Raw genomic sequence first — 57671 nt, forward strand, 5'->3', positions numbered from 1 at the left:
TAACGACCAATCGACCCAGATTCGCCCCGGCGAAGAACTAGATGCCGGCCTGATCGATCCCTACCTCAAGGCCCATATTCCCGGCCTGCACGGCACGCTCAAGATCAGCCAGTTTCCCGGCGGCGCCTCCAACCTGACGTATCTGCTGGAATACCCGGACCAGGAATTCGTGTTGCGTCGCCCGCCATTCGGCCACAAGGCCAAGTCCGCCCACGACATGGGGCGTGAATATCGCATCCTCAACCAGCTCAAGGATGGCTTTCCGTACTGCCCCAAGGCCTACGTGCATTGCACCGATGAAACGGTGATCGGCGCTGAGTTCTATGTCATGGAACGGGTCAATGGGATTATTTTGCGCTCCGACCTGCCGGCCGAACTGGGCCTGGACGCGAGCCGAACCGAAGCGTTGTGCAAAAGCTTTATCGACAAATTCGTCGAACTGCATCAGGTCGACTACACCGCCTGCGGCCTGGCCGACCTGGGCAAGCCCCAAGGCTACGTGGAACGCCAGATCCGCGGCTGGAGCGAGCGCTACGAAAAAGCCCTGACCCCCGATGCCCCGCGCTGGGAAGCCGTGCGCGCCTGGCTCAACGATAAAATGCCGGCCGACCACCCGACCTCCAGCATCGTGCACAACGACTATCGCTTCGACAATGTGATTCTCGATCCGCGCAACCCCATGCAGATCATCGGCGTGCTCGACTGGGAGCTGACCACCCTCGGCGACCCGTTGATGGACCTGGGCAACACCCTCGCCTACTGGATCGAAGCCGCTGACCCCGCGCCCGTGCAGTTGATGCGTCGCCAGCCAAGCAATGCGCCCGGCATGCTCACCCGCCGCCAGTTCGTCGACTACTACGCCGAACGCTCGGGCATCCAGATCGACAATTTCGACTTCTACTACACCTACGGTCTGTTCCGCCTGGCCGGCATTGTGCAGCAGATCTACTACCGTTTCTTCCATGGCCAGACCCAGGACAAACGTTTTGCCCAGTTCATACACATGAATAAGCTGCTGGAACAGATGAGCCTGGCAGTCATCGGCAAATCCGCCCTCTGATAACAATCACAAGGAACCCTTCATGTCCAAGACCCACCTGTTCGACCTCGACGGCAAGATCGCTTTCGTTTCCGGCGCCAGCCGTGGCATCGGCGAGGCCATCGCCAAGCTGCTGGCCCAGCAAGGCGCCCATGTGATTGTCTCCAGCCGCAAACTCGAAGGCTGCCAGCACGTTGCCGACGCGATCATCGCCGACGGCGGCAAGGCCACTGCGGTGGCCTGCCATATCGGTGAAATGGAGCAGATCACCCAAGTGTTCGCCGGTATCCGTGAACAGTTCGGCCGCCTGGACATCCTGGTCAACAACGCCGCGACCAACCCACAGTTCTGCAACGTGCTGGACACTGACCTCGGCGCGTTCCAGAAGACCGTCGACGTGAACATCCGTGGCTACTTCTTCATGTCGGTGGAGGCCGGCAAGCTGATGCGTGACAACGGCGGTGGCAGCATCATCAACGTCGCCTCGATCAACGGCATTTCCCCTGGCGTGTTCCAGGGCATTTATTCGGTGACCAAGGCCGCCGTGATCAACATGACCAAAGTGTTCGCCAAGGAATGCGCCGAATTCGGCATTCGTTGCAATGCGCTGCTGCCAGGCTTGACCGATACCAAGTTCGCCTCGGCGCTGGTCAAGAACGACGCGATCCTGAAGATGGCCCTGGCGCAGATCCCGCTCAAGCGCGTGGCCGACCCCAGCGAAATGGCCGGCGCGGTGCTGTTCCTGGCAAGCGATGCGTCGAGCTACACCACCGGCGTGTCGTTGAACGTGGACGGTGGTTTCCTGTCCTGAGGCCGCCGGGTTTCTTCCGATCGATTTGCGCGTAACCTTGGCGCAGATCGATCTGCCCCAGGATGAAACATGGAACTGCACCTCGTCATCAATGGCCGCAAGGACCTGGCGGCCCAGCTTTACCAGCAACTGCGTGAGGCCATCGCCACCGGGCGACTGTCAGCCGGCGCGCAATTGCCGCCCAGTCGGCTGCTCGCCGAGCAATTGGGCGTATCGCGCAAAACGGTCTCGGATACCTACGCCACCTTGACGTATGAAGGCCTGCTGGTCGGCAGGATTGGCCGAGGCACTTTCGTCAACGCCTGGGCACCGCAGCCCGACCGTGTACAGACCGCCACCGACCTGGCTTGCGCCGCCAACCTGAGCAAATGGGCGGCACTGCCCTCGCCTATGCACCACCCCGCCAGCGGCGACATCCTGCGCTACGAATTCATCGGCGGGGCAACCACGCGCAGTCAGTTCCCCCAGGAAGAATGGCGGCGCTGCACCCAGGATGCGTTACGCCGTATCGCCAGGAACAGCGGTTTCTATAGCCAACCGGAGGGCTTGCCGGCACTGCGCGAGGCCATCGCCGGGCATATCGCGTTTTCACGCGGAGTGAAATGCCGCGCCAGTGACATCGTAGTGACCAATGGCGCCCAACAGGCACTGGACCTGATCGCCCGCGTGGTCCTCGAGCCAGGCAGCATTGTCGCCATGGAAGACCCTGGCTATAGCCCGGCACGCCAGTTGTTCGTGGCGATGGGGGCGAAGGTCGCCAGCGTTCCGGTCGATGCACAGGGCATTCAGGTCGACCAGATTCCCGAGGGCACGCGGCTCGTCTATGTGACGCCGTCCCACCAGTTTCCCCTCGGCATGCCCATGAGCCTGGCGCGGCGCAAAGCCTTGCTGGACCGCGCGATCGAACTCGGCGCGATCATCATCGAAGACGACTACGACAGTGAATTCCGCTACCAGGGCCGTCCCACCGACTCCCTGCAAAGCCTGGACACGCGAGGCGTGGTGACCTACGTCGGGACCTTTTCGAAAACCCTGCTGCCCGAGTTGCGCCTGGGCTACGCGGTGCTGCCGCCGGCGATCCATGGCGCCGTGCTCAAGGCCAAGCAATTGACCGACCAGCACAGCTCTACCCTGCCGCAATGGGCGCTGGCCAAGTTCATCAGCGAAGGCTATCTGCTCAAACATATCCGCCGTTGTCACAGCGTGTATGCGGGGCGCCGCGAACGGATCCTGCAGCGCCTGGCGGGCGACCTGTCGCCCTGGTTCGAGGCGGTGCCGACGGTGGCCGGGTTCCACTTGGCGGCACTGTGCAAAGTGCCGGTGGACATCCCGCTATTGATGCAGCAGGCGCGTGAGGTGGAGGTGGGTTTGTACCCCCTGGATGGTTTTTTCCACGACGTTGCGCCACGCGCGGGGCTGATTCTCGGCTTCGGTGCCATCGAAACCCTCGATATCGACCCGGCGCTGGATAGGGTGCGCGACATCCTGTTGCGGATTGGCTAGGGGGTTTTCCGGCGGATTGGTCATTGGTCGATCCTGCCCCCAAGCGTAGGGTGAACAGGTCTCCAACCCCGTGGAACCCCATCATGAAACGTCTGCTCGCCACCGCTGCGGTACTTGCCTCGCTCACGGCCTACGCCCATGAGCCGGTGTACAACCAGGAAACCCTCAAGGTGCTACAGGAGCACGCCTTGACTAACGTGCCCGGCAAGAAAACCATCATGCTCACCGTCGATTACGCCCCCGGCCAGGCCACCGTGCCCCACAGCCACACCGGCACTGCCGTGGCTTATGTGCTGGAAGGTGCAGTCACTTCACGGGTCAACGATGAGAAAGCCGTGACCTACAAGGCCGGCGAGTCGTTCTACGAGCCCGCCGGTTCACGGCACTTCGAATCGAGCAACGCCAGCCAGACCCGGCCCGCCAGGCTGCTGGTGGTGATGGTGCTGGACGACAAGGCCGAGGTGCTGACGCCGCTTGCAGCACCAAAATAAAAATGTGGGAGGGGGCTTGCTCCCGATGGCGGTGGGTCTGCTGGCTTAACCAGTGACTGACACACTGCCATCGGGGGCAAGCCCCCTCCCACATTTTGAAGGGTGTGATTCAGGCTTTGCGTGTCAGGCAAGGCTCTTGCTAACCACCTCGAACACATCGCTGGACAGCTCGCCCGCGCCCAGGATGCGCTCCAGTTCTGCCTTCATCAGCGCTTGCCGCGCGGCGTCGTATTTACGCCAGCGCGTCAGCGGTGCCAACTGGCGCGACGCAATCTGTGGGTTCAGCGTGTTGAGCTGGATCACCAGGTCCGCCAGGAAGCGGTAGCCCGAACCATCCGCCGCATGGAAGTTGATCAGGTTCTGCCCGGCAAAGGCGCCAATGAGGGCGCGCACTTTGTTCGGGTTCTTGATGGTGAACGCCGGGTGTTCCATCAACGCCTTGACCCGCGCCAGCCCGCCCGGCAGGGTGCTGCCGGCCTGTACGCTGAACCATTGATCCATGACCAGCGGGTTGTCCTTGAAGTTCTCGGCAAACACCGCCAGCGCCTGGGCTTTTTCCGCTTCGAACGGCGAGTTCACCAACACGGCCAGGGCCGTCAGGCGCTCGGTCATGTTGTCGCTGGTGTCGAATTGGTCCAGCGTCGCGGCCAGCACTTCAGGCTTGCCGCTGAGCATCAAATAGGACAATGCGATGTTCTGCAGGGCGCGCCGGGCAAAGTGCTCGGCCTCTGCCACGTAGGGCGTTTTCCGGGACAGGTCACGGTTGGCCTGATAGCGCAGCCACAACCCTTCGAACAGGTTGTCGGCCAGTTGCTTACGGGCAAATTCGCGCGCGGCGTGGATGGCATCGACATCCGCCACTTCACTGATTTCGGCCAGGTAGGCTTCGCTCGGCAACGAGAGCATTTCGGCGACCATGGCCTGGTCCAGGCGTTCGTCGCTCAATACCGTGCGCAACGCGTCGATCAGGCGTTGATCGAGCTTCAGCGGCTGCCCGGCCTGATGCTGGCCGATCAGTTCCTGCAGCACCTGCACCGACAATTGCTGGCCGGCGTCCCAGCGGTTGAAGCCGTCGCTGTCGTGCTGCATCAGGAACATCAATTGGTCGCGGTCATACGGGAAGCTCAGTTTCACCGGTGCCGAGAAGCCACGCAGCAGTGAAGGCAACGGTTTTTCCGCGACGTCAACAAAGGTGAAGGTCTGCTCGGCTTCGGTCACCGAGATCACGCGGGAGGTAGCGCCGGCCGTGGTTTCACCGTCCAGACGCAAGGCGATAGCGGCGCCGTTGCCGTCCAGCAGACCCAGCTCAACCGGGATCACGAACGGCAGTTTTTCCACCTTGTCCGGGGTTGGCGGGCAGCTCTGGCGGAAGGTCAGGCTGTAGGTCTTGGCCGCCGCATCAAAGGACTCGCTCACCGCCAGACGCGGCGTGCCGGCCTGGCTGTACCAGCGCTTGAACTGGCTGAGGTCGACGCCGTTGGCATCTTCCATGGCCTTGATGAAGTCATCGCAGGTCACGGCCTGGCCGTCGTGGCGCTCGAAATACAGGTCACTGCCTTTGCGAAAGCCTTCGGCGCCGAGCAAGGTGTGGAGCATACCGACGACTTCCGAACCCTTTTCGTACACGGTCAGGGTGTAGAAATTGGAGATTTCGATAAAACTGTCCGGGCGCACCGCGTGGGCCATGGGGCCGGCGTCTTCGGCAAACTGGTGGGTACGCAGGTACGCCACATCCTGGATGCGCTTGACCGTGGCCGAGTTCATGTCGGCGGAAAAGCCCGAGTCACGGAACACGGTAAAGCCTTCCTTGAGCGACAGCTGGAACCAGTCGCGGCAGGTCACGCGGTTGCCCGACCAGTTGTGGAAATATTCGTGGGCGACGATCGCTTCGACACGCTGGTGGGCAGCATCGGTGGCGGTTTCGGCGCGGGCCAGCACGGCGCTGGAGTTGAAGATATTGAGGCCCTTGTTCTCCATGGCGCCCATGTTGAAGTCGTTGACCGCCACGATCATGAAGATATCGAGGTCGTACTCACGGCCGTAGGTCTCTTCATCCCAGCGCATGGATTTTTTCAGGCTGGTCATGGCGTGCTGGCACTTGTCGATGTTTTCCGGCTCGACGTAGATGCGCAGCGCAACTTCGCGCTGGGTCATGGTGGTGAAGCTGTCTTCGACACACCACAGGTCACCGGCCACCAGGGCAAACAGGTAGGCCGGTTTCTTGAACGGGTCTTCCCAGGTCGCCCAGTGCCGCCCGTCTTCGCCGGGGCCGCTGGCAATCGGGTTGCCGTTGGACAGCAGCACCGGGTAGCGATGCTGCTCGGCGATCACCGTGGTGGTGAACACGCTCATCACGTCCGGACGGTCGAGGTAGTACGTGATCTTGCGGAAGCCTTCGGCCTCGCACTGGGTGCAGAACATGCCACCGGATTTGTACAGGCCTTCGAGGGCGGTATTGGTTTCTGGGTGAATCTTGACCGTGGTGTCGAGGGTGAAGGTTTCGCTCTGTGGTTGCAGTGTCAGGTGGCTGTCGGTCAACTGGTAATCAGCGGCCGTCAGTGGCTGATCGGCGAGGTTGACGCTCAGCAGCTCCAGTTGCTGGCCGTCCAGCACCAACGGCGGCAGCCCGGCGCCGCGTTCGGGGTTGCGGCGCATCACCAGCTGCGCGTGGACCAGGCTGTGGTCCTCGAACAACTCGAAGGTCAGGTGCGTCTCGTCGATCAGGTAGTCCGGCGCCTGATAGTCCTTCAGGTAGATCATCTTCGGTTGTTCGGTGCGCATGGGTGGCATCCCTCTACTGATGCACGGCGAGCTGGTAGGCCGTGTATTTACGAATATTGATCACGCCGGTATCGAAGATCAGGTATTGGCCCTTGATCCCCAGCAGCGTGCCTTCGGCAATCGGATTCTTATCCAGGTTGAAGCTGACGATCTTGGCCGGGTACTGCTGCACCGGGTAACGGATCTCGATCGGTTCGATGTCGGCAATGGTTTGGATGGCCTGTAGGCCAAAGCGTTCCTGCAACCCCAGCAAGCCTTCGGCGCAGGAGGCGAACAATTCATCGCGTACCTGCCTGAGGTCTACCGACTGCGCGTCGCCCTTGAGCAGCGCGCGCCAGTTGGTTTTGTCGGCTACCTGGCTACGAAACAGGTCTTCGACAAAGCCCGATTGCTGGCGGGTGGCCACGCGCATGATCGGCAGCGCCTGGCTGGCGCCCTGGTCGAGCCAGCGGGTCGGCAACTGCGTGGCGCGGGTGATGCCGACCTTGATCCCCGACGAGTTGGCCAGGTAGACCACGTGGTCGGTCATGCAGAAGGTTTCACCCCAACTCGGATCGCGGCAGGTGCCAGCGTCGTAATGGCAACGCTCGGGACTCATGATGCACAGGTCACACTGGGCCAGCTTGGTCATGCATGGGTAGCAATAACCCTGGCTGAAGCTGTTTTTGGTCTTGCGCCCGCAATGGCTGCAATGAATGGCACCGAGGTATTCCAGGCGGATATGGGTGCCGATCAACGGGTTGACCGCAACCTCGGTGTCGCCAAGACGAAACGCGTATTGAACGGTCGGCTCACCGAGTTTCGCCGACATTTTGCTGACTGCACCGCGACCGATTTCAATCAATGGATCGCATCCGACTTGAACAGGATGTTCGGCACCGGTGCCGATTTCGACGCGCATTCCTGCGGGCCCATATAGCCGGTGCGCTGGTCTTCGGGCAGGTTCTGCAGTTCCCAGGCAATCACCGCTTGCAGCGACAGCTCGCGCTGTTCGGCGGTGAGCTTGCGGCCGTCGGACCATTTGCCGATTTCCACGGCGAGCTTGAGGCTCTCGTAGATGTCCGGGGTGATGTTTTCGATCATTTCAGCAAAAGAGGACATAAGGCTCTTCCTTATCAAATAGACGATTTTCGACGGTTGTACAGCCCGCCCAGCAAACCGGTCAGGCAACCGATAACCAAGCCGCCCACGTGGGCCGCGTTGGCGATTTCGCCGAAGCCGATCATCGAGACCAGCCCCGACAGGCAGAGCACCAGCCACACCAGCATCATCACCAGCACCCCACGGGGCAGGCGATACGCCGGGTTGGGCGAGAGTAGTTGAAAGATCCAGCAATGCCCCAGCAGGCCATACAACACGCCGGACAAACCGCCAAACAGGCCCGGGCCGCCGTACGCATACTGCGCGTAATTGGAGACCAGGCTGAACAACAGGGTCAGGCCCAGCAGGTTGATGCTGCCCTGGCGCGCTTCGATGCGCCGGCCCAGCTCCCAGTACCACATGCCATTCATGGCCAGGTGCAGGATGCCGAAGTGAATCAGCATTGGCGTGACCAACCGCCACCACTGCCCGGACGCCAGGCTGTCGGCCAGCGGCGTGAACTGGATGTATTCGCCCAGCACCCGGAACGGCAGGAAGGTCAGCCAGGCCATGGTCTGCAGGTTTTCGCCAAGCAGCGTCACCGCACCGACGATGAGGCTGGCCAACAGCACCAGCGCCGTGACCGGGCTATGGCGTACCTGCTGGACAAACCCTGGCCGCGCCACGGGCGCCTGTTCGGGAATGTCCAGTTGCTGGTCCGGGTCACCGGCGGGAAAGCGTTGGTACAACACGCGCACATCGTCGCTGATGCTCTCGGGCACCCACAGCACTTGTTCGCCGGCTTCCTCGCTGACGCGATGAGGCACCTGCATGCGTTGCAGCAACTTGACGAAACCGCCCAGGTCGACGCTCAGGGGCAGGCGCAATACAGCCACGGTACTCATTGACTAACCTCAGGTCGCTCAACGTCGACCCAGACGAATTTATGCGGATCCAGTTGGGTTTCCTGGTCCAGGCGATACGCCACCAGCTTGCCGTACAGCACCGCGCTGTAGTCCAGGCAGGCCAGATTCGGGCGGATCGGTGCCGGTTTGCCGCTGCGCCAGTAATGGCCGACGAACAACAGCGGCTCGTCGACGCCATAGCGCAGCAGGGAATTTTTTTCAGTGGAGGACAATGGCGTGCGCGCCACCGGCTCGGGCAAGGCATCGGGCTGGAACACGATGTCGCCGTAGGTCTTCGGGTCGTCTTCCCAGAATTTGGTGCGAAAGAACGAGCGCGTCAGGCCATCGCCACCGGTCAGGGTGAGGCCGTGGGGCAGGCGCATGTCGGTGCCGCGCAACAGGCGATCGAACGCGTTGCAGGCAAAACTGCCCGGTACGGCGGCGGCCTGCAGGAAGTGCTGGTCGATGCAGCCGTCCGGGAACGTGGCGCGCAGCGGCTGGATGAACCCCTCATCCCAGCACGCATGCACCACTCGGAAACGCCCGGCGTCGACAAACAGCGGCATGTCGTAGAACCAGCCGAGGAAGTCGTGCCAGTCGGCCGGGTGCTGTTCGAACTGGGTCAGGGTTTCCTGGATCAGCCGCGCATGGCGCGGGGTGTGCTCGCGCACGAACTGCCTGCCACTGCCCGGCGGTGCCGGCGTGGTCCAACCCAGCGCATTGAACTCATGGTTGCCCATGATGCACAGCGCCTGACCGGCCTCGGTCATGTCGTGGACGATATGCAGCGCTTCGCGAATGCGCGGGCCACGGTCGATGATATCGCCGAGAAACACCGCCATGCGCGACGGGTGGCGCCAGGTGCCGCCCTGCTTGTGGTAACCCATCTGGTCGAGCAAGTGCTCCAGCGTGTGGGCGCAACCGTGCACGTCACCAATCAGGTCGTAGCTACGCGCGGGATCGAGCATCAGTCGCCTCCACCCCCCAAGCGGCTGCCCCAGCCCAGCTTGGTGCGGCACACTTCGTAGTAGTTGTGGTCCAGCGGGTGGATCAAGCGCAACTTCTGTGCCTTCTTGCTCACGGTGATGGTGTCGCCGGGAGCGCAGGTGAAATGGTTCTGCCCGTCGCAGGACACTTGTGGGTAGATTTGCATATCTTTGGACACCACGATCTTCAGCTCACTGTTGCCATCGACCACAATCGGTCGACTCGACAACATATGGGGGTACATCGGCACGATCACAATGGCATCGAGCTTGGGGTGCATGATCGGGCCACCGGCCGACAGCGCGTACGCGGTCGAGCCGGTCGGCGTGGCGACGATCAGGCCGTCGGCCTTCTGGCTGCACACGAACTGGCCGTCGATATACAGCTCGAACTCGATCATCCGCGTGGATTTGCCCGGATGCAGCACCACGTCATTGAGCGCATCGCCCTGGCCGATGGCTTCGCCGTGGCGGCGCACTTCGGCCTGCAGCAGGAAGCGGTTTTCCACCAAGTAATGGCCGTCGAGCACCTTGGCCACTTCGACTTCCAGCTCATCCGGACGGATATCGGTGAGAAACCCCAGGCTGCCACGGTTGATCCCCAGCACCGGCACGTTATGCCGTGCCAGCGCCCGGGCTGCGCCGAGCAGGCTGCCGTCGCCGCCGACCACAATGACCATGTCGCACACTTCGCCGAGCATTTTGCGCGAAGAAGTCTGCAGGCCGTGGCCCGGCAGGATTTCGCCGATGGTGTCTTCGAGGATCACATGCAGGTGGCGTTCCAGCAGGAATTTTTTCAGCCGGCGGACGGTGTCCAACACCTGGGTACTGCCCAGGCGACCGATAATGCCGATATTGCGAAATTGCTCCATGGGGCTCCTGCGGGCATAGGGGTGTGGCAAAAAGAAAGGATTATGGGCGAAAGGCCGGCTCAGGCAAAATCCTTTGTCGCCGCCCAGCCTTGATGACAATGGTTCTCAGGCGGTTCCCAGGCGGTTCTCAGCCACCTGCACGCAACTTAAGAGGCTATGCTCGCACCATGACTCTGTTCCCCGACTTGCACGCCCTGCCCCGCCAACTGCGACACCCCGAAGTGCGCGACCTGGCGTGGGTGATGCTGGCGCCACCGATGCTCGCACACACGCCTTGGCCGCAGCGCCATCCGCTGGCTGGCAGTGACTGGGTACAGGCGCCGCAGTTGCTCGAAGCCTGGTTGCGTGCGCTCGATCAGGACAGCAGCGCGCTGCAGCAATGGCTGAGCCTGGCGCGCACCCGGCGTCTGGGCCTTTATTATGAGCGCCTGTGGCAGTTTGCCGTGCAACATGCGCCGGGGGTGGAGCTGCTGGCGGCCAACCTGCCGATCCGCCGCGCCGGGCACACCCTGGGCGAGCTGGACATGCTGCTGCGCGACCGCGATGGCGTGCATCACTTGGAACTGGCGATCAAGCTGTATCTGGGCCCGCAGGCTGGCAACGGCCGCGACACGGCGCAGTGGCTGGGGCCGGGTTGCCATGACCGGCTCGACCGCAAACTGGCGCACCTGGCCCAGCATCAACTGCCGATTTCGGCGCGCGCGGAAAGCCGTGAAGCGTTGGCGGCGCTGGATATCCAGCAGTTCGATGCGCACCTGTGGCTGGGTGGATATCTGCTGTATCCGTGGCCGGGCCAGGCCGAATCACCCCATGGCGCCCATCCGCAGCATTTGCGTGGGCGGTGGTTGCATCAGCGCGATTGGCCGGACTTTGTCAGCGCGAGCGCGGCAGGTCGCTGGCAACCCCTGCCCCGGCATGCCTGGCTGGCGCCGGCGCATTACCCGGCAAGCGAGGTGTGGAGCGAGGAACAGATGCAGGGCTGGCTGGCAGACCTGGACCCGATGGCGCCGGCGCAGTTGCTGGTGCGGCTGGTGCAGAAGGGTGAGGATTGGGAGGAAGCCGAGCGCTTGTTTCTGGTGGCGGATCTTTGGCCGAATGTGCCGGGGGCTGGCTGATAAATCTGTGCTGTATTGGAGACCGCTATCGGGAGCAAGCCCCCTCCCACAGGGGAATGCATTCCAAATGTGGGAGGGGGCTTGCCCCCGATGGCGGCTGGCCAGGCACTACACATCATCGATATGCCGATAATCCAGCTGCAACCCGATAGCCAGCTCTCGCGCCCGCCCCAGCCTGATCGGCCCGCGTTCGATATCCACCAGCATCCCCGGACACTCCAACAGCGGCAACCCATCGATCGCCTTGAGCCGCCCATCGGTCATCACCAGCACCCGCTGCTGCTCCGCCGGGTAACGCTTACGCCGCGCCACCAACCAATGGGCCGCCTCGCTCAAGGCTGCCAGCAACGGCGTACCGCCACCGGCGCCTAGCTGTTCCAGCCAATCCGCCAAGCCTTTCGAGGCCTTCAAGCCCTGCACCTGCCACTGCGGCGATTGCCCGCTGGCGGTCAACAACGCCAGGCGCGCCCGTTGCCGGTAGGCGTCATCGAACAGCTGCGCCAACAGGCCCTTGGCATCGCTCAACGCCCGGTACCGTCGGGTGGAGGCCGAGGCGTCGACAATCACCAGCCACAGCTCATGGGCCGAACGGTTGCGCACCTGCCAGCGCACATCTTCATGGCATTGCGGCCTGCCACCGAGCAAGGTGCCCGGCCAATCGATCTGGCCCTGCCCTGCGCTGCGCGCCTTGCCCTGCTTGCCATTGTCCAGTCGCCCCGCCTTGGGCCGGGCATCCGCCCCCGCGTCAGGTCGGGGGCGAATGCCTAGGGCTTTTTTGGCCAGGTGGGCACATCGCGACGGGAACCGGTGGTCAGGGCCGGCGCAGGCATGTCGCCCCATTGGCCTTGGCCCGGCGAGGTATCCGAGGGTTGCGGCGACTGCCCTGGATTCGGCGGGCTGGCCGGTGGCGACTGTTCCTGGCGCCGGTGACGCAAGGCAAATTCCGCAACCGCTTCAATGTCTTCTTCGGCAATCCTGTCAGCGCCCCGCCACGCGGCATGAGCGCGGGCGCCCCGCAGCCAGACCAGGTCGGCGCGCAAACCGTCGACGCCTGCGGCAAAGCAGCGTTCGGTAATCTGCGCCAAGGCGTGATCATCCAGCTCAATACCGTCCAGCCGCGCCCGCGCCTGGGTGCAACGCTCGCGCAGCGCCGCCTGCGGCGCATTCCACTGCTGACAGAACGCAGCGGGATCACGGTCGAAATCCAGGCGACGACGAATAATCTGCCCTCGCTCGGTGGGCAGCGTTTGCCCGCTCAACGCCACGTTGAAACCAAAGCGGTCGAGGAGCTGTGGGCGCAACTCCCCCTCCTCCGGGTTCATCGTGCCGATCAGCACAAACCGCGCCGAGTGGCGATGGGAGATGCCGTCACGCTCGATCAGATTGGTGCCGCTGGCGGCCACGTCCAACAACAGATCGACCAAGTGATCGGGCAACAGGTTGACTTCATCGACATACAACACGCCGCCATCGGCCTTGGCCAGCACGCCGGGGGAAAACTGTGCGCGGCCCTCGCCGAGCGCGGCGTCCAGGTCCAGGGTGCCCACCAGGCGCTCCTCGGTCGCGCCCAGGGGCAAGGTGACGAACTGCCCACTGGCGAGCAGGTCTGCCAGGCCACGGGCCAGGGTGGACTTGGCCATGCCGCGCGGGCCTTCGATCAGCACGCCGCCGATTTGAGGATCGATCGCGGTCAAGCACAGCGCCAGTTTCAGCGCGTCGGCACCGACCACGGCGGCCAGCGGAAAATGCGGAATATCGGTCATCAGCGGTCTTCTTCTATATCCAGCAACAGGTTTTCCAATGCTTCGCGGTAGGCGCCCGGCGCTTGCCAGAGGCCGCGCTGCTGGGCTTCGAGCAGACGCTCGGCCATGTCGCGCAGGGCGTCGGGGTTGTGTTGTTGCACAAAGGCACGGGTGTCTGGGTCGAGCAGATAGGCGTCGGCGAGCAACGCGTACTGGTGGTCGTCGATCAGCGCCGTGGTGGCGTCGAAGGCGAACAGGTTGTCCACGGTCGCGGCCATTTCAAACGCGCCTTTATAGCCGTGACGCTTCACGCCCTCGATCCACTTCGGGTTGGCCGCGCGGGAACGAATGACTCGGTTGAGCTCTTCCTTCAAGGTGCGGATCTTCGGCAGGTCCGGCTGACTGTGGTCGCCATGGTAGCTGGCGGATTTGGCGCCGCTCAGGGTTTCCACAGCGGCGAGCATGCCGCCCTGGAATTGATAGTAATCGTTGGAGTCGAGCACATCGTGTTCACGGTTGTCCTGGTTCTGCAACACCGCCTGCACCTGGCCCAAGCGCTGGGCGAACTGCTCGCGGGCAGCGGTGCCTTCGTCAGCGCCGCCATAGGCGTAGCCGCCCCAGTTCAGGTAGACCTCGGCCAGGTCCTCGCGGCTTTGCCACAGGCGGCCGTCAATCGCACCCTGCACGCCCGCGCCATAGGCCCCCGGCTTGGCGCCGAAAATGCGCCAGCCGGCCTGTTTCGCCGCAGCCTCTTCATCCAGGCCCGATTCGCGCAAGGCCTGGCGCTCACTGCGCACCTTGGCGGCCAGCGGGTTCATGTCGTCCGGCTCGTCCAGGGCGGCGACCGCTTGCACCGCCGCATCGAACAGGCGGATCAGGTTGGCGAACGCATCGCGAAAGAAGCCGGACACCCGCAACGTCACGTCGACGCGGGGACGATCCAACAGGCTGATCGGCAGGATCTCGAAGTCATCCACGCGCTGGCTGCCGGTGGCCCAGACCGGTCGCACGCCCATCAGCGCCATGGCCTGGGCGATATCGTCGCCGCCGGTGCGCATGGTGGCCGTGCCCCACACCGACAGGCCCAGCTGGCGCAGATGGTCGCCGTGGTCCTGCAGATGCCGTTCGAGCAGCAGGTTGGCCGACTGGAACCCAATGCGCCAGGCCGTGGTGGTCGGCAGGTTGCGCACGTCCACCGTGAAGAAATTGCGCCCGGTGGGCAGCACATCCAGGCGCCCGCGGCTCGGCGCGCCGCTGGGGCCGGCCGGCACGAAGCGACCGCTCAAGGCGTCCAGCAGGCCGCGCATTTCGGCCGGGCCGCAGGCATCCAGACGCGGCGCCACGACCACGCGCAGGCTTTCGACAACAGCCTTCACGTCCTCCCAGCCAGGTTCCTCCAACTCTTCCAGCGGCCCTTCCAGCACCTGCTCGATCAAGCGCGCCGCGTACAGCTCCAGACGCTCGCGGGTGTCGCCGGCGGTGCGCCATACCTGCGCGTCGAGGTCGCGCAACACCTCGGGCCGACGCCCGGTCCACGGCTCGGCGAGCGCGCAGTCCAGGGGGTCGAAGCCCAGGCCGAACGCCTTGGCCAGCACCCGTAACAGGCTCGATTGCGCGCCACGGCCATCGCCCCGGGGGATGCGCAACAAGGCCAGCAAGGTATCGATGCGCAAGCGCCCTGCTGGCGACTCGCCAAAGATGTGCAGGCCGTCGCGGATCTGGGATTCCTTCAAGTCACACAGGTAGGTGTCCAGGCGCGGCAACCAACTGTCGGCATCCGCATTGCCGTCCAGCTCAAGCTCCTCGTCGATATGGGTTTCGCGCACCAGCTTGAGAATGTCTTTCTGCAGTTCCAGCGCGCGCCGTGGGTCGAGCAACTGCGCTTCATAATATTCGTCGGCCAGCAGCTCCAGGTTGCGCAGCGGGCCGTAGGTTTCGGCGCGGGTCAGGGGCGGCATCAAATGGTCGATGATCACCGCCTGGGTGCGACGTTTGGCCTGGGCGCCCTCACCGGGATCGTTGACGATAAACGGGTAGATATTCGGCAGCGGGCCGAGCAGCACGTCCGGCCAGCAGGTTTGCGACAGGCCCACGCCCTTGCCCGGCAGCCATTCGAGGTTGCCGTGCTTGCCCACGTGAATCAGCGCATGGGCGCCGTAGGTATGGCGCAGCCAGAAATAAAACGCCAGATAGCCGTGGGGCGGCACCAGGTCGGGGTCGTGATACACCGCACTCGGGTCGACCTGGTAACCGCGCGCGGGCTGGATGCCGACGAAGGTTTGATCCAGGCGCAGGCCGGCGATCATCAGGCGACCGTTGCGGCACATCGGGTCCTGATGGGGCGCGCCCCAGCGCTCCAGCACCGCCTGGCGATTGGCTTCGGGCAGGCGTTGGAACATCGCCGCGTAGTCGTCCAGCGCAAGGCTCTGATGACACGGGCGCAGGTCGAGGCTGTCGAGGTCGTTGGTGACGCCGCCCAGCAACGCATGGATCAAGGCCGTGCCGCTGTCCGGCAAGGTGGCAGGCACCGGATACCCTTCGGCGTGCAGCGCGCGCAGGATATTCAGCGCCGCCGCCGGCGTATCCAGGCCCACGCCGTTGCCGATACGGCCGTCGCGGGTTGGATAATTGGCCAGGATCAAGGCCACGCGCTTGTGCTCATTCGGCACCCGCGCCAGCTCGACCCAGCGTCGCGCCAGTTCGGCGACAAAGTCCATGCGTTCAGGCGCGGCGCGGTAGCACACCACGTCCGACTGGCTGCGCTCACTGCGCCAGGCCAGGTCCTTGAAGCTGATCGGCCGGCTGATGATGCGCCCGTCCAGCTCCGGCAAGGCGATGTGCATCGCCAGGTCGCGAGGGCCCAGGCCTTGTTCACTGGCCTGCCAGCCGGGCTGGTTGTCCTGGGCGCAGATCGCCTGGATCACCGGGATATTGCGGCGAAACGGGCGCAGATGCGGCGCTTCGGGGCTCGATTGAGCAAAGCCGGTGGTGTTGAGGATTACCGCCGCCTGCACCTCATCCAACAGGTCTTCGACCACCGCCAGGCAACCGGGCTCTTTCAGACTGGCGACTGCGATCGGTAAGGGGTTGAGGCCCGCCGCCTGCAGGCGCTGGCAGAACACATCGATAAACCCGGTATTGGCGGCCTGCAAGTGCGAGCGGTAGAACAGCACCGCCGCCACCGGAAAATCAGCGTGCCACTGCGCCTGCCAATCGGTCAGGTGGGCGTTGGCGGTATGCGGGTGGTAGATCGAGGTGCGCGGCAAGCTCTGCGGCTCAGCCCAGGCATAGTCGCGCCCCAGATAGCCGGTGGCCAGGCAGCGAAAAAAATTCAGCGCGTTACCCAGGCCACCCTGGCGCAGGAACTGCCACAGCCGGTCACGCTCGGGCGCCTCCACGGTGCTCAAGCCGCTGAGTTCCGGGTCTGGGCGATCATCCCCCGGTACCAGGATCAGCGTGACGCCACGCTCCGCCAACGCCACCAGACGCTCGACGCCATAGCGCCAGTAACCGATGCCGCCATGCAGCGAAATCAGGATGACCTTGGCGTGGCGCAGCACGTCATCGACGTACAGGTCGACCGAGGCATGGTTCTGCACCTGCATCGGGTTGGCCAGGCGCAGGCTGGGGTAATCCTCGGGCAACTGCCGGGCCGCCTCGGCAAGCAGCGCCAGGCTGGAATCGCCGCTGCACAGGATCACCAACTCGGCAGGGGTTTGGCCAAGGTCGGCGATGTTGTCGTCCGCGACGAAGCCACCGGGCTGGGTCCTGAGCAGGTGCATGGGTCAGGCGCTGAGGGCGGCGCGCAGTTGCGCTTCAAGGCCTGCCGCGTCAAGCGCCTGGCCGATCAGCACCAGGCGTGTGGTGCGTGCCTCACCGGCGCCCCAGGCACGGTCGAAATGCTTGTCGAAACGTGTGCCCACGCCCTGGATCAGCAGGCGCATCGGTTTGTTCGGGATGGCGGCGAAGCCCTTGACGCGCAGGATGCCGTGCTGCACCACCAATTGGGTCAGGGCGTCGAGCAGTAGGGCTTCGTCGGCTGGCGGCAGGTCGATGGAGATGGAGTCGAACGCGTCGTGGTCGTGATCGTCCTCACCTTCATGATGATGGTCGTGATGGCTATGGCGCGCATCGATATGCTCCTCGGAGCCGGCGCCCAGACCGATCAACACGTCCAGTGGTACGCGACCGCTGCTGGCTTCGATGACTTTCACCGCCGGCGGCAACTCCTCGGCCACTTCCAGGCGCACGCGGGCCAGGTCTTCGGCGCTGATCAGGTCGGCCTTGTTGAGGATCACCAGGTCGGCACTGGCCAGTTGGTCGGCGAACAGCTCGTGCAGGGGCGACTCGTGGTCCAGGTTCGGGTCGAGCTTGCGCTGGGCGTCGACCTGGTCCGGGAACGCGGCGAAGGTGCCAGCGGCCACGGCCGGGCTGTCGACCACGGTGATCACCGCGTCCACGGTGCAGGCATTGCGGATTTCCGGCCATTGGAAGGCCTGGACCAGCGGCTTGGGCAGGGCCAGGCCCGAGGTTTCGATGAGGATATGGTCGAGGTCGCCACGCCGGGCCACCAGTTCGCGCATCACCGGGAAGAACTCTTCCTGCACGGTGCAGCACAGGCAGCCATTGGCCAACTCATAGACACGGCCGTTGGCTTCTTCTTCGGTGCAACCGATGGAGCACTGCTTGAGGATGTCCCCGTCAATGCCCAGCTCGCCGAATTCGTTAACGATCACCGCAATGCGACGGCCCTGGGCGTTGTCGAGCATATGGCGCAGCAGCGTGGTTTTGCCCGAGCCGAGGAAACCGGTAACGATGGTGACGGGGAGTTTAGCCAGTGTTTTCATCGGATGCCCTTTGGGGCGGGCATACGGGACGATAGGCCCTGCGACGGCGCGCAGCAGCGGATTTCGTCACCGGATCACCCCGCCCGGTTGAATTGAAAAATCGATTGCGAGGCAGGTCTCCTGGCTTGGGGCTTGCGGATCTTGCGACCGGCGCCGACTGCGCCTTCCCGCCGGATCGGCAGTGGCGTGGCAGTCAGTAGAACCCTTCACAGTTGCGGGGGCAGCCGCGGCTTGAACCGCGTTCCCTTCTTAGCTTCGGCCTGGGCCGAAGAACCTCGAAGGTGCAAGGCTACAGGGGCTCGCAGCATTTGACTACCGTCCCCGGCCCATGCTCTCCTACACATCTTGTTTCGGGTGCCCTTCACAGGGTGAAACGGGAAACCGGTGCGCCATAGAGCTATGGCAAGTCCGGTGCTGCCCCCGCAACGGTAAGCGAGCGAAGCGTCAAATCCACTGTGCCAACAGGCATGGGAAGGAGATGCTTGATAGGCCAAGCGCCCCTCGCAAGCCCGGAGACCGGCCCGAAAAATTCAGATAACAAACCCGCGGTGGGCGGGCGCTGTTCAGAACCCTGCGTGCCCGGCTCGCGGGGTTTTCATGCGCTCGTTTCACCCTGACACCCAGAAGGGACGCGCCATGTCGATCATCAGCAGCACCTCGCACACCGCCAGCAACTCCGCCACCCTGGGCCAACGCCTGACCGCCGCCATCGGCGCGTCGATCCTCGGCGCGTGCCTGGTGTATTTCGCTGGTTTCTCGCACATCGAAGCCGTGCACAACGCTGCTCACGATACCCGCCACAGCGCCGCGTTCCCGTGCCACTGAGACCTGCCGACATGATCAAGCGTATTGCCCAAACCGCAGGTTTCACAGGCTTGCTGGCCGCCCTGCTGCTGACCCTGCTGCAAAGCTTCTGGGTCGCCCCGCTGATTCTGCAGGCGGAAACCTTTGAAAACGCCCCGGCAGCCACCGAACCGGCGCATGAACATGCCGCAGGCGCCGCCGCCCACACCCACGATGCCGAAGCCTGGGAACCGGAAGACGGCTGGCAGCGCGTGCTGTCCACAACCGGTGGCAACCTGGTAGTTGCCGTCGGGTTCGCCCTGATGCTGGCCGGCCTCTACACGCTGCGCGCACCGACCCGCACGGCCCAAGGCCTGCTGTGGGGTCTGGCCGGTTACGCGACCTTCGTGCTGGCGCCGACCCTGGGCCTGCCGCCAGAGCTGCCGGGCACCGCTGCCGCTGACCTGGCCCAACGCCAGATCTGGTGGGTCGGTACTGCCGCCTCTACCGCCGCCGGTATTGCGCTGATCGTGTTCGGCCGCAACTGGCTGCTCAAAGTGCTGGGCGTGGCGATCCTGGCCGTGCCGCATGTGGTCGGTGCGCCGCAACCGCAAATGCATTCGATGCTCGCGCCAGAAGCCCTGGAGGCCCAGTTCAAGATCGCGTCGCAGCTGACCAACGTGGCGTTCTGGTTGGCACTGGGCCTGATCAGCGCCTGGCTGTTCCGCCGCAACCGCGACGATCAATACTCGGTATGACCCTGGTAGTCGGCCTGGGCTGCCAGCGCGGTTGTGATCTTCACACTCTGCTGAGCCTCTTTGACACCGCCCTCGCCGAGGGCGGGATTGAACGCCAAAGCATTACCGCACTGGCAAGTATCGACCTCAAGCGCGAGGAACCGGGGCTGCTCGCCCTGGCCCGATTGCTGGGCTTGCCGTTGCAGTGTTTCAGCGCTGAACAACTGGCCGCCTATGAAGATCGGCTGAGCCATAAATCGGCCGTTGCCTTTACGCATACCGGCTGCCATGGGGTCGCCGAAAGCGCTGCCCTGGCCCTCGCCGAACATCTCGCCAACGCCCCCGCACGCCTGCTGATCACCCGCAAAAAAACCGCCCAGGCCACCTTTGCATTGGCCTGCACCGGCTAAAACCTCGATAATCGTCCGTTCCGATCATGAGCATTCTTCATGCTCGCCCGTTTTTCGACAGGAATCCCCCATGACCGTCTACTTCATCGGCGCCGGCCCCGGCGATCCGGAACTGATTACCGTCAAAGGCCAGCGGCTGATTCGCAGTTGCCCGGTGATCATCTACGCGGGCTCGTTGGTGCCAACGGCGGTGCTGGAAGGTCATAACGCTGAACACGTGGTCAACAGCGCTGAACTGCACTTGGAGCAGATCATCGATTTGATCAAGGTCGCCCACGCAAATGGCCAGGATGTGGCACGCGTGCACTCCGGCGATCCGAGCCTGTACGGCGCGATTGGCGAGCAGATTCGTTACTTGCGCGAGCTGGGCATACCGTTCCAGATCATTCCTGGCGTCACCGCAGTAGCGGCGTGTGCAGCGCTGCTTGAGACCGAGCTGACCTTGCCGGACATCGCCCAAAGCGTAATCCTGACGCGCTACGCCGATAAAACCAGCATGCCGCCGGGCGAAGACTTCGACAGCATGGCGCGACACGGCACGACCATGGCGATTCACCTGGGGGTCAACCACCTGGAGAAGATCGTCGCCGAACTGTTGCCGCATTACGGCGCGGACTGCCCGATCGCCGTGGTGCATCGGGCGACGTGGCCGGATCAGGATTGGGCAGTTGGTACGCTTGAGGATATTGTGGCCAAGGTTGAGGTAAAAGGTTTCCGGCGTACCGCGCTGATCCTGGTGGGCCGCGTGCTGACCAATAACAGCTTCAGCGAGTCATCGCTTTACCGTGCCGGCCATGCCCATCTCTATCGCCCCGGATAAACACCGCCAAAACTGTGGGAGGGGGGCTTGCTGCCACAGTTAATGTTCTGCGCCAGCAATGTCGCGCAACTCATTGAAAAAAGACAATAAAAAACGGCGCTCACGGGGCGCCGTTTTTATGCTCGCAGTGAACACCTTACTCAGTAGTAGGCGTTTTCTTTCTGCGTGTGGTCAGTCACGTCGCGTACGCCCTTGAGCTCTGGAATACGCTCCAGCAGGGTGCGCTCGATGCCTTCGCGCAGGGTCACATCCGCTTGGCCACAGCCCTGGCAGCCGCCGCCGAATTTCAATACGGCGATGCCGTCTTCAACCACATCGATCAAGCTGACCTGACCGCCGTGGCTGGCCAGCCCCGGGTTGATCTCGGTCTGCAGGTAATAGTTGATGCGCTCGTTGACCGGGCTGTCGGCGTTGACGTTCGGCACCTTGGCGTTCGGCGCCTTGATGGTCAACTGGCCGCCCATGCGGTCGGTGGCGTAGTCGACTACGGCGTCGTCGAGGAAGGCTTCGCTGAAGTTGTCGATATACGCGGTGAAGCTTTTCAGCCCCAGAGCGGTGTCTTCAGGTTTCTCTTCCCCAGGCTTGCAGTAGGCAATGCACGTCTCGGCGTACTGGGTGCCGGGCTGGGTGATAAAGACGCGGATGCCGATGCCTGGGGTGTTCTGCTTGGACAGCAGGTCAGCCAGGTAATCGTGGGCGGCGTCGGTAATGGTTATGGCAGTCATGGAAACTCCTCACAGGCTTGCCGGCAGTTTACGCCAAATCATTACAGAGGTACAAAGTCCTAGTATTTTTGTCGGGATAAAGTTAACCGTTGGTCGCCATCGAACCAGCCTTTGAGCAGGCGATAACTGCCCTTTTCCAGCCATTGGTAACTGCCGAGGGCGCCAAGCCCGATGATGACCACGCACACAGCGAGCACGGCATAGGGGTTCAGGCCATAGCGCTGGGCAGCATAACCACCGGCCGACAGCACCAGCACGTGCAGCAGATACACGGAATAGGAGCAATCGCCCAGGACCTTGAGCAGGCGGTTGCCTTCGAAAAACCGCTCCAGCGCCATGCACCCCATCACCAGCACCGCGCTGGGCAGACCCCAGGTCAGGGCGCGTGGTGAGGCTGGCCAATGGTAGATCGCCAACAGCGCACCGGCGATTCCCAGCAGAGGCAGCCACAATCCGGGACGTATTCCGCCCTTGCGGTACAGCATGCCGATGCCGATCCCCATCAGGAATTCGATGACGATATCCGAACGATAGAACGCGCTGATCCAGCCAAATGAGGTCCACGTTTCGCACACCGCGAACAGCAACGCCGCCACCACCAGCAGCCGCCATTGCCGACGAAACAGCAGCGCCCAGGCGAACAGCAGGTAGAACAGCATCTCGTAGTTGAGCGTCCAGCCGACGTTCAGGGTCGGGTACACCCCATAGCCACCGGGGTTCTCGGACGGGATAAACAGCAGTGACATCAACAGATGGGCGGCATCCACACTCTGGTCCGGCAACATCGGCCGGGCGACCACCACCAGCAGCGCCATCAGCAGGGTGTAAAACCAATAGGCCGGTACTATCCGCAGCAGGCGATACAGCAAAAACCGCCACGGTGGCAGGTCCTTGTCCTGGGTAGACAGGAAAATCACCAGACCGCTGATCACGAAAAACACATCCACGCCCGCCGCGCCTTTTTCGACAAACAGCCGACCCAAAGCGCTGTCCGCCTTGAAGCCGAAGAAAATCTGCATGAAGTGGTGCCCCACTACCGTCCAGGCCGCCAGGGCGCGCAACGCCTGTACCGAAATCAACATCGCCCGCCCACTCCCAGTACATTCACATAAAGCTGGGACCCTCGTGGACGGTCAAAGGTCGATCAAAGATTCTCGCAGTGGTTCAGCTCGGTCGGCGTGCGTGGACACTAAAAGACGTCGTCAGCACATAGACCGCCTTCGACGCGCGATCAACATGAGCGATATTCATGCAAAACCCGGGCATGCTCCAAAAGCGCACAGGTTTGCTATGATCCACGCCCTCCGTAATGCCTGACTTAGAGTAGTCCCATGTCCGATCGTAGCGCTCGTCTGCAAGCCCTCCACCAAGCCCTCAAGGAACGCATCCTGATCCTTGACGGCGGCATGGGCACGATGATCCAGAGCTATAAGCTCGAGGAACAGGACTACCGCGGCAAACGCTTCGCCGACTGGCCAAGCGACGTCAAGGGCAATAATGACTTGCTGGTGCTCACCCGCTCTGACGTGATTGGCGGAATTGAAAAGGCCTACCTGGATGCCGGTGCCGACATCCTTGAAACCAACACCTTCAACGCCACGCGCATTTCCATGGCCGACTACGGCATGGAAGAGCTGGCCTATGAATTAAACGTGGAAGGCGCGCGCCTGGCACGTAAAGTGGCCGACGCCAAGACCCTCGAGAACCCGGCCAAGCCGCGCTTCGTCGCCGGCGTTCTCGGCCCAACCAGCCGCACCTGCTCGCTGTCGCCGGACGTGAACAACCCCGGCTACCGCAACGTGACCTTCGATCAATTGGTGGAAAACTACACCGAGGCCACCAAGGGCCTGATCGAAGGCGGCGCCGACCTGATCCTGATCGAAACGATCTTCGACACCCTTAACGCCAAAGCCGCGATCTTCGCCGTGCAAGGAGTGTTCGAGGAACTCGGCGTAGAGCTGCCGATCATGATTTCCGGCACCATCACCGATGCCTCCGGGCGCACCTTGTCCGGCCAGACCACCGAGGCGTTCTGGAACTCCGTAGCCCACGCCAAGCCGATTTCGGTGGGCTTGAACTGCGCGCTCGGCGCCAGCGAATTGCGCCCGTACCTGGAAGAATTGTCGAACAAGGCCAATACCCACGTTTCCGCGCACCCTAACGCCGGCCTGCCCAACGAGTTCGGCGAGTACGACGAACTGCCCTCGGAAACGGCCAAGGTCATCGAAGAGTTCGCCCAGAGCGGCTTCCTCAATATCGTCGGTGGCTGCTGCGGCACCACGCCGGGGCATATCGAAGCCATCGCCAAGGCCGTGGCCGGTTATGCGCCGCGCTCGATCCCGGACATTCCCAAGGCCTGCCGCCTGTCCGGCCTGGAGCCGTTCACCATCGATCGCAGCTCGTTGTTCGTCAACGTCGGCGAGCGCACCAACATCACCGGTTCCGCCAAGTTCGCCCGGCTGATCCGTGAAGACAACTACACCGAAGCCCTGGAAGTCGCCCTGCAGCAGGTGGAAGCCGGCGCCCAGGTGATCGACATCAACATGGACGAGGGCATGCTCGATTCGAAGAAGGCCATGGTGACCTTCCTCAATCTGATCGCCGGCGAACCGGACATCTCGCGCGTGCCGATCATGATCGACTCCTCCAAATGGGAAGTGATCGAAGCCGGCCTCAAGTGCATCCAGGGCAAGGGCATCGTCAACTCCATCAGCATGAAGGAAGGTGTGGAGCAGTTCATTCACCACGCCAAGCTGTGCAAGCGCTATGGCGCAGCCGTGGTGGTGATGGCGTTCGACGAAGCCGGCCAGGCCGACACCGAAGCGCGCAAGAAGGAAATCTGCAAACGCTCCTATGACATCCTGGTCAATGAAGTGGGCTTCCCGCCGGAAGACATCATCTTCGACCCGAACATCTTCGCGGTCGCCACCGGCATCGAAGAGCACAACAACTACGCCGTCGACTTCATCAACGCCTGCGCCTACATCCGCGACGAGTTGCCCTATGCGCTGACCTCCGGTGGCGTGTCCAACGTGTCGTTTTCATTCCGTGGCAACAACCCGGTGCGCGAGGCGATCCACTCGGTGTTCCTGCTGTATGCGATCCGCAACGGGCTGACCATGGGTATCGTCAACGCCGGCCAACTGGAGATCTACGACCAGATCCCGGCCGAGCTGCGCGATGCGGTGGAAGACGTGGTGCTCAACCGCACCCCGGACGGCACCGACGCCCTGCTCGCCATCGCCGACAAGTACAAGGGCGACGGCAGCGTCAAGGAGGCCGAGACCGAAGAGTGGCGTGGCTGGCCGGTGAACAAGCGCCTGGAACACGCGCTGGTCAAGGGCATTACCACGCACATTGTCGAAGACACCGAAGAGTCGCGACTGTCGTTCGCGCGTCCGATCGAGGTGATCGAAGGCCCGCTGATGTCCGGGATGAACATCGTCGGTGACCTGTTCGGCGCCGGCAAAATGTTCCTGCCCCAGGTGGTCAAGTCCGCCCGCGTGATGAAGCAGGCCGTGGCCCATCTGATTCCCTTTATCGAGCTGGAGAAGGGCGACAAACCCGAGGCCAAGGGCAAAATCCTGATGGCCACGGTCAAGGGCGACGTGCACGACATCGGCAAGAATATCGTCGGCGTGGTGCTGGGGTGCAACGGCTATGACATCGTCGACCTCGGCGTGATGGTCCCGGCAGAAAAGATCCTGCAGGTTGCCAAGGAACAGAAGTGCGACATCATCGGCCTGTCCGGCTTGATCACTCCGTCCCTGGACGAGATGGTACACGTGGCCCGCGAGATGCAGCGCCAGGATTTCCACCTGCCACTGATGATCGGTGGCGCAACCACCTCCAAGGCGCACACGGCAGTGAAAATCGAGCCCAAGTACAGCAATGACGCGGTGATCTACGTGACCGACGCCTCGCGTGCCGTGGGCGTGGCCACGCAGTTACTGTCCAAGGAATTGAAAGCCGGTTTCGTCGAGAAAACCCGCCTGGAATACATCGACGTACGCGAGCGCACCGCCAACCGCAGCGCCCGCACCGAACGCCTGAGCTACCCGGCGGCGATTGCCAAGAAGCCGCAGTTCGACTGGAGCACGTACACCCCGGTCAAGCCGACCTTTACCGGCACCAGGGTACTGGAGAATATCGACCTCAACGTGCTGGCCGAGTACATCGACTGGACGCCGTTCTTCATTTCCTGGGACCTGGCCGGCAAATTCCCACGCATCCTCACCGATGAAGTGGTGGGTGAAGCGGCCACCGCGCTGTATGCCGATGCCCGGGAAATGCTCAGGAAGTTGATCGATGAAAAACTCATCAGCGCCCGCGCGGTGTTCGGCTTCTGGCCGACCAACCAGGTGCAGGACGATGACCTGGAAGTCTATGGCGAAGACGGCCAGCCGATTGCGCGGCTGCATCATCTGCGCCAGCAGATCATCAAGACCGACGGCAAGCCGAATTTCTCCCTGGCCGACTTTGTCGCGCCCAAGGACAGCGGCGTGACCGACTACATCGGTGGTTTCATCACTACCGCCGGCATCGGCGCCGAAGAGGTCGCCAAGGCCTATCAGGACGCCGGCGACGACTACAACTCGATCATGGTCAAGGCCCTCGCCGACCGCCTGGCCGAAGCCTGCGCCGAGTGGTTGCACCAGCAAGTGCGTAAAGAACACTGGGGCTACGCCAAGGACGAACAGCTGGACAACGAAGCGCTGATCAAGGAGCAATACAGCGGCATCCGCCCTGCCCCAGGCTACCCGGCGTGCCCGGACCACACCGAGAAGGCCCAGTTGTTCCAACTGCTCGACCCCGAGGCCCGGGAAATGCAGGCCGGCCGCAGCGGCGTGTTCCTCACCGAGCACTATGCGATGTTCCCGGCGGCAGCCGTCAGTGGCTGGTACTTCGCCCACCCACAGGCGCAGTACTTTGCCGTCGGCAAGGTCGACAAGGACCAGGTGCTGAGCTACACCGCGCGCAAGGGCCAGGACCTGAGCGTGACCGAGCGCTGGCTGGCGCCGAACCTGGGCTACGACAACTGATAGGCTCTTGCGTCCGTGCAGGGGCTTGTCGAGCCCCTGCACGGACGTGCGCCCTACAGACCCAGCCGGGTGCGTTCCCTCGCGGTCAGCTCAATGGCCAGGGCGGTTTCCTGTTCAGCCCGCTTGCGGCCCAACTCTGCATACTCACGTAAATAGTGCGCGCCTGCGTCGGGGTAACGATCATCCAGGGCGTCGATTTGTGTGGCGATGTCGTCGGCCAAGGCCCTGAACTCGACAGCGTACGTCCTTCTCAAGTAGTCCACCCAGTAGGTGCGTTCAACCAGGCTCTGGACAAAGGCATCGCGGCCTTCGTTTTCAATGATGCTGTCATACGCAGTATCCAGGGCCGCCGAGGTCACGTTGGCGACGTTTGTATAGATCATGCCATGGGGTTGGCTCGGCAGATCCAGACGCTGGGCCAATCCAATACGGTAAGCCAGGCGAATTTCCGCTGGGTCGGCGCCTGGCCGCCCGCGAATGGCCTCTTCGGCATGCCTCTCGACGGCATCAAGGCGGCTCATGCGCCTGGCCAACCGGAACAATTCGCTACCTTCCTGCGCAGGCGTCACGCTACTGCGCACGTTGAACTCATAGACAGCCGTTTCAAGGTCGTTGAACACCAGAATTCGACCATCGCCGCATGTCACCCTGACCTGTGCCGCACTTGCCCTGGCAAATACGTCCGAGCGCAGAGAGCGGTTTGCATAGAGCGCATCCAGGACCCGCCACACCCGCGTTGTCATATCCGCCGGATTGCGCTGGAAATCCCGGGTATTGCGCAATTGCGACAAGGTGAAGAAAAAGGCAGCGCTGTCAGGCTCGGCCCGTAGTTCGTCCCAGGCTTGCTCCCGCTCCGAACCCTCAGCCACGTCGGCGAACCAGCGGTCTCGCTGCACTTGGGGGGGTTCGATTTCCGGGTGCTCATCGAAATCCGACTGCTCATCGGAGCTTTCGGACTCTTCAGAATGATAGCCTGCGATCATTTCTTCGATGTCCTCGAGGGTAAAGCCCAGGCCATTGCCGGTGCGCAGCAGATGCGTTCGCAAAGCTTCGAACTCATCCTCAAGCAGCAGGTTGTCGTACAGGTCGGTGCCGGCCATCAACGCCTGATGCCTGAGGCTAAGGGCCTCGGGTGGGATGACCTCTATCCGGTTGTTACGCAGGTTCAACGAGCGTAAGCGCGGCGCCTGAAGCACGCCCGCCGGCCACTCGGTCAATACGTTGTCGCTCAGGTTCAAGGTTTGCACCTGCGACATACCGCTCACATCCAGCTCGGGCAGCAGGTTTTCATTCAGGTTCAAGCTTTCCAACAGGGGCATATTAAGCAGTTGTCGGCGCAGCGCCGGCGCGTCTCGCAAGTTATTACGGGCAGCGTCCAGATGCCGCAGCGAACGAAATTCACTCACGGCATCGGACAATACCGTCAGGTCGTTGTTGCCCAGGGTCAAGGTGTCGATATGGCGAAACGTGCGCAGAAACTCATTGGACCCTTGATCCGTAATCCTGACCCCGCTCAGGTCTAGATCGCGGACATGGGGGAGCAGGCTGGGTAGCGCCGGCAAATCCCCCAGCGTCAGCCCGGACAGAGTCAATTGGCGCAGGCCTTGCGGCGCCGGTACCGGCAGCCCTTCGCGAAGGCAATAGCGCCAGCTGGACAGCATCCGTCCTGCCGCCCGGTGCCGGTCGAGGGCGTTGATCCAGCGCCCGTTGTCACGGATACCGCGAATATCGATCCATTCATTCAAAGCCTCGACCCATTGGCGGTGCTGCCCCTCCCACTCCACTAGGCGATCCTCTATTTCAATCGCACTCAGCCCATCGCTGCTCAACGCGTCGATGCGCGCCACGGCCTGCGCGGTGTCCAGGCTTGGGTCCAGGCGCTGCATGCGCGCCGCGGCAGTCATCGGCGCCGCTGCGCCCTCAACCGATAAGGGCAGCGGAAACAGAAGGCCAGGATTTTGTTCAACGCCCTCAGGGAAGTACTCAGGAACGCCGCCCGTTCTGCCTTGCTCCAGAAACACACGGGAAATGCCCAGCGGGCTCTCGCTTCCCAGGCGTTGGCCGATCGTCTGTACCTGCGCCACGGTAGCCGCCGTAAGACGACAGCCGCGCAGGTTCAAGTTGGACAGCAACGGGTCATGGCCGGTCAACGCCGCCTTGGGAATCGTGGTTATCGCGCTATGGCTCAGGTCTAGTTGCTGCAGGGAAGTCGACTGCAACGCGCCCACAGGCCAATCACGAATGGCTGTGTGCCCCAGGTCGAGGGTCGTCAACTGCGGGAGACGGCTGATATCCAGCGTTCGGACGGGGTTAAATTGCAGATTCAGAGAGGTCAGGTTCGTCAGACTATTCAAGCGGGCCTGGATCGTGGGGGTGACGTGCAACAGGTTGCGGGAAAAATCCAGGGAACGCAGGGACGTCATCTCAGTCAGGGTTGAAGGCAGGCTAGTCAGGTCGTTATTGGCAAGGTCCAAGTGCTCCACTTGGCTGAACCGCCCCAGAAAGGTCTCAAGCTCCGTGAGCGGTACTCGCACGCCTGCCAGGTTCAAGACACGTACATGGGAAAAGCCGGCTGCCGGTAACGACGGTAAATCGACCAATCCACCGCCTGAAAGGTCGAGGCGCATCTCTGGCGTAGCGGTCTGTGTAGACGGCACCGGTCTTGTACCCGGCGCCAGACGCTGGCCCAGGCCCTCTTGCCAGGAGACGAGTATGCGATCCGCAGCCTGTTGACGATTAAACGAGTCTGCCCAGTTATCCGGGTCAACCGGAGTGCGCGTCGACCACTGCTGCACCTCCTGGGTCAAATTACGTTGCTCGTCGCGTAAGGCGTTAAGCCGATCGAGCTGTTCAATGGCGGGTACCCGCTGCAGTCTGAATGCCTCAAGAACGTTGAAGAGTGTGGCCGCATCACCGCCCGTCATGTAGAACAGTGAGCCCTCTACGTACGACCGAACCATGGCCTCTTCATCCACAAGATGCGCTGTGTTGTCACGCACGTGTTCATAGGCCTGAATGAATGCCTGCTGTTCAAACTGCCCCCAGTTCATCCGCAGCCCGCGCCATAGGTTCTCATGGCCGGTGAACATCTGCGGCGGTATGGAGGTGATCGGTGTGGACGCCAGGTTGAGGCTGCCCAGGTGCTCAAGCCCGAGGACACCTTCCGGCCAGGTCGCCAGCGATCCGGACACATGCAGGCTGCGCAGGTTTACCAGGCCGCCGACATCCAACCGGTCCATGCCGCCTGACAGGGACAGCTGTTCAAGTTGCGTCATGCGATTGATCGATTGCAATACTTCATCAGGGACGACGGGCGAGGACGAAGGCCTGGAGGATTCCAGGTCCGTGAATACCAGCTCAGTGATATCCGACAAGCTCGCCAGCCGTTCGGCGATCGCATTGCGGGTGGAGGCGTCGACGTGTAGCTCAAGGCGTCGCACATTCGGGAACTGGCGGATAAGCGCCGTTCCCTGGGCGTCAAGCAGCGCCGCACCCGACATATTCAAAGTACGCACATGGGAAAAATCGGCGTTCAATGGGGGTAACCTTGACTCACCGAATAGGCTCAAGCTGCTGAAAGGAGCGCCGCCACGATTCAGGCCATTGCGCCAACAGTCGATGACGTTGCCAGCCACTCGTAGACGATCCAGGTCACTTCCCGCCCAGGGTTCAAGGGCATTGCGCAAGCCATCGATTTCTCGCTGGCGATTGGCCAACAGGTTGAAAATCTGTTGCGGGTGTTCACCGCTGGCCAGGTGTCTGTCCACAAAAAGCCTGGCTATGGGGTCAGACACATTTGGGTAGATATCTCGCACCCGCGTGACCAAGCGATCAATATCGCCTGCCGCCGCTCCCCTCCCCGACAACTCATACCCCAGGCGGCCGCCCGGCAGGCGCAGGGACGGTCGCGACCGGGGCGCCCGTTGTCCGAGAATACCCGCCATTTCGCTGCGATGGCTGCTCGCATAGTTGACTAGCGTCTGCTTCAACAGGCCATCCTGACCGGTCGATGGAATACCTATCCCATTACGGAATTCATCTGGCAAGGCATGCAGGATCGATTGATAGAAGTTGCGGCTGGTGGGCAAGACGCTATGCATGGCCTCGCCTTGTTCATCATGCGCCTGGAAGCTGTCGCCTTCCTTGACCAGGTATTTACGCATCGCGGCGTCCTCTGCGCCGATACTGTCCAGCAGCGGCCCGCGAAAGGTGTCGCCGCGCAGTTCCAGCCGCAACCCTCCCGGCCAGCCCGGCAGCAGCTCCAGGCAGTGCAAGGCCAGGCGGTCGCTGTCCAGGCTCGCTAGATTCTCGCGGTGCAGGCCGGCGATAGCGCGGTTCAGGCGATGCTGTTGCAGGTGAATGCGCGCCAGGTCATCCAGGCGCGTCGGCACCCTGCCCTTATTCAAGCGATTGCGCTCGCTCTGGGTGGCGGCGTCCATCACCTCGTTCAAGGCCTGACGCGGTAAAGATGGGTAGCGTCGGCCCAGTACGCTGGTGTCGGGCACCGTCGGCATCCTTGATTGCCACAGGCTATCGAACAGCGCACGCTGCCTCTTCAGCGCATGGTCCGCCAGGCGCTTGTTGAACTCTTCTTCTCGGGTCAGCCCGTTCCAACCCGACGCACTCCCCAGCAGGCGGTCGATTTCGTCCGCGCTCATCCGGGACAGCACCTTCTCGCCCAGCTTGCCGGCTCGTACCTCGCCACGGGTGAGCTTGATGCTTACACCCGCGTTACTCGTTGACGGTGTCACACCATAGCGCTGGGACGCGCCCCAGGGCTCAGGCCCGTTGAACACTTCCAATATCCGGCCTTCCGGCCAGTGCGGCAGTTCTGTTATCAGCGGCAACACATACTCGAAGCGACTGCCTGACCCGAAACCGCGACGGATTTGCTCGATCACCTCGCCGACCTGCTGGTCGACACTGAACTGCTCCAGCGTTTCATCCAGTGCCGCTGGAATGGGCAAGCCGTCCACATGGACTTTGCGCAACACCGCGTCCTCAACGCCACTGACTTGGCCAATGGTGCGCAATACCTCGTCGGAGAACTCTTCGGTACGGTGGCCGAGCCGGCGCAGCAGCGTCAGACGGTCCCACTCCAATGGGCGCTCATGCATGTGCCGCCAGGCGCCGGCCTTGTTGTGTTCCAGAATGGGCTGGTACGCCTCAGGGTCATCGGGATGCTTGATCCGCCATTTGTTGACGGTTGGGTCGAGGGCCTGTTCGTACAAATCGCTATTCAACCGGACGTAGGTCTTGCCGTTGATTTCGTATTGTCCCAAAGCATTGGGACGAGCGCCGTCAGGCAACCTCACGACGCTTTTGTAAGGCGACAGATCGGGCTTCCACAACCGGGTCTGACCATTGGGCAGTTTGACCGGGTGCAGGTCCTCGATGACGGTCGAGGGCTTGATCGCCAGCAGCTTGCCTACCCCCTTGCCGGCAACGTGCAACAGAGCAATCAGCGCGAGGTTTTCCGCCAGGTCGATCAGGTGCGCCTTGGCGGCCTTACGATCGCCTTCCGCCCATTCGATGCTCCCTTCAAACGCCTCGTACAGAAGCTGTCCAGCCATAAAGGCCAGCACGATTTCGCCCAGTACCGGCACAAAGCCTGCGAAGAAGGTCGCGGCGAAAAAGCCGATATTCAGCCAACTGGCGATTCTCTGCGCGCGCACCTTGGCATCGACCTCTGCGGTAGGCACCGCATGCGCCGCCGCGTCGTTGATGCTCTGAGTGCAACTGCAGTCAAACAGGTAGCCCCACAGGTCGAGGTTATCCCCCCAGAGCCCTTGCCCCTTTTGTCGGTACGGTGCGACATTCAGATAGGGGTCCTCCTCCACCTGTTGCGGGGGCTTCGGCAAAGGGGCTGGATTGGTGAGGCCAATAGGGAATGGCGTGAGCACATCCAGCACCTTACTGGCAGGTGGCGCTATGGACGCGAATTTTCTGGCCCGCGTGGTCTCGCCGTCCTTGGTGAACTGGCCGAAATAGTAGGGATGATCGCTATACGGCACGAACCGACTGAGGAATTTCTGGTAAGTGGTCGGGCTTGCCGCCTCAGGGGACGAGGTATCCGCAGCAGTGAATCGCTCCTTGAAGTACGCCTCCATCTCGCGAAAGGTAAAGCTTTTCATGGAATGCGTCTGATCATGCGGGACATAGACGATACATCCCTTCGCATAACGATATTTCTGGCACGGCATAAACACCACGCAGCCAGTCAAGCGGCGCTTCATGAGACCCAGGTCGCAAAACCAGACGGGTTGCCCTCGCAATTGCGGGAACACCTCACCATCAATCACCGACAGCACCATTGCATGCTCCTCGACATCGATGTCTTTTTGCAGCAGAGCCAGCTCGGCGGCGGCGCGCATCGTTGCCCTCTGGTTCGCAATGAACTGCCGGCGCAGTGTGGCGGCCTTCATGAGATCGGTGGGTTGGAGAAATGCCTTGATATGGGTTTGATACTTCGCACCGACATCCAGCGTCCGGCAGAGCGTCAAGAACTGATGAACCTCGAGGTTGACGGTCACTTGGGTAAAGGTATCGGGCGTCGCGCCCTGTTCCATGAAACCGGAGGAATGATGAAATGCACCCTCTGCGGCTTCAGAGACTTCAAAGTTATGTTTCGTCGCTTCCAGCAAGCTAAGCTTCAGGAACTCAAAATTTCCCAGCTCTATATAACCCGCTTTCGTGGTTTTTCTTAGGCTGATCCATGTTTTGCGTACGTCCAGCACCACGCCGTACTGATCGTTCAGCGCCTTGAGCAGCAAGGACTCGGCGAAGGCGTCGATGCTCTGCAAGTCGGCCATGGTCTTGTCGAGCGTCGTTTGCGCGGTGAAGCTCGCGGTGAAATAGTCATGTAGCTGCTTGCGTTGCGCGGAGGTGGCGTCCAGATAGGCCAGGGGTAACACCGCATCGGTGTGCTTGAGCTCGGCACGCCGCGCAGACGGGGCGTTCAACAGCCATTGAGGCAGCGATTTTTTCAGGAGTTTGCCATGCAGGCTTTCGGTAATGTGGTGCACAGGCACAGTTGTAATGGTCATGGTGTCTCTCTCTGGGAAGTAGAGTGACAGCACACCATTACTAGCCACCGCGAAGGCGGTAGTGAGCTATATGGCCCGCCACAGCCCAGGGGCTGGACTATGCTTTGAAGCACCTGATTCAGTCGCACTTCATTTCGAGGGATCCATGGACGACCCACAGCACAAACCGCCCACGTTCTGGCAGATGCTCCACAGCGTCTTGGCCGCCGCCTTTGGCGTGCAAAGCGGCAAGAACCGCGCCCGCGACTTCACCCACGGCAAGCCGAGCCACTTCGTGATAATGGGTATTGTATTCACGGCAGTGTTTGCGTTGACGCTGTTTGGCATTGTCAAGCTGGTGCTGCACCTGGCCGGGGTATGAAGCCGGCCGAGGCGGCAAGGACTGCAAGCTGAAGGGATGACTTACTGGTGGCTGACCCAGAACACAGCGGTGCCCACCACAAGGATGATCAGGAACAGAATCGCCCAGGCATCCACGGTGCTGTCGGGTTTACGTATTTTTGTCGAATTGCTCATCGCATCGCCTCTTGTCGGTTTTATAGGTGATTGCCCTAAGACTCGACACAGTAAAGACCAGACTTGCCCCTATGACAAATGTGGATATCGCAACAACCCTTCTCATTAGTCATTTTGGTTATGTGCATATACTCAAACATCACTTTTGCGCATAAACGCAAACTGGTATCGTGCGCCGGCTCCGTTGGGAGTGCGCGGCCGTGCGCGCAGATTTGCCGAGAACAGGACCTATATGTACGTATACGACGAATACGATCAGCGCATCATCGAGGACCGCGTCAAGCAGTTCCGTGATCAGACCCGACGCTACTTAGCAGGTGAACTGAGCGAAGAAGAGTTCCGCCCTCTGCGCCTGCAAAATGGCCTTTATGTTCAGCGCTTTGCGCCGATGCTGCGGGTGGCTGTGCCCTATGGCCAGCTGACCTCGCGCCAGACGCGCATGATGGCCAAGATCGCCCGCGACTTCGACAAAGGCTACGCCCACATCAGTACCCGCCAGAACGTGCAGTTCAACTGGCCGGCGCTGGAGGACGTGCCGGACATCCTCGCTGAACTGGCGACCGTGCAGATGCACGCCATTCAGACCAGCGGTAACTGCCTGCGCAACGTGACCACCGACCAATTCGCCGGCGTCGCCTTCGATGAAGTGATCGATCCGCGTCCCTGGTGTGAAATCGTGCGTCAATGGACCACCTTCCACCCCGAATTCGCCTACCTGCCGCGCAAGTTCAAGATCGCCATCAATGGCTCGACGTCGGACCGCGCTGCCATCGAAGTGCACGACATCGGCCTGGAGCCGGTGCATAACGCCGCCGGCGAGCTGGGTTTCCGGGTGTTGGTGGGTGGCGGCCTGGGGCGTACCCCGGTGGTCGGCGCCTTCATCAACGAGTTCCTGCCGTGGCAGGACCTGCTGAGCTACCTCGACGCGATCCTGCGGGTTTACAACCGTTATGGTCGCCGCGACAACAAGTACAAGGCCCGGATCAAAATCCTGGTCAAGGCGCTGACCCCTGAGGTGTTCGCGCAGAAAGTCGACGCCGAGATGGAACACCTGCGCGGCGGCCAGACGACCTTGACCGAAGCCGAAGTGCAGCGCGTGGCCAAGCACTTCGTCGACCCCCAATACAAAACCCTGAGCAATCAGGACGCCGAGCTCGCGGCGCTCGACCAGCAGCATCCGGGCTTCGCCCGCTGGCGCACGCGCAATACCCTGGCGCATAAACAACCGGGCTATGTGGCGGTGACCCTGTCGCTCAAACCCACCGGCGTGGCACCAGGCGACATCACCGACAAGCAGCTGGACGCCGTCGCCGACCTGGCCGACCGCTACAGCTTCGGCCAGCTGCGCACCTCCCATGAGCAGAACATCATTCTCGCGGACGTCGAGCAGAGCCAACTGTTCACCCTGTGGGGCGAACTGCGCGAAGGCGGTTTCGCCACGCCGAACATCGGGCTGTTGACCGACATCATCTGCTGCCCGGGCGGCGACTTCTGCTCCCTGGCCAACGCCAAGTCGATCCCGATCGCCGAATCGATCCAGCGCCGTTTCGACGACCTGGACTACCTGTTCGACATCGGCGAGCTGGACCTGAACATCTCCGGGTGCATGAACGCCTGTGGCCACCACCATGTCGGCCACATCGGCATCCTGGGCGTGGACAAGAAAGGCGAAGAATTCTACCAAGTGTCCCTGGGTGGCAGCGCCAACCGTGATGCGAGCCTGGGCAAGATCCTTGGCCCGTCCTTCGCCCAGGAAGCCATGCCCGAGGTGATCGGCAAGCTGATCGACGTGTACATCGAACAGCGCACCGAAGATGAGCGTTTCATCGACACCTACCAGCGCATCGGCATTGACCTGTTCAAGGAGCGCGTCTATGCAGCGAATCATTAAGCACAACGAAGTCGTCGACGAAACCTGGCACCTGCTGCCCAAGGACGCAAGCTTCGACGGCATTTCCAACTGCGACGACCTGATCGTCCCATTGGCCCTGTGGCGCGAACACGGCCATGCCCTCAAGGCCCGCGACGGCGGCCTGGGCGTGTGGCTGGACGCCGATGAAGAAGCCGAAGAGATCGGTGATGACGTGGAGCATTTCCAAGTCATCGCCCTGAACTTCCCAGCCTTCACCGACGGACGCAACTACTCCAACGCCCGCCTGCTGCGTGATCGCTATGGTTACAAGGGCGAACTGCGGGCGATTGGCGACGTGCTGCGCGACCAGCTGTTCTACCTGCGCCGCTGCGGCTTCGATGCCTTCGCCTTGCGCCCCGACAAAGACCCGTACGAAGCGCTGGAAAGCCTTAAAGACTTTTCGGTGACGTACCAGGCTGCAACGGATGAGCCGCTACCGCTATTCCGACGCCGCTGAGTAAAAAATGTGGGAGGGGGTTTGCTCCTGATTGCGGTGGATCAGCCAGCTTAGGCGGGACTGACACACCGTCATCGGGGGCAAGCCCCCTCCCACATTTGGATCTGCGTACATCCGGCAGATTTTGCGGCGGGCGCACGACGTCGGAATAAATAGCAACCCATATATAGCCAGCCGAACACGGTTAAACATGTGGGAGGGGGCTTGCCCCCGATGGCGGTGGATCAGCCAGCTTAGGCGGGACTGACACACCGTCATCGGAGGCAAGCCCCCTCCCACCTTGGCTATTCAGCGACTTCAAGATTGCAGTTTAATCGACGCCAGCACTTGCTTCTGCCCCATGGAGCACGGTACATCGTCTGGCTGCGCCCGCACCGCATCGATCACGCCTGATAATTGCGCCTTGCTGTGGGCCAACTGCGCCTGCATCACCTCGATCTGGGCCACTTTGCGCTCCAACGCCTCGATCAACTCATCGCGCCTGTGCTCCCCCGGCGCCGGCATCAATGCCTTGAGTTCCTGCAGGGTAAACCCGGCCTGTTGCGCGCTCTGGATCAATTGCAGCGTCTGCAGCGCCTCGGGTGCATAACGCCGATACCCATTGGCTTGGCGTCCCACCTGGCTGATCAAGCCCTCGGCCTCGTAAAAGCGGATACGCGACGCCGCCAACCCGCTCTGTTTTACCAGCTCACCAATATTCATCGAAACGCCCGCTTGACATTAAAGTTAACTTTAAGCATAGCCTGAGGCCTCCCCCGCTCAGGAGTCAATCCATGTCACCCTTTGAAGCCTTGCAACTGCCCAACGGCCAGGTTATTTCCAACCGCATTGCCAAGGCAGCGATGGAAGAAAACATGGCCGATTTCAATCAGGCACCCTCCCGTGAATTGAAGCAGCTGTACACGACCTGGGCCGAGGGTGAACCCGGCTTGCTGCTCACCGGTAACGTCATGATCGACCGCCGTGCCCTGACCGGCCCAGGCGGTGTTGCCTTGGAGGACGAGCAGCACCTGGACAGCTTTCGCGAGTGGGCCGATGTGGCACGGAGCAAGGCTGTGCACTTCTGGATGCAGCTCAGCCACCCAGGACGCCAGACCATGGCCAACCTGGGCCAGCAAGCGCTGGCACCCTCGGCCATCGCCTTGGACCTCGGCGGCTTTTCGAAGCTGTTCGCCCAACCCAGGGCCATGACCGAAGACGACATTCAAGACGTAATCAAACGCTTCGCCACCAGTGCCCGCCTGGCCGAGAAAGCAGGATTTACCGGTGTGCAGGTCCATGGCGCCCATGGTTACTTGCTCAGCCAATTTCTGTCGCCCTTGACTAACCAACGCACCGACCGCTGGGGCGGCCCACTAGAAAACCGCGCGCGCCTGCTGCTGGAAGTGATCCGCGCCGTGCGCGCCAGCGTCAGCCCGGCATTTTGCGTGGCGGTCAAACTCAATTCGGCCGACTTCCAGCGCGGCGGCTTCGATGAAGCCGATGCGCGTGCGGTGGTCGAGATGCTCAACGCATTGCCGATCGACTTGCTCGAATTATCCGGCGGCAGCTACGAGGCACCCGCGATGCAAGGCGACGCTCGCGATGGCCGCACACTGGCCCGCGAAGCCTACTTCCTGGAATTCGCCAAAGACCTGGCAACCATCGCCCGGATGCCGGTAATGGTCACCGGCGGCATCCGTCGTCTGGCCATCGTGCAGCACGTACTGGACAGCGGCATCGCCATGGCCGGCATCGCCACCGCCCTGACCCTGGAACCGCAACTGATCAAACACTGGCGCGACGGTCGCGAGCTCAATCCGCAGCTCAAACCGATCACTTGGCAGCGCAAGACACTGGCGGCCCTTGCGCTGGTGGCTGTGGTGCGCCACCAGATGCGCCGCCTGAGCCGCGGCCGCCTGCCCAGCCTCAACGTCATTCCCTGGTGGGCGCTGGTGCGTGACCAATGGTTCCTCGCTCGCCGCACGCGCCAATACCGCGCGGCCATGACGCAATCTTCACATTAGAGGCGGAGCATTCGCCGTGATCGAACTGTCCTCTACTGATCAGCAGTTATTCATCTCACTGACGATTGGAGTTCTTCATGGCGAAAATCAACCTGGCCCAGCAGTTGGCAACCACCCTTGAACAGGCAGGTATCAAGCGCATCTGGGGTCTGACCGGCGACAGCCTCAATGGCCTCACCGACGCCCTGCGCAGCATGGACAGCATCGAGTGGATGCATGTGCGCCACGAAGAAGTGGCCGCGTTCGCTGCCGGCGCCGAAGCCGCTGCCACCGGTGAGCTGACGGTGTGCGCCGGCAGTTGCGGGCCGGGTAACCTGCACTTGATCAATGGGTTGTTCGATTGCCATCGCAACCATGTGCCGGTTCTGGCGATTGCCGCGCAAATTCCGTCCTCGGAGATCGGCCTGAACTACTTCCAGGAAACCCATCCCCAGGAGCTGTTCAAGGAGTGCAGCCACTTTATCGAGCTGGTGAGCAACCCCGAGCAGATGCCCCAGGTGCTGCATCGCGCCATGCGTTCGGCGATCCTCAATCGGGGCGTGGCGGTGGTGGTGATCCCCGGGGATGTCTCGCTGCTGGAAGTGGAGGACAAGCTCAAGCCCTGGCCGGCGCTGCATGCACCGCGCACCTTGCCGGCAGAGGCCGATCTGCAGCGGCTGAGCGAGATCCTCCAGCGCAGTGAAAAAGTCACCCTGTTGTGCGGCAGCGGTTGCGCCGGCGCCCATGACCAAGTGGTCGCGCTGGCCGATGCCCTCGGCGCGCCGGTGGTGCACGCGCTGCGCGGCAAGGAGCATGTGGAGTGGGACAACCCGTTCGACGTCGGCATGACCGGCCTGATCGGGTTCAGCTCCGGTTACCACGCCATGCTCGATTGCGACACCCTGATCATGCTCGGCACGGACTTCCCCTACCGCCAGTTCTACCCGACCGACGCGACGATCGTTCAGGTCGACCGCGACCCCCAGGCCCTGGGACGACGTACGACCCTGGACCTGGGCATCGCCGCCGATGTCAGTGAAACCCTCGATGCGTTGCTGCCACGCCTGACCCGCAAGACGGATCGCAGCTTTCTCGAAACCTCGTTGAAGCATTACGAAAAAGCCCGCCAGGGTCTGGATGACCTGGCGCAACCGTCCAAGGCAGATCGGCCGATCCACCCCCAATACGTGGCACGCCTGCTCAGCGAGCTGGCCGATGACGACGCGATCTTCACCGCCGATGTCGGCTCACCGACCGTATGGGCCGCGCGCTATTTGAAAATGAACGGCAAGCGCCGGCTGATCGGCTCGTTCAACCACGGTTCGATGGCCAACGCCATGCCCCAGGCCATCGGCGCACAGGCGGCATTCCCTGGGCGCCAGGTGATCTCGATGTCTGGCGACGGCGGTTTCACCATGTTGATGGGGGATTTCATTTCTCTGGCGCAATTGAACCTGCCAGTGAAACTGATCGTGTTCAATAACGCGTCACTGGGTTTCGTCGCGATGGAGATGAAGGCGGCAGGCTACCTGGACACCGGAACCGAGCTGAAAAACCCGGACTTTGCGGCCATGTCCAACGCCATGGGCATCCTGGGGATCCGTGTGGAGCAATCCGAAGACCTGGAGCCGGCCCTGCGCCGCGCTCTGGCCCACGACGGCCCGGTGCTGGTGGATGTGGTCACCGCGACTCAAGAGCTGGTGATGCCGCCGAGCATCAAGCTGGAACAGGCCAAGGGGTTCAGCCTGTATATGCTCAAGGCCGTGATGAGCGGGCGTGGCGATGAAGTGATCGAGCTGGCACGCACCAACTGGCTACGATGATGCCCTGTGGGAGGGAGCCTGCTCCCTCCCACATCAGCACGCCTTGTCAATTCAGCCCTTTTGTTTTTCGACCCACTGGCCGAATGCATCGATAAATGCCTGCAGGAACGGCCTGGTCTTCTCCGATAGCTTGCCCGCCTCGTCGAACACACTGCCCGCGCCGCCCAGGTAGGCTTCCGGCGTTTGCATGCACCACACATCCAGAAACACCAAAGACTGGCGCAGGTGATGGTTGGCCCCAAAGCCTCCAATGGCGCCCGGCGACACGCTGATGATCGCCCCCGGCTTGGCGCCCCAGACACTCTGCCCATAAGGGCGGGAGCCTACGTCGATGGCATTCTTCAACGGCGCGGGCACGGAACGGTTGTATTCCGGGGTCACGAACAGCACTGCGTCGGATGAACTCACCTGTTTGCGGAAAGTACTGTAGGCTTCGGGCGCTGCCGCACCTTCAATGTCCTCGTTGTAGAGCGGCAGATCGCCGATCTCGACAATATTCAACTTGAGGTTGGCGGGGGCCAGTTCGGCCAATGCCAGGGCGACCTTGCGGTTGATCGACTCTTTTCTCAGGCTGCCAACCAGGACGGCAATCGTGTAGACCTTGCTCATTGAGGTTTCCCGACGTGTGACTAAAGGAGCGAGTAGTTATAAAGGCTTCGCGGCGCGTGCACCAGAGTGTTTTGCGAATGCCCAAGAAGTCGCCACGCACGCGCTCGCGTAGGAAACATCTGAAACTTTAAACGAATAGTATTTTTTTCTTATAGGTAAACTACCCCGCTCACTGACGGTCTACAGAACCGCAAATCGAGTGTTTATCTCCAGAGGTTCTAAACAGATGGCAGCAGTATTAGTCGGACAGTTTCATGCCAGAGACGCGGAAGGCCGCGTATATTCGGTGCATGAGTTCCAGGAATCCAACCCGGCGCACGGCGACCTGGCTGGCTCGGCGCCTACCACCTCCTACAAGCTGGCCATTGGCGACCGTGTAGAAAAACTGGAAGGTGATGAGTTCAAATTGATCCAGTCGGGCACGATTATCGTCCGCGAATCTCCGACCTCTCTCGTGTCATAAGATTTCGCCCTGTCCACCTGCTCAGTCCTCGCGACTGGGCTGGGGATGCTTACGGGCTGCGGATTTCCGTTACTTCAATGCCCTGCTCGCCTTGCTTGAGCGTCACCACCAACTGCCCTCTCTCCCCTTCCACCGCATACATCGAACGCTTGTAGCCCGACCGGTCGTAAGCGGGATACGCCTCCACCTGCCTGATCAACGTCATACCAAGCACCGCGCCCACCTGCTCGGCGACCTGTTCCTGGGAACGGATAAACGCTTCGAGTGCGAGGTTTTCCGGCGCGTATTCATCGTGATTATTGAAGAAGTAAGCCGCCAGGCACCCCACGGTCACCAGGACCAGGAATTGCTTGACCGTTACCCCGAAAAGCGTCGAGGGTAGAGGCATTTGAGACCAGACCTGTTTTTGTTGTAAGTACCGGGTACCCGGCATTGGTCGTTGCTGATCAGACGCCTCATTCTAGTGAGGTCCTGGCTTAACGCCATAGGCAGGGGCGACCCGTGCAGTCTTTTTTGCGCACGGGGACCTGCGCCATTGAATCCCCACCCCACTGCACATAGACTCCGGCCATGCGTTTACGTCATATCGAAGTGATTCAGGCCATCTTGCAGACCGGACACCTCGGCACGGCCGCCGAGTGGTTGCAACTCCCCGTGGGCGAGGTAGACGCCACGCTCAAGGATGCCGAACTGCAATTGGGCTTCATGCTGTTTGCCAGTGTCCGCGGGCGCCTGCAAGCCACCCGTGAAACCCTGGAGCTGCAAGCGCAAATCGCCCCCCTGTACGACGCGCTTGAGCCGATACAGCGCCTGGCCAGCCGCTTGAAACACCATCACGCGCCGACCTTGCGTGTGCTGTGCACCCCACCGCTGGCCAACCAATTACTACCCCAGAGCATCGCCCTGCTGCGCCGACGGTTCCAGGATACGCCGTGCAACCTGTCGAGCCAGCCGACCCGGGAGATCGTCAGGCGCCTGTTGCTGCATGAGACCGATGTGGGCCTGAGCCTGCATGACCCGCAACACCCACACATTCAGAGTCGCGTGCTGGCCCAAGGCAAACTCCAATTGCTCGCCCCCCACGGCTGGCTGAAACCCAAGCAGAAGTACAGTGCGCTGCAGGATCTGGCGGGGCAGTCGATGATTGGCCTGGAGGGCCACGACCCGTTGAGCCGTCTGCTGGACGCCAAGCTGCTAGCTTTGCGCCCGCTGCCGGTGGTGCAGACGCGGGTACAGACGTACCAGATGATGCGCAGCATGGTGGAGGCGGGAGAAGGCCTGGCGGTGGTCGACCCGTTCACCGCCTTCGGTGCGCGGGACGCGGGGCTGGATGTGTGCCCGATATCACCCCCGATCAGCGTCAACCTGTATGCATTGACCCTGCAGGACGGGGCCGCTTCACCGGCCCTGAATGCACTGCTGGAGATCGTCACGCAAAAGGCCGAAAACCTGCTGTCCAACGACACCAAGGCGCAGTAGACGCGAGCGGACGTGCTACACCGTCTCAGATCGATTCGACTTCGCTCTTGAACAGCCGATACCAGAAAATCGCCACTTCGCGGGTTTGCGGGTCGATGCCGCGATAGCGCAGTTGATCGATACCCCCCATCACGTACCCGCTACGTTCATACAGGCGACAGGCACCGAGGTTGTTGTTCTGGGTTTCCAGCATCATGCCCGGCAGGTTCTTCTTGCGTGCCCAGAACTGCGCCACGTCCAACAGCGCCTTGGCGACACCGTGACGCCGCGCAGGCAGCGCCACCGCCAGCTCGTCGACATGGGCAAAACCGTTCCAGTTGGTACTGATCACGACGTGGCCCACCGCGCGATCATCCAGATACGCCATGAAGACCGCGCTGTCAGTCGCATTGCGAAAGCTGGCGAATTCTTCAGGGTCGATGCCGTAACACTTGCGGTACGGCAGGATGCGCTCCACCGGCCATTGATCGACCCGCTTGCCCATCTGCGGCACACCATAGGCACTGACCTCAAAACTGAAGTCGTTGCCCCATACGTAAGCGTCGAAGCCTTCGTCGGCGACTCGCACACTGAGCCCTGGATACTTCGGGTTCATGACAGCTTGCATAACGTTCCTTAACCTTTGATGCAATCGACGGTGTAACAACGACCACTGCCGTCATCTTCGTGTTGCAACCCATGCACATCGGCGACAAAACCGGGAAAACTGCTATCGAACGTCCGGGCAAACGCCAGATAGTCGATGATCGAACGGGTTGACTCGGTAAAGCGCTCGCCCGGCATGATCAGCGGGATACCCGGCGGATACGGCACCAGCATCACGGCTGCGATGCGTCCTGGCAAGGCATCGATGGATACCGCTTCCACTTCGCCCCTGACCAACTGGTCGTAGGCATCGGCCGGCTTCATCGCAATCTCCGGCAACACCGTATACATGCGCTTCAGATGCCTGGCCGTCGCGTTGCTGCGATAACAACTGTGCAACTGGTCGCACAGGTCACGCAACCCCAAGCCCTGATAACGTATCGCCCCCTGGGCATATACCGAGGGCAGGCAACTGGCCAGGCTGGTATTGGCATCATAGCTGCGTTTGAATTCCAGCAACTCGGTGAGCAAGGTACTCCATTTGCCTTTGGTAATGCCCATGGAAAACAGCACGAGGAAAGAATACAGCCCGGTCTTTTCCACCACCAGGCCGCGCTCCCAGAGAAACTTGCTGACCACGGCGGCGGGAATCCCGCGATCGCTCAAGGCACCACCGGCGGTGAGGCCAGGCATTACCAGGGTGACTTTGATCGGGTCCAGCAGCACATAATCTTCAGCCACGTCGCCAAAACCATGCCAGTCATCCTGAGGGTGCAGCAGCCAGTCCGCGGTGACGACCCGGTCGATACCGGCCACCGACGGCGGCTGCCAGATGGAAAACCACCAGTCATCAGCGGCGATATGCTGACGCAGGTTGGCCAGCGCACGGCGGAAACTCAGGGCCTCATCGAACATTTCCTGCAACAGCGAGCGACCCGCCGGGCCTTCCATCATCGCTGAGGCCACGTCCAGGGAGGCGATGATGCTGTATTGCGGCGAGGTGGAAATATGCATCATGAACGCTTCGTTGAAGCGGTCACGGTCCAGTTGCCGCGCACCGCCGTCCTGCACGTGAATCATCGACGCCTGGCTGAAGGCCGCAAGCAGCTTGTGGGTGGAGTGCGTAGTGAACACCAGCGGGCTGTCCGGCGTGCGCGAGGTGCCCATGCCGTAGCGCCCGGCGAAAAACTCGTGGAACGCCGCGTAGGCATACCAGGCCTCATCGAAGTGCAGCACCTCGACGCTGTTACCCAGTTGCTGCTTGATCAGCTCGGCGTTGTAGCACAGGCCGTCGTAGGTGGAGTTGGTGACCACCGCCAGCTTTACCTTCGCCGGGCGTCCATGGGTCAGAGGGCTGGCGTCGATCTTGGCGCGGATCGAGTCGGCGCTGAATTCGCTCAAGGGGATGGGGCCGATGATCCCCAGCTCGTTGCGCTCCGGGCACAGGTACAACGGGATCGCGCCGGTCATGATGATCGAATGCAGTACCGACTTGTGGCAATTGCGGTCGACCAGGACCAGGTCATCGCGACCGACCATGGAGTGCCAGACGATCTTGTTGGCGGTGGAGGTGCCGTTGATCACGAAAAACGTGTGGTCAGCGCCAAAATTGCGTGCCGCGCGGGCTTCGGCTTCCGCCAGCGGTCCGGTGTGATCGAGCAGCGAGCCCAGCTCGGGGACCGAGACAGACAAGTCCGAACGCAACGTATTTTCCCCGAAGAACTGGTGAAACGCCTGCCCCACCGGGCTTTTGCGATACGCCACGCCACCGCCGTGGCCCGGGGTGTGCCAGGAGTAATTGGAGTCGGCGGTGTGTTGCACCAGGGCCTTGAAGAACGGCGGCAACAAGCCATCGAGGTAGGCGCGCGCCGCACGCGCGACCTGGCGCGCGAGAAACGGTACGGTGTCTTCGAACAGATACAGGATGCCGCGCAACTGGTTGAGTTCGCTCATGGCATCCGCCGGGGCGTTTTCTAGGGTGACTTGCTCGCCCAGCGCGAAGATCGGCAGGTTGGGCGCCCTCACCCGCGCCAGGCGGATCAGCTCGACCATGTTTTGCAGCAAATGGGTATTTTCCCCGGCGCCCTCGGCGGCGATCAGCATGCAGGCAAGGCCGTGGTGGGTGGCCGCCACCAGTCGCCCTTCGGCATAGTCCACGGCGGAAAAGATACTGAAGCCCTCCTGCTCCAACTCCCTGGCGATGCCTCGAACCCGGTCACCGGCAACGGTGTCGGCCTTAATGTCGCGGTGCACGATAAGGACGGGAAACTTCAGGTCTTTGTACATGGGCGCTCCTACTCCTGAGGGCTTGCACTCAGGGTAGAAGCTGGAAGCGAATGTGGCGAATGAAGATTTTCACAGACAATGAAGATCAATTGTCGCAGGGGGCTTGTCCCAATGCGGGTCAGTTAAGGCTTTTTGTAGGAACGCGGCGCGTGGCCATAGGTATCTACACAACTTTCGCGCGGCCCTAAACCTGTGACGGCTCAGCAGCCGAAGCCTCTTTAACTGCCCCCCGCGCTCCAAATGTGGGAGGGGGCTTGCCCCCGATGGCGGCCTGACAGCCGACCAGGATGCTGGATCAGAGCGAGTACATATCCGTTGCTGCGGTAACGGCGGCTTAGGGTTCCGCCCTTACGGCGTCTCACTTTTGAAAAGCGCAAAAGTAAGTAAAACGCTCTTGCCCCACCACTCGGCACCTCGCCCCGGCTCGGTGTGCCCGTAATCCGACATTGATTTGGGGGGCCGCCGCCACGCGCCATCCATGGCGCGGGGCGGCTAAACCGGCATCCCTGCCGGTTTACCCCCCAAATCACTATCGGATTCCGGCCAGCGTGGTTTAACGGGGCGCCTAGATCAAGAGCAAGATCAAGAGCGACTCGCTTCGCATCGTGGTTAGCGTAGGCTGCTGCTACAGAGTTGTGTAGATACCTATGCCCCGATGGGAGTGTGTCAGTCACCGCCACCAGCGACTGATCCCAGCCTTCGGGAACCCGCCCATTGCCACATTTGCCCTCCGCTGTTTGAGGATGGATGACCTGTAGGTACAATCAGCGCCCTCCTCCACTCTCCCAAGGAACCGCCATGTCCGGGCTTGAACTGTTCGCCGCCGCCCTGGGGGTGATCGCTGTGTGGCTGACGGTCAAGCAAAATCCCTGGTGCTGGCCTATCGGCCTGGTGATGGTGTTGCTCTACACCTGGGTGTTCTTTGAGGTGAAGCTGTATTCCGACATGCTGCTGCAGGGAGTCTACGCCGTGCTGCAAGTCTACGGCTGGTGGCAATGGACCCGCGCCGGCACGGTCAAGCAAGGCCGTCAGGTCAGCAGCCTGGGCTGGCCGGCCATCTTGACCGCCCTGGCCGTCGGCGCGGTGTTCAGCCTGCTGCTCGGCGCCGCCATGGCCCACTGGACCGACGCCGCTCAACCCTGGCTCGACGCGGCCCTGACGGGTTTCAGCCTGGTAGCGCAGTTGTGGATGGCGCAAAAACGCGTGCAGTGCTGGCCGCTGTGGATCGTGGTGGATGTGATTTTCGTCGGGCTATTCCTCTACAAAGGCCTCTACCTCACCGCCGCGCTCTACGCACTGTTCACCGTGATTGCCGTGCAAGGCTGGCGTGAATGGCGCGCCGACCCGGCGTTGCACGCATGAAAGTGGTGGTACTGGCAGGCCCTGAATCCAGCGGCAAAAGTTGGCTGGCGGCTGAGCTGCACGCGCACTTCGGCGGGCTGATGGTGGGTGAATATGTGCGCTATTTCATCGACCACCACCAGCGCGACACCTGCCTGGCGGATATCCCGGCGATTGCCCAGGGCCAGTTGGCCTGGGAAGACGCCGCCCGCGCAGCGCAGCCTGATTTGCTGATCCTCGACACCCACCTGCTGACCAACACACTCTGGAGCCAGACCCTGTTCGGCGACTGCCCCAGCTGGCTCGACAGCGAACTGCTGGCCCGTCACTACGACCTGCATCTGCTGTTGTCGCCCGAAGACGTGGAATGGAGCGCCGACGGCCAGCGCTGCCAACCCGACCTGGCCGACCGCCGAGCGTTCTTCCAGGCCAGCCTGGATTGGCTGCACGCGCATCAACAGCCTGTGGTGGTGATCCGGGGAGACTGGCAAGCGCGCCGGAACGCCGCGTTTGCCGCAGTCGAGCGCTTGCTCGGGGCGACAACGGTCGGTTAACGCTTTTTGCGCGTGCCGAGCTGAATCCAGGTCGGCGCGTGGTCGCTGGCATGCGCCTCGTTACGCACCCATGCATCGACGCCCGCGTCCTTGAGATAGGGCTTGAGCGCCGGGTTGAGCAGCAGGTGGTCGATGCGCAGGCCGGAATTTTTCTGCCAGTGCTGGCGGAAATAGTCCCAGAACGTATACACCCGCTCTTCGGGGTACAAATGACGCACTGAGTCGGTCCAGCCCCGGTCAAGCAGGCGTTGATAGCAGGCGCGGCTCTCGGGTTGCAACAGCGCATCCTTGAGCCAGGAGCGCGGGTTATAGATATCCAGATCGGTGGGCACCACATTGAAATCCCCGGCCAGCACCACCGGGTGATCACTGGTTTGCAACGCCTGGGCATAGTCGATCAGGCGTTCGAACCAGGCTAGCTTGTAGTCGAATTTAGGCCCCGGTTGCGGGTTGCCGTTGGGCAGGTACAGGCAGCCGACCAGCACGCCGTGCACGGCCGCCTCGATATAGCGGCTTTGCTGGTCGCTCTCGTCACCGGGCAGGCCCCGCCGGCTTTCCAGCGGTTGCGCGTCCTTGGCCAGAATCGCCACACCGTTCCACGAGGCCTGGCCCAGGCAGATCGCGCCGTAGCCGGCCGCTTCGAACTCAGCATAGGGAAACAGGCTTTCCGGCGCCTTGAGTTCTTGCAGGCAGACGACGTCCGGCTGCTCGCGGGCCAGCCACTGCAGCAGGTTGGGCAGACGGGCACGAATACCGTTGATGTTGAAGGTGGCGATTTTCAGCGCTTTCATGGGGTGGGGTCCTTTCGGGGCTCTTGGGATAGAGCCCCGAAATGCCGCAGATGTTCCATGCGCGAGCGAGTCGGCCTCAGTAACCCAACGACAGGCCCGTGTTGCGACGCGGGTCATTCGCGCCATAGAAGCGGTTGTTGCCCACCGGCTTGCCACCCAGGGCCGGCGCGCCCACCAGGATCGCGGCCAGGTGGTTGGCGTCCTGGGGACCGGCGAATTTATGCCCCCAGCTCTCGAGGATCTTCTGGGTGTCCGGGCTGACCGCGAAGGTTTCAAGGTTGGTGGTCTGCGGCATCCACTGCTGGTGGAAGCGCGGCGCATCCACGGCCTCCTGGATGTTCATCTTGTAGTCGATGACATTGAGGATGGTCAGCAAGGTCGCGGTGATAATGCGGCTGCCGCCTGGCGTGCCCACCACCATCACCGTCTTGCCATCCTTGGTCACGATAGTCGGGCTCATCGACGACAGCGGCGCCTTGCCCGGCGCAATGGCGTTGGCTTCACCCTGGACCAGGCCGTACATGTTCGGCACGCCGACCTTGACGGTGAAGTCGTCCATTTCATCGTTGAGGATTACCCCGGTCTTGCTCGCCATCACGCCCGCGCCAAACCAGTCATTGAGGGTGTAGGTGACGGAAACGGCGTTGCCCCAGGTGTCGACGATGGAATAGTGGGTGGTGTTGTTGCCTTCATGGGGCGACACACCCGGCTTGATCGCCTGGGAGTCCCCGGCCTTGTGTGGCTCGATCGCGTCGCGCAGTTTCGCCGCGTAATTTTTATCCAGCAGATGCGCAATCGGGTTCTTCACGAAATCCGGGTCGCCGAGGTAGCTGTTGCGGTCTACATAGGCGTGGCGCATCGCTTCGATCTGGTAGTGCAAGCCCTGGGCCGAGTGGTACCCCAGGTCCGCCATCGGGTAGCCTTCGAGGATGTTCATGATCTGGCAGATCACCACGCCGCCAGAGCTTGGCGGCGGCGCCGAGACCACATGGTAGCCACGGTAATCGCACTCGATAGGCGCCAGTTCGCGGGTCTTGTAGGTGTCCAGGTCAGCCTGGGTGATCAGGCCCTTGCCGGCCTGGCTCGACTCCACCAAGGCGTTGGCGACCCAGCCTTTATAGAAGCCATCGCTGCCCTTGGCGGAAATCTCCTTGAGGGTCCTGGCCAGGTCCTTCTGCACCAGTTTCTGGCCGACCTGCATCGGTTGGCCGTTATGCAGGAAGATCCCGCGCAGATCCTGGTCTTTCTCGAATTCGCCGGTGGCGGTGTGCAGCAGGTCAATATCGCCCTGCTCCAGGGCAAAGCCGTTCTCCGCCAGTTTGATCGCCGGCGCGATCACCTGGGCGCGCTTGAGGGTGCCGTACTTGCTCAGCGCCAACTCCATGCCCGAGACAGTGCCAGGTACACCGACGGCCAGGTGGCCCTTGGCGCTCAGGCCTTCGACCACATTGCCGTCTTTGTCCAGGTACATATCGGCCGTGGCCGCCAGCGGGGCTTTTTCGCGAAAGTCGAGGAAGGTCTTGCGCCCGTCCGCCAGCTGCACGGTCATGAAACCGCCGCCGCCCAGGTTGCCTGCCGCCGGGTACACCACTGCCAGCGCATAGCCCACGGCCACCGCCGCATCCACCGCGTTACCGCCGGCCTTGAGCACCTCCACGCCGACCTGAGTGGCCAGATGCTGGGCGGTGACCACCATGCCATTTTCACCGGCCACCGGGGCCTGGGAAGCGGCGTGCACGCCACTGACCGTCAACACCAGGGCAGTGGCAATCAAGGTGCGGCTGAAGGGTTGGTATTTCATCCATGGCTACTCTATTTATTGAGATGCACCAAAATAGCCCTTCCCTTATTCAAGCCCCAGCGCGATGGCGTTTTTATTACAGAACCTGTCGGTGATGGAACGCACGTCAAGCCGGTGAGCCTTCAAGCCGTTCACCGACCCGTGCAAAGCCGCGCTGCAGATCTTCAAGCAATGCCGCGACATCTTCCAAGCCGATATGCAGCCGCACCACCGGGTTCAACCCACGGTCGGTGGCACTGTCGCGGTCTTGGGTGTCGACCACGGTGACCAGGCTTTCATAGCCGCCCCACGAGGCGCCCAGGCCAAACAGCTGCAAGCCATCGATAAAACGTTCGAGGTAGCCGATGTCAGCCTTCGCCAGCTCAAACGATAACAAGCCGTTATTGCCGGTGAAGTCCCGGCGCCACAGGGCGTGCCCAGGATGGGTGGGGAGCGCCGGATGGAACACCCGCTTGACCTGCGGTTGCGCCTGCAACCACTGGGCAATGTGCAAGGCCTGGCGTTCATGCACATCCAGGCGCGACGCCAGGGTGCGCGCGCCGCGCAGGATCAGGTAGGCATCGTCGGCGCTCACCGCATTGCCGAAGGTATCGCTCATCCTGCCCAGCGCCGGCCAGGCGGCGGTGGTGGTGCACACGCTGCCCATCATCACGTCGCTGTGGCCGCCGAGGTATTTGGTCAGGGCCATGATGGAAATATCCGCGCCCAGTGCCAGGGGCCGGTACAGATAGCCCGAGCCCCAGGTGTTGTCGACCGCCAGCAGAATCCCGCGTGGCTTGCACAACGCGGCAATCGCCGGCAGATCGCACAGCTCATACAACAGCGAACCCGGCACTTCGGCGTAGACCAGCCGGGTGTTGGCCTGCAGCTGGTGTTCCAGGCCCTGGCCATCGGCGGGGAAATAGCTCACTTCAATGCCGAACGGCTGGAGAAATTCACGGGCCAGCTTGCGCACCGGTGAATACACCGCGTCGGTGATCAACACATGGTCGCCGGGGCGCAGGTAGGCCAGGAACACCTGGGCCGCCGCTGCCAGGCCGGTGCCATACAGCCGGGTGCGATAGCCGCCTTCCAGCTCGGTGACCAGGTCTTCCAGGGCATGGGCCGTCGGGTTGCCCCGCGCGCCGTAACTCAGCACCCGCTCGCTGTCCCGCCGGGCCCGGGCGTCGCGCATCTGCGCCAGGTTGTCGAACAGCACCGTACTCAGGCGCGTGATCGGCACATTGACCGCGCGGCCGCCGTGGCCCCTTTCAGTCCGAGCGGCGTGAATCAACCGCGTACGCACCCGCGACACCGGCGCCAACGGCTTGAGGCTGGCGATCTCCGCCGCGCTCATCTGCGCCAGCAGGCCGATTTCCCAGGCCAGGTACTGGCGCGCCGCGTCCTTGTTACCGCTGTGACGGTCATGGGTGAAGAACAGAAAGTCGATGCACTGCGCGTCGGGCGGCGAGTGCGGGTCTGCATCCACCGGCAGGCCGGCCGCGACCCAGGCCGCGAAACCACCCTCGAGCAGGCGTACCGCGCGCCCCTGCGCGGCAAAGGCCGCCAATGCGGGGTCGTCCGCCACCAGCACCTGGGGCCGATGCCCCGCCGTGAGTCGCGGACGAATCGACCAGCGCGAGCCGGCGATATGCCCCTTGCGATACGCCATGCTGGGGCGCAGGTCGACCAGGTCCACCTCGTTCAATTCCAGCGCCAGGGCTGCGGCGCTGATCAACGGCAGCGGTTCGTACGCCACCGGCTGCACTGTCGGCAACGCCAGGCCACTGTCGATGCCGCCGCTCAACACGTAGGCTTGATGCCCCAGCTGCCGCAGCCAACTGGCGACGATAGGCGCGCGCACGCCCTCGCTGTCCACCACGACCACCCGCGCCTGACGCACGCCGATGTAGAGGTCGGTGGACTGGATCAACTGGCCGCCCGGTGTATGTTGCGCACCCGGCAGGCTGCCGGCGGCGAATTCCTCGAAAGTTCGCACATCACACAGGAACAGGCTGCGCTGGCTGTCGTCGGCCCACTGGCGCACCTGATCCGCCGAGACCTGTTCCACCCCTGCCCGCTCAGCCAACAGCCGTGCGGCCTGGCGCTGGCGATCCAGCTGCGGGCTGACGGGGTCGCCATAGCGTCGCGTGCTGCCGTGCTCCAGCGGCAAGTCTTCCAGATACCAGCCCTGGGTGCCGTTTTCCAGGGCATAGATCGGATTCTTCAAGCCGAGGTTGATCAGGGTCTGCGCGCCGATAATGCTGCGGGTGCGACCGGCGCAGTTGATGACGATGGGGGTGGTGTCGTCCGGCACCAGGTCATGCACGCGATAGCCCAGCTCGCCGTTGGGGCAGCAGATGGAACCGGGAATCGTCATCTTGCGGTACTCCTCGAACGGTCGCCCGTCCAGCAGCACCAGCGGTTCGCCCCGCGCCTGCCACTCGGCCAATTGCCGCGCGGTGATGTGGGGCGTATGGCTGGCCGCTTCGACCAGCTCGCCGAAGGCCTTGGACGGCACATGCACGCCGGCAAACAGCTGCAAGCCCGCCGCCTGCCAGCCGTCCGCCCCGCCCTCCAGCACATTCACATGGCTGTAGCCTAGCGTCTGCAACCGCGTGGCCACGGCTGCCGCGACCTCACCACCGTCCTGGTCGTAGATCACCAGGCGCACCTGGGGGTTGGGCGCCAGGCGGCGTACTTCCAGCTCCAGGCGGCTATAGGGCAGGTTCACCCCGTGAAACAGGTGGGCCTCGCCGTATTGCCCGTGTTCGCGCACGTCGAATAGCGCGATTTCCTGCCCGTCGAACAGCCACTGCTGCAGTTGATGCGGGGTGATGGTCTGGCTCATGGAAGTCCCAACAATTAAAAGAAAAGTGAGGGCAAAGCCCTAATGCAGTTAAGGCTTTTTGTAGGAGCGAGCTTGCTCGCTAAGAACTCAGAGCCACCGCGTTTATCCAGAATGAACGCGTTGCCTGGACGTTTTTCGCGAGCAAGCTCGCTCCTACAGTGAGCCCCATTCGCTTAAATGACTGGCATTAGGGCGAGGAACGATCAGTAGGCGCGAATCGACGGTGCCATCTGCGAGGCGTTGTAGTTGAGGATGCGGCCGTCCGCTTCCACGCCGTAACGGCCGTTCAACGATTCCAAGGGCAGGCCGTAGAGGTGGAAATGCAAAGTCGCCTGTTCGCCTTCAACCTTTATGCCGTGCAGATCTTCGCCGAGGAACGAGATCGAGGTGCCCGGCTGCACAATCACTTCCTGTTCCAGGGTCAGGGTGGTGAAGCCCGGTTCGCGGCCCGCGTCGCTGCGCCCATAGACGTAGTTGATTTCCTGGCCTTCAATCGCGGTGATGATCGCCCACGTCTCGTGGTTGTGCGGGATCGTGCTTTTGCCCGGCAACAGCGAGTTGAGGTACAGCGTCGGGGTGTCGCCGTCATCGTTGAGGCGATAACGGAACGCCGTGCTGCCCTGCCCCGGCACCGGTGCGGGGAATTGGTCGAAGTTGAACAGGTCGCGACGTTCGGCCAGGCGTTCCAGCAGGCCAACGATCTGCACCAGCGCCGCGCGGTCTACGCCACGCTGGTTGATCACACGGACCTGTTGCAAAAACGCTTCGATGACGGCGGCACGGTTTTCGGTACTCATGACGAATTTCCTCAGGTCAGACAGACAGGCTGTAGCGGCTCAAATTGGCCAGCAGGTACGGGTCGTGGGCAATCGGGCCACGACGCCCCGCGTCGCCCAGGGCATGGCGCAGGAACGTCTGGGTGCGCTCGTTGGCCGGGTTCTGGAAGATGTGTGCGGCGCTGCCATGCTCGACAATCACCCCGTGTTCGGTGAAGTACACGACATCGCTGATCTCTTCGGCGAAGCGCATTTCGTGGGTGACCAGCACGCACGTCATGCCCTCTTCGGTGAGTTCGCGGATCACCGTCAGCACTTCGCCGACGGTTTCCGGGTCGAGCGCCGAGGTCACTTCATCGAACAGGATCAGCTCCGGGCGCATCGCCAGGGCGCGCGCAATCGCCACGCGCTGTTGCTGGCCGCCGGACAATTGGCCGGGGTAGGCATCGGCCTTGTGCTCCATGCGCACTTTGGCCAGCAGCGCCCGCGCGTCTTTTTCCGCCTCGGCGCGGTGGCGCCCGAGCACCTTGCGCGGCGCGATCACCAGGTTCTCCAGCACCGACAGGTGCGGAAACAGGTTGTACTGCTGGAACACAAAGCCGACGCGCTTGCGCAGCTCGATGCGCTGGGCTTCCTGGGCCAGGGTGTCGACCTGGGTCTGGCCCACGCGGATGCTGCCGCGCTGGGGCTGCAGCAGCCCGGTGATGCAGCGCAGGATCGTGGACTTGCCCGAGCCCGACGGGCCGATGATCGACACCGCCTGGCCGCGCAGTACCTCAAGGTTGATGCCCTTGAGCACCGGGTTGGCGCCGAACGACAGGTGCACATCCCGCAGGCTCACCAAGGGTTCAATAGAAGGCATAACGGCGCTCCAGGTGTTGGGTGAGACGGGAGATCGGGTAGCAATAGGCAAAGAACAGCACCAACAGGCTCAGGTAGATCACCACTGTGAAGCCGGTCATGTTTACCGTGTTGCTGGCGATCTGCGCGGTGTCGATCACGTCATGCACGCCCACCAGCGAGGCCAGTGCCGTGCCCATGGTGACCACGGCATAAAGGTTCATCCAGGGCGGCAACATGCGCTTGAAGCACTGCGGCAGGATGATCGAGCGGAACAACTGGCCACGGGTAAAGGCCAGCGAGCGCGCGGCTTCCCACTGGGTGCTGGGGATCGAACCGATGGCGCCGCGAAAGATCTCCGCCACGTTGGCGCTGGCCGGCAGCGCCAGGCCGAGGGTGACCTTGACCCAGTCGGGAAACGACACGTAGCTGTTGCCAATGTGGATCTCGAACGGAAACACGTAGGTGGTGAAATAGATCAACACCAGCCACGGCGCATTGCGAAACACCTGCACCCACAGCCGTGCGACAAACCCCAGGGGCGACAGCGCCAGCGCGCCGATCAACAGGCCCAGCACCGAACCGATGGCAATCGCCAGCAGGCTGATCAGAATGTTTTGGCCGAAACCGGCCAGCAGCGCTGGCGACCATTGCAGCAAGGCCGACAGCACCGCAAATGAATCAGTGGCCATAGCCGGGCATCCTCAGGCGCGCTTCGAGCCAGCGCCCCACACAATTGACGATAAAGCTCAGCAGGCCGAAAAAGCCGAGGATCAGGATCATCAGCTCCAGCACGTTGTCGCTCTGGGTCCAGATCATGATCGCCGCGTAGGTGATGTCGCCCACCGCGATGGCCGAGGCCACGGCCGTCATCTTCACCAGGTCGATCAGGTTGTTGATCAGCGACGGCAAGGCAAAGCGCAGCGCCAGCGGCAGTTGCACATTCCACAGCAGTTGGCGGCGGCTGAAGGCCAGGGAACTGGCGGCCTCCAGCGTCACCGCGGGCACCGCCTCGATGCCGGCGCGCAAGGCCTCGGCATGGAACGCGCCCTTGTGCAGGGAAATCACGATCACCACCCAGGCGAACGGCGTCAGCGGGTTGGCCGCGCCGACCGCCTGGGTCAGCAGCATGTTCAGCACCAGGAACGCGCAGTACAGCTGCACCAGGGTGGGCGTATTGCGCGTGACTTCGATGAATACCCGCGCAGGCCTGGCCAACCACGGGTTGCCCGAGGTGAGCATCGCCGCCAGGCCGATGCCCGCCAGCAGGCTGCCGATGACCGTGAACAGGCACAGCAGGCCGGTGGTCAACGCCCCTTGCACCAGGGAGCCGCGCTGGTAGGCATCGAGCAGGAAGTTGTAATTCAGGCCGATACCGGCGGCCCAGTGCACGAACACTTCCATCATCGCAACTGCTCGCAGGCGCTGGCGATACGCCGTCCGGCCTCGACAACGCTGTCGGTCGCCGTGGCGATGGACAGGCGAAACCACGGCGACAGGCCATAGGCGCTGCCCGCCACCGCCGCCACGCCCTGTTCCAGCAGCCAGGCGACCACATCAGCGTCGTCTTCCAGGCGCAGGCCATCCGGGCGCAAGCGTCCCAGCAGCCCGGCGCAGCGCACAAACACGAAGAAACCGCCTTGGGGTTCGAGCACCTCCAGGCCGTCGACCTGTCTCAGCGCCTGGACCAGCCTGTCCCGACGCGCTTGATAGGTGGCGACCTGCTCCGCGAGAAAATCCAGCCCGCCGGAATACGCCGCCAACGCGGCGGCCTGGCCCACCGATGAAGCACCGGAGGTGGATTGCGACTGCACCACCGTCATGGCGTCGGTGAGCGTCTGCGGCCCGGCGCCGAAGCCGATACGCCAGCCGGTCATGGCGTAGGTCTTGGACACGCCGCCCACCAGCAGGCAACGCGCCTGCAGGTCCGGAGCGACATTCAACAGGCTCTGCGCCGGGTGGCCGTCGAAACGAATATGTTCATACAGTTCATCCAGCAGGATCAGCACCTGGGGATGGCGGCGCAATACCGCAGCCAACGCCGTCAGCTCGGCCTCGCTGTACACCGCGCCACTGGGGTTGCCCGGACTGTTGAGAATCAACCAGCGTGTGCGCGGGGTGAGGTGCTGTTCCAGTTGGGCCGGCAGCAACTTGCAGCCCTGCTCCAGGCCGCATTCGGTAAACACCGGCTCGCCGCCGTTGAAACGCACGCTGTCCGGGAACGACGGCCAGTAAGGCGTCGGCACCAGCACCTCGTCGCCATCATCCAGCGTGGCGGCGAAGGCATTGAAGATGATCTGCTTGGCGCCATTGGCGATCACGATGCTGGCCAGCGGGTAGTCCAGGCGATTTTCAGCCGCGAGCTTGCGCTGTACCGCCAGCCGCAACGCCTTCACCCCCGGCGTCGGCGTGTACTTGGTCGCGCCGGCGGCGATGGCGGCATAGGCGGCCTGCTTGACCGGCTCCGGGGTGTCGAAATCCGGCTCGCCGGTGGTGAGATCGAGAATGTCGCGCCCGGCCTCGCGCAACTCGGTGGCGCGGGATTTGGCGGCGGCGTTGGCGGACAGCGACACCCGCTGCACGCGCCGAGACAGGCGTACGCTCATGGCTGCACCTCGAGGACTTTTCCTGGGTTGAGCAGGTTGTGCGGGTCGAGCGCTTGCTTGATGCGGCGCATCAGGTCCAGCTCTACCGCGCTTTTGTAGCGCCCCAGCAAGCCGACCTTACGCTGCCCGATGCCATGCTCGGCGCTGATCGAGCCACCGTGGGCGTGGGCGCTGTCGTGCACCAGCGCGCTCAACTGCGCGTAGTGCGCCATGTGCGCCTCCACCGTCGAACCCAGCGGATGCGCCACGTTGTAATGCAGGTTGCCGTCGCCCAGATGGCCG

Annotated in this window: 46 protein-coding genes and 2 riboswitches (2 of these 48 cut by a window edge); of the genes, 19 read left to right on the forward strand and 27 right to left on the reverse strand. The window is 62.4% G+C overall.

Translation table 11 applies throughout. The annotated features are described in order from the left end of the window. The 4 genes from C4J89_RS14815 to C4J89_RS14830 form a co-directional block, all read left to right on the forward strand. Positions 1-1060 carry the 3' portion of a phosphotransferase family protein gene (locus C4J89_RS14815; RefSeq protein ID WP_124363101.1) on the forward strand. It extends 8 nt beyond the left edge of the window, so 1060 of the gene's 1068 nt are visible here — the last part of the coding sequence; its start codon lies off the left edge, out of view; its stop codon occupies positions 1058-1060. Between the two features lie 22 nt (positions 1061-1082). Further along, a complete protein-coding gene (locus tag C4J89_RS14820; protein ID WP_124363102.1) occupies positions 1083-1850 on the forward strand; it encodes an SDR family oxidoreductase in 768 nt (255 codons plus the stop codon). 69 nt (positions 1851-1919) lie between these two features. Then, on the forward strand, positions 1920-3353 hold the full coding sequence (locus C4J89_RS14825; RefSeq protein WP_124414856.1) for a PLP-dependent aminotransferase family protein: 1434 nt from the start codon (positions 1920-1922) through the stop codon (positions 3351-3353). An 83-nt stretch (positions 3354-3436) separates the two neighbouring features. Further along, the gene (locus tag C4J89_RS14830; protein ID WP_124414857.1) at positions 3437-3844 is read left to right on the forward strand and encodes a cupin domain-containing protein; all 408 of its coding nucleotides are present in this window, start codon (positions 3437-3439) and stop codon (positions 3842-3844) included. Positions 3845-3967: 123 nt separating this feature from the next. On the opposite strand, the gene pepN is transcribed toward C4J89_RS14830, so the two are convergent. The 6 genes from pepN to C4J89_RS14860 are packed head-to-tail and all read right to left on the reverse strand — an operon-like array spanning position 3968 to position 10468. Continuing rightward, positions 3968-6625 (reverse strand): aminopeptidase N, encoded by a 2658-nt coding sequence (gene pepN, locus C4J89_RS14835; protein WP_124414858.1) that lies wholly within the window; start codon positions 6623-6625, stop codon positions 3968-3970. Positions 6626-6638: 13 nt separating this feature from the next. Next, positions 6639-7469, reverse strand: a complete 831-nt coding sequence (locus C4J89_RS14840; protein WP_164484543.1) for a DUF2797 domain-containing protein — start codon at positions 7467-7469, stop codon at positions 6639-6641. Continuing rightward, the gene (locus C4J89_RS14845; protein ID WP_124367263.1) at positions 7466-7726 is read right to left on the reverse strand and encodes a YeaC family protein; all 261 of its coding nucleotides are present in this window, start codon (positions 7724-7726) and stop codon (positions 7466-7468) included. Before C4J89_RS14845 ends, C4J89_RS14840 begins: the two co-directional genes overlap by 4 nt. 14 nt (positions 7727-7740) lie before the next feature. Further along, positions 7741-8610, reverse strand: coding sequence for a rhomboid family intramembrane serine protease (locus C4J89_RS14850; protein WP_124414859.1), 870 nt, complete (start codon positions 8608-8610; stop codon positions 7741-7743). After that, positions 8607-9581 (reverse strand): metallophosphoesterase, encoded by a 975-nt coding sequence (locus tag C4J89_RS14855; RefSeq protein WP_164487614.1) that lies wholly within the window; start codon positions 9579-9581, stop codon positions 8607-8609. The genes C4J89_RS14850 and C4J89_RS14855 overlap by 4 nt, the downstream gene beginning before the upstream one ends. Beyond that, positions 9578-10468, reverse strand: coding sequence for an NAD(+) kinase (locus tag C4J89_RS14860; protein WP_057725186.1), 891 nt, complete (start codon positions 10466-10468; stop codon positions 9578-9580). The genes C4J89_RS14855 and C4J89_RS14860 overlap by 4 nt, the downstream gene beginning before the upstream one ends. A 167-nt stretch (positions 10469-10635) precedes the next feature. On the opposite strand from C4J89_RS14860, the gene C4J89_RS14865 reads away from it, so the two are divergent. Beyond that, positions 10636-11583 carry a DUF1853 family protein gene (locus C4J89_RS14865; protein ID WP_124414861.1) on the forward strand — a complete coding sequence of 316 codons (948 nt, stop codon included), beginning with the start codon at positions 10636-10638 and terminating at the stop codon, positions 11581-11583. A gap of 108 nt (positions 11584-11691) precedes the next feature. Here the strand turns inward: C4J89_RS14865 and C4J89_RS14870 are convergent, their stop codons facing one another. From C4J89_RS14870 to cobW, 4 genes are read right to left on the reverse strand one after another with little or no spacing between them, the layout of a single operon-like run. Next, entirely contained in the window at positions 11692-12294 is a 603-nt protein-coding gene (locus C4J89_RS14870) for a VWA domain-containing protein (protein WP_124416030.1), read from the reverse strand. A gap of 53 nt (positions 12295-12347) precedes the next feature. Then, positions 12348-13346 carry an ATP-binding protein gene (locus C4J89_RS14875; RefSeq protein ID WP_124363110.1) on the reverse strand — a complete coding sequence of 333 codons (999 nt, stop codon included), beginning with the start codon at positions 13344-13346 and terminating at the stop codon, positions 12348-12350. Next, complete coding sequence (gene cobN / locus C4J89_RS14880) at positions 13346-17107, reverse strand: cobaltochelatase subunit CobN (protein WP_124414862.1); 3762 nt, start codon at positions 17105-17107, stop codon at positions 13346-13348. Before cobN ends, C4J89_RS14875 begins: the two co-directional genes overlap by 1 nt. Before the next feature lie 3 nt (positions 17108-17110). Continuing rightward, a complete protein-coding gene (cobW, locus tag C4J89_RS14885) occupies positions 17111-18172 on the reverse strand; it encodes a cobalamin biosynthesis protein CobW (RefSeq protein ID WP_124414863.1) in 1062 nt (353 codons plus the stop codon). 92 nt (positions 18173-18264) lie between these two features. Beyond that, a riboswitch (cobalamin riboswitch) is annotated at positions 18265-18465 on the reverse strand. Positions 18466-18507: 42 nt separating this feature from the next. Further along, positions 18508-18712: riboswitch (cobalamin riboswitch) on the forward strand. A 96-nt stretch (positions 18713-18808) separates the two neighbouring features. On the opposite strand from cobW, the gene C4J89_RS14890 reads away from it, so the two are divergent. The 4 genes from C4J89_RS14890 (at position 18809) to cobM (ending at position 20922) form a co-directional block, all read left to right on the forward strand. Continuing rightward, entirely contained in the window at positions 18809-18997 is a 189-nt protein-coding gene (locus C4J89_RS14890; protein WP_124363113.1) for a CbtB domain-containing protein, read from the forward strand. 11 nt (positions 18998-19008) lie between these two features. Continuing rightward, positions 19009-19713, forward strand: coding sequence for a CbtA family protein (locus C4J89_RS14895; RefSeq protein WP_124414864.1), 705 nt, complete (start codon positions 19009-19011; stop codon positions 19711-19713). Next, positions 19710-20102 (forward strand): cobalamin biosynthesis protein, encoded by a 393-nt coding sequence (locus C4J89_RS14900; RefSeq protein WP_124414865.1) that lies wholly within the window; start codon positions 19710-19712, stop codon positions 20100-20102. Before C4J89_RS14895 ends, C4J89_RS14900 begins: the two co-directional genes overlap by 4 nt. 70 nt (positions 20103-20172) lie before the next feature. Further along, entirely contained in the window at positions 20173-20922 is a 750-nt protein-coding gene (gene cobM / locus C4J89_RS14905; protein WP_124414866.1) for a precorrin-4 C(11)-methyltransferase, read from the forward strand. Positions 20923-21062: 140 nt separating this feature from the next. On the opposite strand, the gene nfuA is transcribed toward cobM, so the two are convergent. Then, on the reverse strand, positions 21063-21647 hold the full coding sequence (gene nfuA / locus C4J89_RS14910; RefSeq protein ID WP_017136914.1) for a Fe-S biogenesis protein NfuA: 585 nt from the start codon (positions 21645-21647) through the stop codon (positions 21063-21065). Between the two features lie 59 nt (positions 21648-21706). Further along, positions 21707-22729, reverse strand: a complete 1023-nt coding sequence (locus tag C4J89_RS14915) for an acyltransferase (RefSeq protein WP_124363117.1) — start codon at positions 22727-22729, stop codon at positions 21707-21709. A gap of 249 nt (positions 22730-22978) precedes the next feature. Between C4J89_RS14915 and metH the strand changes: the two genes are divergently transcribed. Continuing rightward, positions 22979-26689 (forward strand): methionine synthase, encoded by a 3711-nt coding sequence (metH, locus tag C4J89_RS14920; RefSeq protein WP_124414867.1) that lies wholly within the window; start codon positions 22979-22981, stop codon positions 26687-26689. A 53-nt stretch (positions 26690-26742) separates the two neighbouring features. On the opposite strand, the gene C4J89_RS14925 is transcribed toward metH, so the two are convergent. Continuing rightward, positions 26743-33735, reverse strand: a complete 6993-nt coding sequence (locus C4J89_RS14925; protein ID WP_124414868.1) for an NEL-type E3 ubiquitin ligase domain-containing protein — start codon at positions 33733-33735, stop codon at positions 26743-26745. Positions 33736-33880: 145 nt separating this feature from the next. On the opposite strand from C4J89_RS14925, the gene C4J89_RS14930 reads away from it, so the two are divergent. The 3 genes from C4J89_RS14930 (at position 33881) to C4J89_RS14940 (ending at position 36620) form a co-directional block, all read left to right on the forward strand. Further along, positions 33881-34096, forward strand: coding sequence for a DUF2970 domain-containing protein (locus C4J89_RS14930; protein WP_124363120.1), 216 nt, complete (start codon positions 33881-33883; stop codon positions 34094-34096). Positions 34097-34483: 387 nt separating this feature from the next. Then, the gene (locus C4J89_RS14935) at positions 34484-36142 is read left to right on the forward strand and encodes a nitrite/sulfite reductase (protein ID WP_124414869.1); all 1659 of its coding nucleotides are present in this window, start codon (positions 34484-34486) and stop codon (positions 36140-36142) included. Next, positions 36126-36620, forward strand: coding sequence for a DUF934 domain-containing protein (locus tag C4J89_RS14940; RefSeq protein ID WP_124414870.1), 495 nt, complete (start codon positions 36126-36128; stop codon positions 36618-36620). Before C4J89_RS14935 ends, C4J89_RS14940 begins: the two co-directional genes overlap by 17 nt. 297 nt (positions 36621-36917) lie before the next feature. Here the strand turns inward: C4J89_RS14940 and C4J89_RS14945 are convergent, their stop codons facing one another. Further along, the gene (locus C4J89_RS14945) at positions 36918-37322 is read right to left on the reverse strand and encodes a MerR family transcriptional regulator (RefSeq protein WP_124363123.1); all 405 of its coding nucleotides are present in this window, start codon (positions 37320-37322) and stop codon (positions 36918-36920) included. Positions 37323-37393: 71 nt separating this feature from the next. Here C4J89_RS14945 and C4J89_RS14950 point away from each other — a divergent pair, with 71 nt between their 5' ends. Together C4J89_RS14950 and poxB are read left to right on the forward strand one after the other, a co-directional pair. Further along, a complete protein-coding gene (locus C4J89_RS14950; RefSeq protein ID WP_124363124.1) occupies positions 37394-38626 on the forward strand; it encodes an NADH:flavin oxidoreductase/NADH oxidase family protein in 1233 nt (410 codons plus the stop codon). Positions 38627-38703: 77 nt separating this feature from the next. After that, positions 38704-40428, forward strand: a complete 1725-nt coding sequence (gene poxB / locus C4J89_RS14955) for a ubiquinone-dependent pyruvate dehydrogenase (RefSeq protein ID WP_124363125.1) — start codon at positions 38704-38706, stop codon at positions 40426-40428. A 51-nt stretch (positions 40429-40479) separates the two neighbouring features. Here poxB and C4J89_RS14960 read toward each other — a convergent pair whose 3' ends face one another. Beyond that, a complete protein-coding gene (locus tag C4J89_RS14960) occupies positions 40480-41037 on the reverse strand; it encodes an NADPH-dependent FMN reductase (RefSeq protein WP_124414871.1) in 558 nt (185 codons plus the stop codon). 226 nt (positions 41038-41263) lie between these two features. On the opposite strand from C4J89_RS14960, the gene C4J89_RS14965 reads away from it, so the two are divergent. Then, complete coding sequence (locus C4J89_RS14965) at positions 41264-41500, forward strand: hypothetical protein (RefSeq protein ID WP_124363127.1); 237 nt, start codon at positions 41264-41266, stop codon at positions 41498-41500. Positions 41501-41549: 49 nt separating this feature from the next. On the opposite strand, the gene C4J89_RS14970 is transcribed toward C4J89_RS14965, so the two are convergent. Continuing rightward, positions 41550-41888, reverse strand: coding sequence for a hypothetical protein (locus C4J89_RS14970; protein WP_124414872.1), 339 nt, complete (start codon positions 41886-41888; stop codon positions 41550-41552). A gap of 182 nt (positions 41889-42070) precedes the next feature. Here C4J89_RS14970 and C4J89_RS14975 point away from each other — a divergent pair, with 182 nt between their 5' ends. Next, entirely contained in the window at positions 42071-42979 is a 909-nt protein-coding gene (locus tag C4J89_RS14975) for a LysR substrate-binding domain-containing protein (protein WP_124414873.1), read from the forward strand. Positions 42980-43004: 25 nt separating this feature from the next. Here the strand turns inward: C4J89_RS14975 and C4J89_RS14980 are convergent, their stop codons facing one another. Both C4J89_RS14980 and C4J89_RS14985 read right to left on the reverse strand, forming a co-directional pair. Beyond that, positions 43005-43586, reverse strand: a complete 582-nt coding sequence (locus C4J89_RS14980; RefSeq protein WP_124414874.1) for a GNAT family N-acetyltransferase — start codon at positions 43584-43586, stop codon at positions 43005-43007. Between the two features lie 8 nt (positions 43587-43594). Then, a complete protein-coding gene (locus C4J89_RS14985) occupies positions 43595-45850 on the reverse strand; it encodes an Orn/Lys/Arg decarboxylase N-terminal domain-containing protein (protein ID WP_124414875.1) in 2256 nt (751 codons plus the stop codon). 798 nt (positions 45851-46648) lie between these two features. On the opposite strand from C4J89_RS14985, the gene pnuC reads away from it, so the two are divergent. After that, complete coding sequence (gene pnuC / locus C4J89_RS14990; protein ID WP_124414876.1) at positions 46649-47212, forward strand: nicotinamide riboside transporter PnuC; 564 nt, start codon at positions 46649-46651, stop codon at positions 47210-47212. Next, positions 47209-47745 carry an AAA family ATPase gene (locus tag C4J89_RS14995; RefSeq protein WP_124368979.1) on the forward strand — a complete coding sequence of 179 codons (537 nt, stop codon included), beginning with the start codon at positions 47209-47211 and terminating at the stop codon, positions 47743-47745. The genes pnuC and C4J89_RS14995 overlap by 4 nt, the downstream gene beginning before the upstream one ends. Here C4J89_RS14995 and xth read toward each other — a convergent pair. The 9 genes from xth to C4J89_RS15040 all read right to left on the reverse strand — a co-directional run. Then, the gene (gene xth, locus C4J89_RS15000) at positions 47742-48536 is read right to left on the reverse strand and encodes an exodeoxyribonuclease III (protein WP_124414877.1); all 795 of its coding nucleotides are present in this window, start codon (positions 48534-48536) and stop codon (positions 47742-47744) included. The two genes, C4J89_RS14995 and xth, sit on opposite strands and share 4 nt — an antisense overlap. Positions 48537-48612: 76 nt before the next feature. Beyond that, positions 48613-50337 carry a gamma-glutamyltransferase gene (gene ggt, locus C4J89_RS15005; protein ID WP_124363134.1) on the reverse strand — a complete coding sequence of 575 codons (1725 nt, stop codon included), beginning with the start codon at positions 50335-50337 and terminating at the stop codon, positions 48613-48615. 106 nt (positions 50338-50443) lie between these two features. Next, positions 50444-53167 (reverse strand): cystathionine beta-lyase, encoded by a 2724-nt coding sequence (gene metC / locus C4J89_RS15010; protein WP_124414878.1) that lies wholly within the window; start codon positions 53165-53167, stop codon positions 50444-50446. Positions 53168-53370: 203 nt separating this feature from the next. Beyond that, positions 53371-53964 (reverse strand): cysteine dioxygenase, encoded by a 594-nt coding sequence (locus tag C4J89_RS15015; protein WP_124363136.1) that lies wholly within the window; start codon positions 53962-53964, stop codon positions 53371-53373. A 16-nt stretch (positions 53965-53980) separates the two neighbouring features. Continuing rightward, complete coding sequence (locus tag C4J89_RS15020) at positions 53981-54805, reverse strand: amino acid ABC transporter ATP-binding protein (RefSeq protein WP_124363137.1); 825 nt, start codon at positions 54803-54805, stop codon at positions 53981-53983. Further along, positions 54792-55475, reverse strand: coding sequence for an amino acid ABC transporter permease (locus tag C4J89_RS15025; RefSeq protein ID WP_124363138.1), 684 nt, complete (start codon positions 55473-55475; stop codon positions 54792-54794). The genes C4J89_RS15020 and C4J89_RS15025 overlap by 14 nt, the downstream gene beginning before the upstream one ends. Then, complete coding sequence (locus C4J89_RS15030; protein WP_124363139.1) at positions 55465-56190, reverse strand: amino acid ABC transporter permease; 726 nt, start codon at positions 56188-56190, stop codon at positions 55465-55467. Before C4J89_RS15030 ends, C4J89_RS15025 begins: the two co-directional genes overlap by 11 nt. Further along, positions 56187-57389, reverse strand: coding sequence for an aminotransferase class I/II-fold pyridoxal phosphate-dependent enzyme (locus C4J89_RS15035; RefSeq protein WP_124363140.1), 1203 nt, complete (start codon positions 57387-57389; stop codon positions 56187-56189). The genes C4J89_RS15030 and C4J89_RS15035 overlap by 4 nt, the downstream gene beginning before the upstream one ends. Next, positions 57386-57671, reverse strand: partial view of an FAD-binding oxidoreductase gene (locus tag C4J89_RS15040; protein WP_124363141.1) — the 3' end only. It continues 1136 nt past the right edge of the window; the window shows 286 of its 1422 coding nt (coding positions 1137-1422); the start codon falls outside the window, past its right edge; it ends in the stop codon at positions 57386-57388. Before C4J89_RS15040 ends, C4J89_RS15035 begins: the two co-directional genes overlap by 4 nt.

This window comes from Pseudomonas sp. R4-35-07 (assembly GCF_003852235.1).
GTDB lineage: Bacteria > Pseudomonadota > Gammaproteobacteria > Pseudomonadales > Pseudomonadaceae > Aquipseudomonas.

Coding starts and splice junctions, on each gene's coding strand:
- C4J89_RS14980 (WP_124414874.1), bottom strand. CDS start 43,586: ATGCAAGCTGTCATGAACCCGAAGTATCCAGGGCTCAGTGTGCGAGTC.
- C4J89_RS14865 (WP_124414861.1), top strand. CDS start 10,636: ATGACTCTGTTCCCCGACTTGCACGCCCTGCCCCGCCAACTGCGACAC.
- C4J89_RS14930 (WP_124363120.1), top strand. CDS start 33,881: ATGGACGACCCACAGCACAAACCGCCCACGTTCTGGCAGATGCTCCAC.
- C4J89_RS14900 (WP_124414865.1), top strand. CDS start 19,710: ATGACCCTGGTAGTCGGCCTGGGCTGCCAGCGCGGTTGTGATCTTCAC.
- xth (WP_124414877.1), bottom strand. CDS start 48,536: ATGAAAGCGCTGAAAATCGCCACCTTCAACATCAACGGTATTCGTGCC.
- cobM (WP_124414866.1), top strand. CDS start 20,173: ATGACCGTCTACTTCATCGGCGCCGGCCCCGGCGATCCGGAACTGATT.
- C4J89_RS14825 (WP_124414856.1), top strand. CDS start 1,920: ATGGAACTGCACCTCGTCATCAATGGCCGCAAGGACCTGGCGGCCCAG.
- C4J89_RS14895 (WP_124414864.1), top strand. CDS start 19,009: ATGATCAAGCGTATTGCCCAAACCGCAGGTTTCACAGGCTTGCTGGCC.
- C4J89_RS14975 (WP_124414873.1), top strand. CDS start 42,071: ATGCGTTTACGTCATATCGAAGTGATTCAGGCCATCTTGCAGACCGGA.
- C4J89_RS14960 (WP_124414871.1), bottom strand. CDS start 41,037: ATGAGCAAGGTCTACACGATTGCCGTCCTGGTTGGCAGCCTGAGAAAA.
- C4J89_RS14850 (WP_124414859.1), bottom strand. CDS start 8,610: ATGAGTACCGTGGCTGTATTGCGCCTGCCCCTGAGCGTCGACCTGGGC.
- metC (WP_124414878.1), bottom strand. CDS start 53,167: ATGAGCCAGACCATCACCCCGCATCAACTGCAGCAGTGGCTGTTCGAC.
- C4J89_RS14915 (WP_124363117.1), bottom strand. CDS start 22,729: ATGTTGATTTCGGTACAGGCGTTGCGCGCCCTGGCGGCCTGGACGGTA.
- C4J89_RS15025 (WP_124363138.1), bottom strand. CDS start 55,475: ATGGCCACTGATTCATTTGCGGTGCTGTCGGCCTTGCTGCAATGGTCG.
- cobN (WP_124414862.1), bottom strand. CDS start 17,107: ATGCACCTGCTCAGGACCCAGCCCGGTGGCTTCGTCGCGGACGACAAC.
- C4J89_RS15030 (WP_124363139.1), bottom strand. CDS start 56,190: ATGATGGAAGTGTTCGTGCACTGGGCCGCCGGTATCGGCCTGAATTAC.
- C4J89_RS14965 (WP_124363127.1), top strand. CDS start 41,264: ATGGCAGCAGTATTAGTCGGACAGTTTCATGCCAGAGACGCGGAAGGC.
- C4J89_RS14890 (WP_124363113.1), top strand. CDS start 18,809: ATGTCGATCATCAGCAGCACCTCGCACACCGCCAGCAACTCCGCCACC.
- C4J89_RS14970 (WP_124414872.1), bottom strand. CDS start 41,888: ATGCCTCTACCCTCGACGCTTTTCGGGGTAACGGTCAAGCAATTCCTG.
- metH (WP_124414867.1), top strand. CDS start 22,979: ATGTCCGATCGTAGCGCTCGTCTGCAAGCCCTCCACCAAGCCCTCAAG.
- C4J89_RS14985 (WP_124414875.1), bottom strand. CDS start 45,850: ATGTACAAAGACCTGAAGTTTCCCGTCCTTATCGTGCACCGCGACATT.
- C4J89_RS15015 (WP_124363136.1), bottom strand. CDS start 53,964: ATGAGTACCGAAAACCGTGCCGCCGTCATCGAAGCGTTTTTGCAACAG.
- C4J89_RS14940 (WP_124414870.1), top strand. CDS start 36,126: ATGCAGCGAATCATTAAGCACAACGAAGTCGTCGACGAAACCTGGCAC.
- C4J89_RS14820 (WP_124363102.1), top strand. CDS start 1,083: ATGTCCAAGACCCACCTGTTCGACCTCGACGGCAAGATCGCTTTCGTT.
- C4J89_RS14935 (WP_124414869.1), top strand. CDS start 34,484: ATGTACGTATACGACGAATACGATCAGCGCATCATCGAGGACCGCGTC.
- C4J89_RS14830 (WP_124414857.1), top strand. CDS start 3,437: ATGAAACGTCTGCTCGCCACCGCTGCGGTACTTGCCTCGCTCACGGCC.
- C4J89_RS14860 (WP_057725186.1), bottom strand. CDS start 10,468: ATGGAGCAATTTCGCAATATCGGCATTATCGGTCGCCTGGGCAGTACC.
- C4J89_RS14875 (WP_124363110.1), bottom strand. CDS start 13,346: ATGACCGATATTCCGCATTTTCCGCTGGCCGCCGTGGTCGGTGCCGAC.
- C4J89_RS15035 (WP_124363140.1), bottom strand. CDS start 57,389: ATGAGCGTACGCCTGTCTCGGCGCGTGCAGCGGGTGTCGCTGTCCGCC.
- ggt (WP_124363134.1), bottom strand. CDS start 50,337: ATGAAATACCAACCCTTCAGCCGCACCTTGATTGCCACTGCCCTGGTG.
- pepN (WP_124414858.1), bottom strand. CDS start 6,625: ATGCGCACCGAACAACCGAAGATGATCTACCTGAAGGACTATCAGGCG.
- C4J89_RS14945 (WP_124363123.1), bottom strand. CDS start 37,322: ATGAATATTGGTGAGCTGGTAAAACAGAGCGGGTTGGCGGCGTCGCGT.
- C4J89_RS14995 (WP_124368979.1), top strand. CDS start 47,209: ATGAAAGTGGTGGTACTGGCAGGCCCTGAATCCAGCGGCAAAAGTTGG.
- cobW (WP_124414863.1), bottom strand. CDS start 18,172: ATGAAAACACTGGCTAAACTCCCCGTCACCATCGTTACCGGTTTCCTC.
- C4J89_RS14950 (WP_124363124.1), top strand. CDS start 37,394: ATGTCACCCTTTGAAGCCTTGCAACTGCCCAACGGCCAGGTTATTTCC.
- nfuA (WP_017136914.1), bottom strand. CDS start 21,647: ATGACTGCCATAACCATTACCGACGCCGCCCACGATTACCTGGCTGAC.
- C4J89_RS14845 (WP_124367263.1), bottom strand. CDS start 7,726: ATGTCCTCTTTTGCTGAAATGATCGAAAACATCACCCCGGACATCTAC.
- C4J89_RS15020 (WP_124363137.1), bottom strand. CDS start 54,805: ATGCCTTCTATTGAACCCTTGGTGAGCCTGCGGGATGTGCACCTGTCG.
- poxB (WP_124363125.1), top strand. CDS start 38,704: ATGGCGAAAATCAACCTGGCCCAGCAGTTGGCAACCACCCTTGAACAG.
- C4J89_RS14925 (WP_124414868.1), bottom strand. CDS start 33,735: ATGACCATTACAACTGTGCCTGTGCACCACATTACCGAAAGCCTGCAT.
- pnuC (WP_124414876.1), top strand. CDS start 46,649: ATGTCCGGGCTTGAACTGTTCGCCGCCGCCCTGGGGGTGATCGCTGTG.